The organism is Streptomyces sp. NPDC002588 (assembly GCF_040295925.1).
Taxonomy (GTDB): domain Bacteria; phylum Actinomycetota; class Actinomycetes; order Streptomycetales; family Streptomycetaceae; genus Streptomyces.
Genome location: NZ_JBEOWF010000006.1, coordinates 57,672 through 115,001 on the forward strand (window position 1 = coordinate 57,672; position 57,330 = coordinate 115,001).

General features: G+C 72.1%; 50 protein-coding genes, 1 tRNA gene and 1 pseudogene (1 of these 52 cut by a window edge). 40 read left to right on the plus strand and 12 right to left on the minus strand.

Going from position 1 to position 57,330, the window contains the following annotated elements; translation table 11 throughout:
• From ABT057_RS08575 to ABT057_RS08595, 5 genes and pseudogenes are all read left to right on the plus strand, one after another.
• Positions 1-565, plus strand: the 3' portion of a protein-coding gene (locus ABT057_RS08575) for a GNAT family N-acetyltransferase (protein ID WP_352341890.1). It extends 62 nt beyond the left edge of the window; the window shows 565 of its 627 coding nt (coding positions 63-627); its start codon lies beyond the left edge, outside the window; its stop codon occupies positions 563-565.
• A gap of 169 nt (positions 566-734) precedes the next feature.
• On the plus strand, positions 735-2,075 hold the full coding sequence (sepX, locus tag ABT057_RS08580) for a divisome protein SepX/GlpR (RefSeq protein WP_352341719.1): 1,341 nt from the start codon (positions 735-737) through the stop codon (positions 2,073-2,075).
• A gap of 81 nt (positions 2,076-2,156) precedes the next feature.
• Positions 2,157-2,230, plus strand: a tRNA-Ala gene (locus tag ABT057_RS08585).
• Between the two features lie 817 nt (positions 2,231-3,047).
• Positions 3,048-3,161 (plus strand): annotated as a pseudogene (locus ABT057_RS08590) (UTRA domain-containing protein); the annotation flags it as partial.
• A 26-nt stretch (positions 3,162-3,187) separates the two neighbouring features.
• Complete coding sequence (locus ABT057_RS08595) at positions 3,188-3,631, plus strand: cytidine deaminase (RefSeq protein WP_352341720.1); 444 nt, start codon at positions 3,188-3,190, stop codon at positions 3,629-3,631.
• Positions 3,632-3,666: 35 nt separating this feature from the next.
• Here the strand turns inward: ABT057_RS08595 and ABT057_RS08600 are convergent, their stop codons facing one another.
• Entirely contained in the window at positions 3,667-6,096 is a 2,430-nt protein-coding gene (locus ABT057_RS08600) for an FtsX-like permease family protein (protein WP_352341721.1), read from the minus strand.
• Positions 6,090-6,866 carry an ABC transporter ATP-binding protein gene (locus ABT057_RS08605; protein ID WP_352341722.1) on the minus strand — a complete coding sequence of 259 codons (777 nt, stop codon included), beginning with the start codon at positions 6,864-6,866 and terminating at the stop codon, positions 6,090-6,092. The genes ABT057_RS08600 and ABT057_RS08605 overlap by 7 nt, the downstream gene beginning before the upstream one ends.
• Positions 6,867-7,034: 168 nt before the next feature.
• Here ABT057_RS08605 and ABT057_RS08610 point away from each other — a divergent pair, with 168 nt between their 5' ends.
• Both ABT057_RS08610 and ABT057_RS08615 read left to right on the plus strand, forming a co-directional pair.
• A complete protein-coding gene (locus ABT057_RS08610) occupies positions 7,035-8,348 on the plus strand; it encodes a sensor histidine kinase (RefSeq protein ID WP_352341891.1) in 1,314 nt (437 codons plus the stop codon).
• Positions 8,288-8,980, plus strand: a complete 693-nt coding sequence (locus tag ABT057_RS08615) for a response regulator transcription factor (protein WP_352341723.1) — start codon at positions 8,288-8,290, stop codon at positions 8,978-8,980. Before ABT057_RS08610 ends, ABT057_RS08615 begins: the two co-directional genes overlap by 61 nt.
• 18 nt (positions 8,981-8,998) lie before the next feature.
• Here ABT057_RS08615 and ABT057_RS08620 read toward each other — a convergent pair whose 3' ends face one another.
• Positions 8,999-9,481: a GNAT family N-acetyltransferase gene (locus tag ABT057_RS08620; RefSeq protein ID WP_352341724.1), complete on the minus strand. Its 483-nt coding sequence runs from the start codon at positions 9,479-9,481 to the stop codon at positions 8,999-9,001.
• A 111-nt stretch (positions 9,482-9,592) separates the two neighbouring features.
• Here ABT057_RS08620 and ABT057_RS08625 point away from each other — a divergent pair, with 111 nt between their 5' ends.
• Entirely contained in the window at positions 9,593-10,396 is an 804-nt protein-coding gene (locus tag ABT057_RS08625) for an exodeoxyribonuclease III (protein ID WP_352341725.1), read from the plus strand.
• On the opposite strand, the gene ABT057_RS08630 is transcribed toward ABT057_RS08625, so the two are convergent.
• Complete coding sequence (locus ABT057_RS08630; RefSeq protein ID WP_352341726.1) at positions 10,384-11,055, minus strand: MerR family transcriptional regulator; 672 nt, start codon at positions 11,053-11,055, stop codon at positions 10,384-10,386. The genes ABT057_RS08625 and ABT057_RS08630 overlap by 13 nt on opposite strands.
• A 172-nt stretch (positions 11,056-11,227) precedes the next feature.
• Between ABT057_RS08630 and ABT057_RS08635 the strand changes: the two genes are divergently transcribed.
• From ABT057_RS08635 to ABT057_RS08650, 4 genes are all read left to right on the plus strand, one after another.
• Complete coding sequence (locus tag ABT057_RS08635) at positions 11,228-12,757, plus strand: flavin-containing monooxygenase (RefSeq protein WP_352341727.1); 1,530 nt, start codon at positions 11,228-11,230, stop codon at positions 12,755-12,757.
• Complete coding sequence (locus ABT057_RS08640) at positions 12,754-13,623, plus strand: alpha/beta fold hydrolase (RefSeq protein ID WP_352341728.1); 870 nt, start codon at positions 12,754-12,756, stop codon at positions 13,621-13,623. The genes ABT057_RS08635 and ABT057_RS08640 overlap by 4 nt, the downstream gene beginning before the upstream one ends.
• Positions 13,620-14,504, plus strand: coding sequence for an SDR family oxidoreductase (locus ABT057_RS08645; protein ID WP_352341729.1), 885 nt, complete (start codon positions 13,620-13,622; stop codon positions 14,502-14,504). The genes ABT057_RS08640 and ABT057_RS08645 overlap by 4 nt, the downstream gene beginning before the upstream one ends.
• 92 nt (positions 14,505-14,596) lie before the next feature.
• Positions 14,597-14,803, plus strand: a complete 207-nt coding sequence (locus ABT057_RS08650) for a hypothetical protein (RefSeq protein ID WP_352341730.1) — start codon at positions 14,597-14,599, stop codon at positions 14,801-14,803.
• Between the two features lie 68 nt (positions 14,804-14,871).
• Here the strand turns inward: ABT057_RS08650 and ABT057_RS08655 are convergent, their stop codons facing one another.
• Complete coding sequence (locus ABT057_RS08655; protein WP_352341731.1) at positions 14,872-18,129, minus strand: S41 family peptidase; 3,258 nt, start codon at positions 18,127-18,129, stop codon at positions 14,872-14,874.
• Positions 18,130-18,286: 157 nt separating this feature from the next.
• Between ABT057_RS08655 and ABT057_RS08660 the strand changes: the two genes are divergently transcribed.
• The 4 genes from ABT057_RS08660 to ABT057_RS08675 all read left to right on the plus strand — a co-directional run bounded on the left by ABT057_RS08660 (position 18,287) and on the right by ABT057_RS08675 (position 25,140).
• Positions 18,287-18,889, plus strand: a complete 603-nt coding sequence (locus ABT057_RS08660; protein ID WP_352341732.1) for a TetR/AcrR family transcriptional regulator — start codon at positions 18,287-18,289, stop codon at positions 18,887-18,889.
• Positions 18,890-19,012: 123 nt separating this feature from the next.
• Positions 19,013-21,250: an MMPL family transporter gene (locus tag ABT057_RS08665; RefSeq protein ID WP_352341733.1), complete on the plus strand. Its 2,238-nt coding sequence runs from the start codon at positions 19,013-19,015 to the stop codon at positions 21,248-21,250.
• A 374-nt stretch (positions 21,251-21,624) separates the two neighbouring features.
• A complete protein-coding gene (locus tag ABT057_RS08670; RefSeq protein WP_352341734.1) occupies positions 21,625-23,253 on the plus strand; it encodes a penicillin-binding transpeptidase domain-containing protein in 1,629 nt (542 codons plus the stop codon).
• A 213-nt stretch (positions 23,254-23,466) separates the two neighbouring features.
• Positions 23,467-25,140 (plus strand): penicillin-binding transpeptidase domain-containing protein, encoded by a 1,674-nt coding sequence (locus ABT057_RS08675; protein ID WP_352341735.1) that lies wholly within the window; start codon positions 23,467-23,469, stop codon positions 25,138-25,140.
• Between the two features lie 12 nt (positions 25,141-25,152).
• Here the strand turns inward: ABT057_RS08675 and ABT057_RS08680 are convergent, their stop codons facing one another.
• Positions 25,153-25,506 carry an SsgA family sporulation/cell division regulator gene (locus ABT057_RS08680; RefSeq protein ID WP_352341736.1) on the minus strand — a complete coding sequence of 118 codons (354 nt, stop codon included), beginning with the start codon at positions 25,504-25,506 and terminating at the stop codon, positions 25,153-25,155.
• A gap of 203 nt (positions 25,507-25,709) precedes the next feature.
• On the opposite strand from ABT057_RS08680, the gene ABT057_RS08685 reads away from it, so the two are divergent.
• The 6 genes from ABT057_RS08685 to ABT057_RS08710 all read left to right on the plus strand — a co-directional run bounded on the left by ABT057_RS08685 (position 25,710) and on the right by ABT057_RS08710 (position 30,650).
• Positions 25,710-26,771, plus strand: coding sequence for an energy-coupling factor ABC transporter permease (locus ABT057_RS08685; protein WP_352341737.1), 1,062 nt, complete (start codon positions 25,710-25,712; stop codon positions 26,769-26,771).
• Positions 26,772-26,775: 4 nt separating this feature from the next.
• Positions 26,776-27,537, plus strand: a complete 762-nt coding sequence (cbiQ, locus tag ABT057_RS08690; RefSeq protein WP_352341738.1) for a cobalt ECF transporter T component CbiQ — start codon at positions 26,776-26,778, stop codon at positions 27,535-27,537.
• The gene (locus ABT057_RS08695; protein ID WP_352341739.1) at positions 27,525-28,292 is read left to right on the plus strand and encodes an energy-coupling factor ABC transporter ATP-binding protein; all 768 of its coding nucleotides are present in this window, start codon (positions 27,525-27,527) and stop codon (positions 28,290-28,292) included. The genes cbiQ and ABT057_RS08695 overlap by 13 nt, the downstream gene beginning before the upstream one ends.
• A complete protein-coding gene (locus ABT057_RS08700; RefSeq protein WP_352341740.1) occupies positions 28,289-28,777 on the plus strand; it encodes a MarR family winged helix-turn-helix transcriptional regulator in 489 nt (162 codons plus the stop codon). The genes ABT057_RS08695 and ABT057_RS08700 overlap by 4 nt, the downstream gene beginning before the upstream one ends.
• A 258-nt stretch (positions 28,778-29,035) precedes the next feature.
• The gene (locus ABT057_RS08705) at positions 29,036-29,440 is read left to right on the plus strand and encodes an organic hydroperoxide resistance protein (protein WP_352341892.1); all 405 of its coding nucleotides are present in this window, start codon (positions 29,036-29,038) and stop codon (positions 29,438-29,440) included.
• 40 nt (positions 29,441-29,480) lie between these two features.
• Positions 29,481-30,650, plus strand: coding sequence for a serine hydrolase domain-containing protein (locus ABT057_RS08710; protein WP_352341741.1), 1,170 nt, complete (start codon positions 29,481-29,483; stop codon positions 30,648-30,650).
• A gap of 6 nt (positions 30,651-30,656) precedes the next feature.
• Here ABT057_RS08710 and ABT057_RS08715 read toward each other — a convergent pair whose 3' ends face one another.
• The 5 genes from ABT057_RS08715 to ABT057_RS08735 all read right to left on the minus strand — a co-directional run bounded on the left by ABT057_RS08715 (position 30,657) and on the right by ABT057_RS08735 (position 35,254).
• Positions 30,657-30,932: a DUF1876 domain-containing protein gene (locus ABT057_RS08715; RefSeq protein ID WP_352341742.1), complete on the minus strand. Its 276-nt coding sequence runs from the start codon at positions 30,930-30,932 to the stop codon at positions 30,657-30,659.
• Positions 30,933-31,132: 200 nt separating this feature from the next.
• On the minus strand, positions 31,133-31,894 hold the full coding sequence (locus tag ABT057_RS08720; protein WP_352341743.1) for a class I SAM-dependent methyltransferase: 762 nt from the start codon (positions 31,892-31,894) through the stop codon (positions 31,133-31,135).
• A gap of 109 nt (positions 31,895-32,003) precedes the next feature.
• Positions 32,004-32,849: an EamA family transporter gene (locus ABT057_RS08725; RefSeq protein WP_352341744.1), complete on the minus strand. Its 846-nt coding sequence runs from the start codon at positions 32,847-32,849 to the stop codon at positions 32,004-32,006.
• Positions 32,846-33,337 (minus strand): YbaK/EbsC family protein, encoded by a 492-nt coding sequence (locus tag ABT057_RS08730; protein WP_352341745.1) that lies wholly within the window; start codon positions 33,335-33,337, stop codon positions 32,846-32,848. The genes ABT057_RS08725 and ABT057_RS08730 overlap by 4 nt, the downstream gene beginning before the upstream one ends.
• Before the next feature lie 138 nt (positions 33,338-33,475).
• On the minus strand, positions 33,476-35,254 hold the full coding sequence (locus ABT057_RS08735; protein WP_502973827.1) for a dolichyl-phosphate-mannose--protein mannosyltransferase: 1,779 nt from the start codon (positions 35,252-35,254) through the stop codon (positions 33,476-33,478).
• A gap of 106 nt (positions 35,255-35,360) precedes the next feature.
• Between ABT057_RS08735 and rsmI the strand changes: the two genes are divergently transcribed.
• From rsmI to ABT057_RS08825, 18 genes are all read left to right on the plus strand, one after another.
• Positions 35,361-36,224 carry a 16S rRNA (cytidine(1402)-2'-O)-methyltransferase gene (gene rsmI, locus ABT057_RS08740; protein ID WP_352341894.1) on the plus strand — a complete coding sequence of 288 codons (864 nt, stop codon included), beginning with the start codon at positions 35,361-35,363 and terminating at the stop codon, positions 36,222-36,224.
• A gap of 273 nt (positions 36,225-36,497) precedes the next feature.
• Complete coding sequence (locus ABT057_RS08745) at positions 36,498-36,914, plus strand: hypothetical protein (protein WP_352341746.1); 417 nt, start codon at positions 36,498-36,500, stop codon at positions 36,912-36,914.
• Positions 36,915-36,988: 74 nt separating this feature from the next.
• Positions 36,989-37,876 carry a TatD family hydrolase gene (locus tag ABT057_RS08750; RefSeq protein ID WP_352341747.1) on the plus strand — a complete coding sequence of 296 codons (888 nt, stop codon included), beginning with the start codon at positions 36,989-36,991 and terminating at the stop codon, positions 37,874-37,876.
• A 127-nt stretch (positions 37,877-38,003) separates the two neighbouring features.
• Positions 38,004-39,428: a resuscitation-promoting factor gene (locus ABT057_RS08755; protein WP_352341748.1), complete on the plus strand. Its 1,425-nt coding sequence runs from the start codon at positions 38,004-38,006 to the stop codon at positions 39,426-39,428.
• Positions 39,429-39,527: 99 nt separating this feature from the next.
• Complete coding sequence (rsmA, locus tag ABT057_RS08760; protein ID WP_352341749.1) at positions 39,528-40,400, plus strand: 16S rRNA (adenine(1518)-N(6)/adenine(1519)-N(6))-dimethyltransferase RsmA; 873 nt, start codon at positions 39,528-39,530, stop codon at positions 40,398-40,400.
• Complete coding sequence (locus ABT057_RS08765; RefSeq protein WP_352341750.1) at positions 40,397-41,302, plus strand: 4-(cytidine 5'-diphospho)-2-C-methyl-D-erythritol kinase; 906 nt, start codon at positions 40,397-40,399, stop codon at positions 41,300-41,302. The genes rsmA and ABT057_RS08765 overlap by 4 nt, the downstream gene beginning before the upstream one ends.
• Before the next feature lie 171 nt (positions 41,303-41,473).
• Positions 41,474-42,601, plus strand: a complete 1,128-nt coding sequence (locus tag ABT057_RS08770; protein ID WP_352341751.1) for a peptidoglycan recognition protein family protein — start codon at positions 41,474-41,476, stop codon at positions 42,599-42,601.
• Between the two features lie 72 nt (positions 42,602-42,673).
• Positions 42,674-44,485 (plus strand): ABC-F family ATP-binding cassette domain-containing protein, encoded by a 1,812-nt coding sequence (locus ABT057_RS08775; protein ID WP_352341752.1) that lies wholly within the window; start codon positions 42,674-42,676, stop codon positions 44,483-44,485.
• A gap of 190 nt (positions 44,486-44,675) precedes the next feature.
• Positions 44,676-46,388 (plus strand): outer membrane protein assembly factor BamB family protein, encoded by a 1,713-nt coding sequence (locus ABT057_RS08780; RefSeq protein WP_352341753.1) that lies wholly within the window; start codon positions 44,676-44,678, stop codon positions 46,386-46,388.
• 58 nt (positions 46,389-46,446) lie between these two features.
• Positions 46,447-48,201, plus strand: coding sequence for an outer membrane protein assembly factor BamB family protein (locus ABT057_RS08785; protein ID WP_352341754.1), 1,755 nt, complete (start codon positions 46,447-46,449; stop codon positions 48,199-48,201).
• A 235-nt stretch (positions 48,202-48,436) separates the two neighbouring features.
• Positions 48,437-49,120 (plus strand): helix-turn-helix transcriptional regulator, encoded by a 684-nt coding sequence (locus ABT057_RS08790; RefSeq protein ID WP_352341755.1) that lies wholly within the window; start codon positions 48,437-48,439, stop codon positions 49,118-49,120.
• 65 nt (positions 49,121-49,185) lie between these two features.
• The gene (locus ABT057_RS08795; RefSeq protein ID WP_352341756.1) at positions 49,186-49,788 is read left to right on the plus strand and encodes an alpha/beta fold hydrolase; all 603 of its coding nucleotides are present in this window, start codon (positions 49,186-49,188) and stop codon (positions 49,786-49,788) included.
• Positions 49,789-49,943: 155 nt separating this feature from the next.
• Complete coding sequence (locus ABT057_RS08800) at positions 49,944-51,524, plus strand: ABC transporter substrate-binding protein (protein WP_352341757.1); 1,581 nt, start codon at positions 49,944-49,946, stop codon at positions 51,522-51,524.
• A gap of 14 nt (positions 51,525-51,538) precedes the next feature.
• Positions 51,539-52,495 (plus strand): ABC transporter permease, encoded by a 957-nt coding sequence (locus tag ABT057_RS08805; RefSeq protein WP_352341758.1) that lies wholly within the window; start codon positions 51,539-51,541, stop codon positions 52,493-52,495.
• Positions 52,495-54,501, plus strand: a complete 2,007-nt coding sequence (locus ABT057_RS08810; protein ID WP_352341759.1) for a dipeptide/oligopeptide/nickel ABC transporter permease/ATP-binding protein — start codon at positions 52,495-52,497, stop codon at positions 54,499-54,501. Before ABT057_RS08805 ends, ABT057_RS08810 begins: the two co-directional genes overlap by 1 nt.
• On the plus strand, positions 54,498-55,511 hold the full coding sequence (locus ABT057_RS08815) for an ABC transporter ATP-binding protein (protein WP_352341760.1): 1,014 nt from the start codon (positions 54,498-54,500) through the stop codon (positions 55,509-55,511). Before ABT057_RS08810 ends, ABT057_RS08815 begins: the two co-directional genes overlap by 4 nt.
• Entirely contained in the window at positions 55,508-56,434 is a 927-nt protein-coding gene (locus ABT057_RS08820) for a dihydrodipicolinate synthase family protein (protein WP_352341761.1), read from the plus strand. The genes ABT057_RS08815 and ABT057_RS08820 overlap by 4 nt, the downstream gene beginning before the upstream one ends.
• Positions 56,435-56,567: 133 nt before the next feature.
• Positions 56,568-56,885, plus strand: coding sequence for a hypothetical protein (locus ABT057_RS08825; protein WP_352341762.1), 318 nt, complete (start codon positions 56,568-56,570; stop codon positions 56,883-56,885).
• A gap of 56 nt (positions 56,886-56,941) precedes the next feature.
• Here the strand turns inward: ABT057_RS08825 and ABT057_RS08830 are convergent, their stop codons facing one another.
• Positions 56,942-57,319 carry a hypothetical protein gene (locus tag ABT057_RS08830; RefSeq protein ID WP_352341763.1) on the minus strand — a complete coding sequence of 126 codons (378 nt, stop codon included), beginning with the start codon at positions 57,317-57,319 and terminating at the stop codon, positions 56,942-56,944.
• Between the last annotated feature and the right edge of the window lie 11 nt (positions 57,320-57,330).

Genomic DNA, 57,330 nt, shown 5'->3' on the forward strand with positions numbered 1-57,330 from the left:
ACTGCGCGACCAGCGGGCCTGGCGCGAGGTCAACCGGCGCAACCGGGACTGGCTGCGTCCCTGGGAGGCGACCATCCCGCCGCCCGCGCCCAGCGGGCCGATCGCACACCGGCCCACCTACCGCCAGATGGTGCGCCATCTGCGCTCCGAGGCGAACGCGGGGCGGATGCTGCCGTTCGTCATCGAGTACCAGGGGCAGCTCGTCGGGCAGTTGACGGTCGCCGGGATCACCTGGGGGTCGATGTGCTCCGGACACGTCGGCTACTGGGTGGACGAGGCGGTGGCCGGCCGCGGGGTGATGCCCACGGCCGTGGCGCTCGTAGTGGACCACTGTTTCCGCACTGTCGGACTGCACCGCATCGAGGTCTGCATTCGCCCCGAGAACGGGCCCAGCCGCCGGGTGGTGGAGAAACTCGGATTCCGTGAGGAAGGGCTGCGGCCGCGCTATCTCCACATCGACGGCGCCTGGCGCGACCACCTCGTCTTCGCGCTCACGGCGGAGGAGGTCCCGGAAGGCCTGCTGGGCCGCTGGCGGCGTGCGCGCTCGCAGAACGCGTCCAATTGAAATGAGCCGGTCCCCGAAAGAACCGCCAGCCCCGAAGCCCGAATAAACGTTCGAAAGTGATCTGTTGATCGCATCGGTCGCAAAAAAAGCTCGAAATATCAGCCAGATCGTGCGACACACCGGCCCAATTGGCGGATGGCCTCACGCAAACCCCTCTACGGTGTGAGGCGTGAGCAGCAGCGGCCTCATCTACGCAGTCATCGTCGGGGCCTGGGCCGCCTACTTGGTGCCGATGTGGCTCCGTAGGCAGGACGAGCTGAACGAAGCCCGTCCGACGGAACGCTTCAGCACCGCCATCCGGCTGCTGTCCGGACGGGCGGGCATGGAGCGCCGGTACGCCAAGGACCTGCGGGCGCGCTCCACCGAGGAGGGGGAGCAGGGCGCCGACGCCCCGGACGCCGTCACCGACTCGGTGGACGTCCGGGCCTTCGCCATGCCTCCGACCCGCGCCCGGGCGCAGGCACCCGTGCAGGAACGCGATCCCGAACGGGTCCCCGAGCGCGCGCACGAACGCGGCCAGGACCGGGGTCCGGACCGCGGCCAGGGCCGAGCGCAGGAACGCGCACAGGAACGCCCCGAGGCGATGCGCGACCCGTCGCGCGAGCAGTCGGCCAAACCCGCGCACGATCATGCACCCTCCTCCGAAGGAGGCGCCGCCCCGGCGCACCAGCGGGTGCCGGCCGCCCGGCGCACGCCGCCCGGCGCACAGGCTGCCGCCGCACGCGCCCAGCGCTCGAAGGTGCTCGCACGCCGCAGGCGCACCACGGTCCTGCTCTTCCTCGCCTTCACCCTCGGCGCGATCGTCGCCGCCGTCGGCGGGCTCGCTTTCCTCTGGGCACCCGGCGTGCCCGCCGTCCTGCTCAGCTCCTACATCGCGCACCTGCGCACCCAGGAGCGGCGTCGCTTCGCCTACCAGATGGACCGCAGACGCGCCGAGGTCGCGGCACAGCACCTGCGCGAACGCCAGCCCCGTCGCCGCGCGCCGGCCTCGGCGGCGGCATCGGTCGACCCGGGCCCCGAGACCGGCACGGAGGAGCCGCACCAGGGCGCCGAACCGGAGACCGACCCGGGCCTGCTCGCCCTCGCGGCGGACCGCAGGGCGCTCGTCGAGCAGACCGACCACGCGGAGTGGGTCGACCAGCAGCGCGAGCGGCAGCGCCGCCCGGGACACGGCGACAGCTGGGACCCGGTCCCGGTACCGCTGCCGACGTACGTGACCGCACCGGTCGCCCCGCGCGCCACGTCCGACGTGGACCTCGGCGCCCCCGACGCCTGGAGCTCCGCCCGCTCCAGCACGGTCGTACCGGAGCAGGAGACGGCGGACTCCGGGGACGTGGCGCGAGACACGCCGTCGGAGGAGACGGACCACGCGGAGGACGCGGCGGGGGACGGCGACGAGCGCAGCGACGCCCGCCGCGCGGCCTCGGCACGCCGCTCCCGCGAACGCGGCCGCACCCCGCTCTTCGACCAGTACGAGGACGGCGAGCGGCCCCGCGCGGCCAACGAATGAGGCCCCCGGCACCCCCGCCCGGCCTCGGGGAACGGATTTCCAAGCACGCCGATCGGGGTGCTAGAGTTTCACTCGTTGCAAGGGCCTGTGGCGCAGTCCGGTAGCGCACCTCGTTCGCATCGAGGGGGCCAGGGGTTCAAATCCCCTCAGGTCCACGCAGCTCAAAGCCCCGGTCGGGATTCCCGACCGGGGCTTTGACATGCCGTACAGCAGCTACTCCGGATCTTGCGTCTCTGCCGACGCTGGAGAGCCGCGATGCAGCCGGTACGTGATCCAACACCGAGTCCCTGCCGGAGTATTGACCTACCGGGCAGAGGTGAGCAGCATGCGCTTGTGATCAAGCACCATCCCGCAATGACACGGGGCCATCATGGCAGTTGAACCACGGCGCGATGTGCGTCGGCTGAGTGTGCGTCTGCGCGGCTACGTCCTTGCCGTGCTGATCCTCGCTGGATGGGCGGTCATAGGTCACTGGTGGGTGCCTGAACCGTGGTCAGCGAGCATAGAGACCGTGCTCTTCATACTTGCGGCATCCGTGCTCTACGGCGAGATCCGCGCCTGGCGACTCCGTCGTAGCCACCGTATGTCCGATTAACCCCGTCGGGTGCATGATGATCCGATGACTTCTTGGCTGAGCACCCGGAGCATGTGGTTGCAAGTACTGCTCTTGTGGGCGATCGGGCTGACAGCCGCCCTGATCGGAATTGCGTTCGGCCGAGCCTTCCTTGAACACCCCCCTCTGAGGCCCTTCGCTTCCAACCTCCCTATGACAATAGGCGGCACTTTCTTCGTCGCCGTCGCCTGCGCCGGGGGGTTGCGTCGTAGACGACGGCGGCAGGACCCATGATGTGGAGCCGGTGGCCGTACAGCAGCGAAGTACAGCAACTGCCGCGACCGCAGCCGACCGACGCCAACCGCCGGCGATCGTCTGATCAGCCGAGGTCTGCTCAGGGACCAGGGCGTGGCGAAGGCGAGGAGATCTGCCCGCGCATGCCCTCGAAGGATGAGGCAGACCGGTTGAGCATTTCCTCTGGAACCCCAGTCATCCTGATCTGCCGGACCGCGTTCACCGACGAGACAGCACCGAGACGGGCTGTGCCAGACTCCCCTACATGAATCTCGACCAGGCCCTCATAGACGCTGCCGTGGATCTGATGGATCGGCGTTGGCGCCTGGACGAGCCGGGTGGTGCAGCGGCTGTACGGCTGGCCGACGGTGGGATCCTCACCAGCGTCGGCCTGGACAACCTGCACGGCTCGGTCGCGCTGTGTCAGGAGACGGGGGCCCTCATCCAGGCCTATACGCAGGACCGTGCCGTTGTCGCCTCCGCCTGCGTCTGCCGGGATCTGGAACACGGGCGGATTCTGATCCTTCCCCCCTGCGGTGTCTGCCAGGAGCGGCTCGCGCTTTGGGGGCCGTCAGTGGAAGTCGCAGTCCCACAGGAAGGCGATCCGACCGAGTGGGAAGCGCGAACCCTCGCAGAGGTGAACCCCTACTACTGGGGGCGACAGTTCGCCGACGGACAGTGGCCCTCCGGGGCGCAGCACGCACAGTAGAGTTCGCATCGAGGGGGCCAGGGGTTCAAGTCCCCTCAGGTCCATGCAGCATGGGGTCCCGTCGTGCGTAGGGCGAGGGCTGTCGGGGGCAGGGTGGCTGTCATCGCGATCGTCGCGCAGGCCGTCGTCGTCCAGGCGAGGGCCTGCCAGGGGACGACGAGCGCCGCCGGTGCGGAGACCAGGTGCAACGCGCCCCACATCGCGGCCAGGTTGACGACGGTGACCAGCAGGCCGAGCGCCCCGCCCAGGGCGACGACGGTCAGTGACTCCGCGGCGGTCAGTCGCAGGATCTGCGCGCGCGTGGCGCCGGCCAGCCGCAGGGCCGTCAGGTCCCGTCGGCGGTCCGCGGCCGCCATGAGCAGCGTGTTGGCGAGCGAGATGCCGGTGTACAGGAGCGCGATGCCCAGGACGAGGAACAGGCCGAGGCGGGTCGTCCGGTTGGTCCGCGGGTGGGCCGCCGCGATCCACTGGGAGCGGCTCAGCACCCGCCCTCCGTCGGCGGCCGCCGTCCGCAACCCCGCCGCGACCGCCGCCGGGTCGGCGTCCGCGCGCACCCGTACGTCGACCCGGTCCACCGGCGCGCCACCCGAGCCGGCCGTGCTGACGTACGCGCCGCCGTCCCCGGTTCCCGTGGCCAGCACGGCGGCGATCCGCAGTGAACGCTCGGTGCCGTCGCCGAGCCACACCCGTACCCGCCGGCCCACCGAGTGGTTCGCCCACTCCTCGGTCACGACGATCGAACCGTCGTCGAGGTCCGCGAGCCGGCCGGCCGTCACCGGCAGCCGTACGGTCCGGGCGAGCGCCCCGGGATCGACCGCCCGCGCCTCGGACTTCACCAGCGCCACCCCGTCCTCCAGCGTGTACACGGCGGTGGCCGCGCTTGAGGAGGCGAACGTGACGCCGGGGACGCGGCGCAGCCGCTCCACCGTGCCCGGTGCGAGGGCCGTGCCGTTCTCCGCGGTCACCACGAAGTCCGCGGCCGTCCGCTGCCCCGCCTCCGCCGCCCGCGTCTCGTCCAGGGTGGCCGTCGCGCCCAGCAGGGAGCCCGCGAGCGCCACGGTCACCAGCACGGGCGCGGCCACGGCGGCGGTGCGGCGGACCTGTGTGACGGCGTTCTCCCGCACCAGCAGCCCGATCACCCCGGGCAGCCTGGGCATCAGCGGACGGACCAGCGCGGGGGAGAGCAGTGCGACCGCCGTGATGAGGAGCATGGGGCGGCTGATGTAGGTCTTGCGGTGCAGGAGGTCGCCCGGGTCGGTCAACAGGGCGTGGGTGAGGAGCGCGCACGCCGTGACGAGCAGCGCGGCGCCGCACAACCGGCGCCCGAACGGCAGTGCGCGCCTCTCGACGGACGCCTCGCGCAGCGCCTGCGCCGGCGCGGTCCGCCCGGCGCGCCGGCTCGCGGCGGCCGCCCCGCACAGGGCGACCGACAGGCCCGTCCAGAAGGCCAGTTGGTACGGCCAGGAGGAGCCGCCGCCGATCGTGTACCAGGACGGCGCGAGACCGCCGTCGACGACCAGTTCCGCCAGCCGCGGGGCGCCGTACGCGCCCAGTCCGCAGCCCGCCGCCGAGGCGAGCGTGCCGACCAGCAGCGCTTCCGCGAGGACCGTCCGCCGGATCTGGCCCGGGGTGGCACCCGTGGTGCGCAGCAACCCGAACTCGCGGCGCCGCCGGTCCACCGCGAAGGCGAACGTGGAGGCCACGACGAACACCGAGACGAACGCCGTCACCCCGCCCGCGGTGCCGAACAGGGCGTTCAGCGCGGTGAGGGCCTCGGTGTCCCGGTCCGGGTCGGCGTCCGCCAGCCTGCGGGCGGGGCCGGTGAGCACCTGCGCGGCCGAGCCCACGGCTGCCCGCACCGCCGCCGGGTCCGATCCCTCCACCACCAGCTGCCGGGAACCGGGGGCGAGCCGAGCGGCCCTCGCCTCCGTGTAGAACACCGCGTTCTCGAAGCCACGCGCGCGTACCGTCCCGACGACCCGTACCGGCCCGTCCCCGGTGCGCAACCGGTCGCCCGGCGCCGCCCAGTTCCCGGTGGTCACGACCTCGTCGGCCGCCTCGGGCGGGCGGCCCGCGCCGAGTTCGTACGGGGCGAAGCGGGCCGTCGGCCAGGGGTGGCCGACGAGGCCCCCGGGCGCTCCGGCCGCCCGGACCGGGAAGGAACGGTCCTGCGTGACCGTGCCGAGGGCGCGGAGCGCGGCCACGGTCGCGGTCGGGACGGAGTGAGGGGTCGTCAGCTTCGCCGTGCGTTCGCCGGTCGGGGTCGTGACCCGCAGGGTGCTCAGCCCCTGCACCACCACCGGCGCCAGCGCGAAACGCTCCGGCGCGCGCTCCGGGGCGTGCTGCGCGGCGGCCAAGGCCTGCCCCATCACGGCCAGCAGCCCGACCCCCAGGGCGAGGGCGACGAAACTGCCGACGAAGGCGGCCCAGCGGGCCCGCAGGGTGAGCAGTGCGACGCTCAGCACGCGGCGACCTCCGGGGACGTGGACGTGGACGTACCGGAACCCCACTTCTCCCATCCGGCCGTGCGAGCCGCGATCCGCTGCGCGTCCGCTCCGCACAACTCGTCGTGCACCCGGCCGTCGACCAGGAAGACGACCCGGTCCGCGTACGAGGCGGCCGACGGATCGTGGGTGACCATGACGACGGTCTGGCCGTGGGCGTCGACCAGCGCGCGCAGCAGGGTCAGCACCTCCCGCCCGGTGGTGGAGTCGAGGGCGCCGGTCGGCTCGTCGCCGAACAGCACCTCGGGGCGGGTGATCAGGGCGCGGGCGAGTGCGACGCGCTGCTGCTGCCCGCCGGAGAGCCGGGAAGGCCGGTGGCCGGCGCGTTCGGCGAGGCCGACCTGCCGCAGCGCCTCGCGTACCGCGGCCTTCGCGGGGCGGCGGCCGGCCAGGCGCAGCGGGAGGGCGACGTTCTGGGCGGCGGTCAGCGCGGGCAGCAGGTTGTACGACTGGAAGACGAACCCGATCCGCTCCCGCCGCAGCAGGGTCAGTCGGCGCTCGCTCAGCCCGGTCAGCTCGGTGCCCGAGATGCGCACGGACCCCGACGTGGGCCGGTCGAGCCCGGCGGCGCACTGCAGCAGCGTCGACTTGCCGGACCCGGACGGGCCCATGACGGCGGTGAAGGAGCCGCGGGGGAGGGCGAGCGTGATGTCGTCGAGCGCGGTCACACCGGTGTCCGCGGAGCCGTATCGCCTGTGGACGGCGGTGAGTTGGACGGCGTGTTCGGTCATGGCCCCAGGAAAGCGCGGCAGGGCCGGTCAGGTCGTTGGGGCAGGGGCGAGAGCCGGGGTAGGGCCTGCCATACCCCCGGGGCTCCGCCTGGACGGATGGCCCGCGCCCGTCCCTCCTTCTACGGTTCTACGGTGATCGACACGCATCCCCGCAACGTGTGGCAGGCGCTGTCCCGGCCGCGCTACCTGCTCTCGCCGTGGCCCTGGCGTGCCGCCGCCTATCTGCTGACGGGCGCGGTCGGCGGGGCCGTCGTCCTGGTGGGGCTGGTGGCGTGGGTGGCGGCCGGGGTGGTGCTGGCGATCGTGCTGGTGGGGGTGCCGCTCCTCGCGGTCGTCGTCCTCGCCGGGCTGCCCACGGCCGCGGTGGAGCGGCGTCGGCTGCGGTGGGTCGACACGGACCGTGCGCCCGGCGCGCACGTCGAGCCGCACGCGCCGGGCGTGCGTGCCTGGCTCGCGACCCGGTTGCGGGAGCGCGCCACCTGGCGCGAGCTCGGTCACACCGTCCTCGCCGCGGGGCTGCTCTGGCCCGCCGAGGCGGTCCTGCTCCTGGTCGCGCTGGTCCTGCCGGCGGCGACGACGGCGACCCCGCTGTTGCTGGCGACGGTCGGCGACGGGCGGGAGGTGAAGGTGCTGAAGGTGTGGACGGTCACCGGGCAGCCCGCCGCGTTCGCCGCCGCCGTGCTCGGGGCGCTGCTGCTGGTGGCCGGCGCGTACGTCCTCGGTGCCGCGGCCGGGGCCCGGGCCGCGCTGACCCGGCGTCTGGTCGCGCCGCGCGACGGCGGTCCGGAGGCGCGGGTCGTCGCCCTCACCCGCTCCCGCGCCCGTCTCGTCGACGCCTTCGAGGCGGAGCGGCGGCGGATCGAACGCGACCTGCACGACGGCGCCCAGCAGCGGCTCGTCGCCCTCTCCATGGCCCTGGGCCTGGCCCGCCTCGACGCCCCGCCCGGCGGACCGCTCGCCGAGCATCTCGCGCGCGCCCAGGACGAGGCGGGGGCCGCCCTCGCGGAACTGCGGGAGCTGATCCACGGCATCCACCCCCAGGTGCTCGCCGACCACGGCCTGGAGGCGGCCGTCGCCGACGCCGCCGACCGCTCGCCCGTCCCCGTGGACGTGCAGTGCGTGCTGCCCGCGCCCCGGCTTCCACAGGCTGTGGAAGCCGCCGCCTACTTCGTGGTCCGCGAGTCGCTCGCCAACGTCGCCCGGCACAGCGGGGCACGACGCGCGCGTGTGCGGGCGGAGTACGTGGAGCGCGGGGGCGGGCGGCTGCTCGTCCTGGAGGTCGGGGACGACGGGCGCGGCGGCGCCGACAGCACGCGCGGCACCGGCCTCACCGGTCTCGCGGACCGGGTGTCGGTGCTGGATGGAACACTGTCGGTGACCAGTCCGCCGGGCGGACCGACCCTGCTGCGTGTGGAGATACCTTGCGAGAACCGCGAGCCGGACGACCCGGGCCGTCCCGGCGGGAAGAAGGCCTGCGGGTAGTCCTCGCCGAGGACGGCGTCCTGCTCCGCGACGGCCTGACGACCCTGCTCACCCGCTTCGGCCACGAGGTCGTCGCGGCGGTCGGCGACGCCCCGGCCCTGCTGACGGCGGTCGCCGACCACCTGCCGGACGTCGTGGTGACCGACGTCCGCATGCCCCCCGCCTTCCAGGACGAGGGCCTGCGCGCCGCGGTCCGGCTGCGCGCCGAGCGCCCCGGGCTGCCCGTCCTCGTCCTCAGCCAGTACGTCCAGCGGGCCTACGCCGCCGAGCTCCTCGACTCCGGCGACGGCACCGGGGTCGGCTATCTGCTCAAGGACCGCGTCGGCCAGGTCGAGCAGTTCGTGGACGCCCTGCGCGAGGTCGCGGCCGGCGGCACGGTCGTCGACCCGGAAGTCGTACGACAACTGCTGCGCCGGCGCCGCGACCCGCTGGCCCGGCTGACGGCACGCGAGCGCGAGGTGCTGGCGCTGGTGGCGGAGGGAAGGTCCAACGGCGCGATAGCCAGGGCGCTCGTGGTCTCCGAGGCGGCCGTCGGCAAACACATAGGCAGCATCCTCACGAAGCTGGACCTGCCGCCGGCCGAGGACACCCACCGACGGGTCCTCGCGGTACTGGCCTATCTCAGAAGCTGAGCGGCCCCACGGGCTGTCCTACGAACCGAGCGGCTTGGCGAAGCACCGGCTCGAGTCGTACGCGCGGTAGTAGCCGAACTTCCCGCACGGCGTGTACCCGCTGGAGGTGTACAGGGCGATGGCCTCGGGCTGTTCGGTGCCGGTCTCCAGGACCATCCGCACGCGGCCGGCCGCCCGGGCGTCGTCCTCCAGCGCCGAGAGGATCCGCCGCGCCAGGCCCAGTCCGCGCATCTCCCGGATCACGAACATGCGCTTCAGTTCGGCGTCGCCGTCCTCGTTGCCCTCGCCGTTCTCGTCCTGGCTGCGCCAGCCGCCGGTGGCCACGGGGCGGTCGGTCTCGTCGTACGCGATGAGGTACACCCCGCGCGGCGGGAGGAAGTCGGAGGGTTCCAGGACCGTGGCGTCGCCGCCGTCGCCGTAGCGATCGTGGTACTCGGCCTGCACCTCGTCGTTCAGCTTCACGGCGTCGGGGTGGTCGAAGGGCACGCGGCGTATATTCATGCTGCTCACAGTATGTCTATGCCAAATCGGGGAGAAACTGTTTTCCGGGCCCGCCCGTCGCGGGGGAGAGCTGTTTCCGGGCCCGGTCCATTGTGCCGGTATCGTGCCCGGGTGCTGACTGTGACCTCCGTGAACGTGAACGGGCTGCGTGCCGCCGCGAAGAAGGGCTTCGTGGAGTGGCTCGCGGACACCTCCGCCGATGTGCTGTGCCTGCAGGAGGTGCGCGCCGAGCCGGAGCAGCTGCCCGCGGCGGTCCGCGCGCCGGAGGGCTGGCACGTCACGCACGCCCCCGCCGCCGCCAAGGGACGGGCCGGTGTCTCCCTCTTCACCCGCCGTGAACCGGACGCCGTCCGCATCGGCTTCGGCTCCGCCGAGTTCGACGCCACCGGCCGCTACGTCGAGGCCGACCTCCCCGGTGTGACGGTGGCCTCGCTCTACCTGCCCTCCGGCGAGGTCGGCACCGACCGCCAGGACGAGAAGGTCCGCTTCATGACCGAGTTCCTGGCCCATCTGAAGGACCTGCGCGAACGCGCCGCCGCCGACGGCCGCGAGGTGCTGGTCTGCGGCGACTGGAACATCGCCCACCAGCAGGCCGACCTGAGGAACTGGCGCGCGAACCAGAAGAACTCCGGCTTCCTCCCGGAGGAGCGGGACTGGCTGACGCGCGTCTTCGCCCCGGAGGACGGCGGCTTCGTCGACGTCGTACGGACCCTGCACCCGGACGCCGACGGGCCGTACACGTGGTGGTCGTACCGGGGGCGGGCCTTCGACAACGATTCAGGTTGGAGGATCGACCTCCACGTCTCGACGCCCCGTCTCGCGGGCAGGGCCGTCAAGGGGTACGTGGAGCGGGCCGCCACGCATGGCGAGCGCTGGTCGGACCACGCGCCGGTGACCGTCGTCTACGACCTCTGAGGTCCCTGCGGCCGCCGAGTCCCCTTCCGCAGCCGCCGGTCCAGCGCCAGTGACAGTTCCGCCTCCATCACGCTCCGGGCCAGGGGGCGCAGGCGGGGCAGGTCCTCCTCGCGGGCGTGGCGCAGGACCAGGGTGGTGAAGAGTTCCGCGAGGGCGTCGGCGTGTTCGCGGACGCGGGCGCCCGCGGCGAGGACCTCCGCGAGCGGGATGCCCTCGCGGACCAGCGCGGCGGAGACGTCCAGCAGACGGCGGCTGACGTGGACGATCTCGTCGCCGTCGGTGCCCAGGTAGCCGAGGTCGAGGGCGGCGGCGAGGTTCTCGGGGGTGGCCTGGTCCTCGAAGCGGGCGGCGAGCTGCTCCGGGGTGAGGCGGATCGGTTCCTCCTCGGTGGGGCCGCCGACGCCGATCAGGTCGGCCACGTCCCGGCCCTGGTCCAGGGCGTCCGCCAGTTCCGCGATGCCGGTCAGGGTGTGGCCGCGTTCGAGGAGCGCGGAGATCGTGCGCAGGCGGGCCAGGTGATGGTCGTCGTACCAGGCGATACGGCCCTCGCGGCGAGGGGGCGCGAGCAGCTTGCGCTCGCGGTAGAAGCGCAGGGTGCGCACTGTGATGCCGGCCTCCCTGGCCAGCTCCTCCGTCCGGTATTCGCGCTTGTCCGCCACGGCGGAAGCCTATGTCGTACCCGCGGTACCCGCGGTGCCCGCGGCGGCGGCCGTCGGCGCGAACGTCATTCCCCCGGCCCCTACCGCTCGGTACGGAGCTGCTCTACAGTCCGACTGCGCCAGTGTTCACTGGCGCAGTGGTGCGGTGGGGCGGACGGCGGGAGGAGTCGGCATGACCGAACACGTACGGGTGGCGGTGATCGGGTCCGGATTCGGCGGGCTGGGGGCGGCCGTGCGGCTGCGCCGTGAGGGGATCACGGATTTCGTCGTCCTGGAGCGGGCGGGCAGTGTGGGCGGCACCTGGCGGGACAACAGCTATCCCGGGTGTGCGTGCGACGTGCCCTCCCATCTCTACTCCTTCTCCTTCGCGCCCAACCCCGACTGGCCGCGCACCTTCTCCGGTCAGGAGCACATCCGCGCCTATCTGGAGCATGTGACCGACCTGTTCGGCCTCCGCCCCCACCTCCGTCTCGACTCCGAGGTGTTGCGGATGACCTGGGACGAGCGGGAACTGCGCTGGGACATCGAGACGAGCCGCGGGCGGTACGCCGCCGATGTCGTCGTCTCCGCCACCGGGCCGCTGTCCGAGCCGAAGGTCCCGGACGTTCCGGGGCTCGGCGGCTTCCCGGGCAAGGTCTTCCACTCGGCCCGCTGGGACCACGGCCACGATCTCGCGGGCCGCCGGGTCGCCGTGGTCGGCACGGGCGCCTCGGCGATCCAGATCGTGCCCGCCATCCAGCCGGCCGTCTCCCGGCTGACCCTGTTCCAGCGCACCCCGCCGTGGGTGATGCCCCGCGTCGACCGTGCCATCAGCGGCGCGGAGCGGGCGCTCCACCGGGCCCTGCCGTTCACCGGCCAGGTCCGCCGGGGACTCCTGTGGGGCATTCGCGAGCTCCAGGTGCAGGCGTTCACCAAGCACCCGAACGAGCTCGGTTTCGTGGAGCAGCTCGCCAGGCGGAACATGGCCCGCGCCATCAAGGACCCGGCCCTGCGCGCCAGGCTCACCCCGGACTACCGCATCGGCTGCAAGCGGATCCTGCTGTCCAGCACCTACTATCCGGCGATCGCCCGGCCGAACGTGGACGTCGTCGCGAGCGGGCTGAGCGAGATCCGCGGGTCCACGCTGATCGCCGCGGACGGCACCGAGGCCGAGGCGGACGTGATCGTCTTCGGTACCGGCTTCCATGTGACCGACATGCCGATCGCCGAGCGGGTGGTGGGCGCCGACGGGCGGACGCTGGCGGAGAGCTGGAAGGACGGGATGGCGGCGTTGCGCGGCGCGTCCGCCGCCGGCTTCCCCAACTGGATGTCGGTGATCGGACCCAACACCGGCCTCGGGAACTCCTCCATGATCCTGATGATCGAGTCCCAGCTGAACTACATGGCCGACTATCTGCGCCAACTGGACGTCCTGGGGGTCCCCCCAGGCCCTCAAGGCACTGGGGGAGGCCGCGTGGCGCTCGACGCCCGCCCGAGTGCCGTCGACGCCTGGAACGGTCGGGTGCAGGACCGGTTGAAGCGCACGGTGTGGAACACGGGCGGCTGCACCAGCTGGTACCTCGACGCGAGCGGCCGCAACACCACCGTCTGGCCGGGCACGACAGCCGAGTTCCGGCGTGCGACCCGGCGGGTGGACCTCGCGGAGTACGAGGTGCTGCGCGCGCCCGCGCGCAAGCCCAGCGCGAGCGAGGTGACCGCGTGACGCGCGAGCTGACCGTCGTCTCCGCCGACGGCTCCCCGCTGCATGTCGAGATCCACGGCCCCGAGGGCGCGCCCGCCGTCGTCCTCGCGCACGGCTGGACCTGCTCCACCGCGTTCTGGTCGGCGCAGATCCGGGACCTCGCCGCCGACCACCGTGTCATCGCCTACGACCAGCGCGGCCACGGACGCACCCCGGCCGCCGAGGTGTGCAGCACGGACGCCCTCGCCGACGACCTGGAGGCCGTCCTCGCCGCGGCCCTCGCGCCCGGTGAGAAGGCTGTGATCGCCGGTCACTCGATGGGCGGGATGACGGTGTTGGCCGCGGCCGGCCGAGACGCGTTCGAGGAGCATGCCGGCGCCGTCCTGCTGTGCAGCACCGGTGCCTCGAGGCTGGTCGCCGAGTCCACCGTCGTACCGCTGCGGGCCGGCCGGCTGCGGACCTGGCTGACCCGGCACGTCCTCGGCTCGCGGGCGCCGCTCGGACCGGTCACGCCGGTCGCGAAGAGGATCCTCAAGTACGCCACGATGGGCGCCGGTTCGGCCCCGCACATGGTGGACCGCTGCGCCCGGATCGTGCACGCCTGCCCGCGCCGGGTGCGGCATGCCTGGTCGCATGTGCTGAACCTGCTGGATCTCGACCACGCCGTACGGGAGTTGAGGGTGCCGACGGCGGTGGTCGTCGGGACGGCCGACCGGATGACCCCGCCCGTCCACGCCCGCCGGATCGCGGCCGCGCTCCCGGTCTGTGCCGGCCTGACCGAACTGCCCGGTCTCGGCCACATGACTCCGGTCGAGGCGCCCGACCTGGTCACCGGCCGGATCCGGGAACTCGTCTCCACGTACACGCAGTTGAAGGAGGGCGCATGAGCAAGGTCAGCCTGGAGGGCCAGGTCGCCGTGGTCACCGGTGCCGCGCGGGGTGTCGGCGAGCTGCTCGCCCGCAAGCTCTCTGCACGCGGTGCGAAGGTCGCGCTGGTCGGCCTGGAACCGGACGAGCTCAAGCGGGTCGCCGAGCGGCTGCACGGCGACAGCGGCCACTGGTACGCCGACGTCACCGACCACGAGGCGATGGTCCGGGTGGCGGCGGAGGTGAAGGAACGCTTCGGGAAGGTGGACGTCGTCGTGGCCAACGCCGGTGTCGCCACCGGCGGCCCGTTCGAGGACTCCGACCCGGAGGCGTGGCGGCGGGTGATCGAGGTCAACCTCATCGGCTCGGCGGTCACGGCCCGCGCCTTCCTGCCGGCGCTGATCGAGAGCCGCGGCTACCTGCTGCAGATCGCCTCCCTCGCCGCCATCACGCCCGCCCCGATGATGACGGCGTACTGCGCGTCCAAGTCGGGCGTGGAGGCGTACGCGCACAGTCTGCGCGCCGAGGTCGGCCACAAGGGGGTGCGGGTCGGCGTGGGTTACCTGTCCTGGACCGACACCGACATGGTGCGCGGCGCCGATCAGGAGGCCGTGATGCGGGAGTTGCGGCAGCGGCTGCCGTGGCCGTCGAACAAGACGTACCCGCTGGGCCCGGCCGTCGACCGGATCGTGGCCGGTGTCGAGCGCCGGTCGAGTCATGTGTACGGGCAGTGGTGGCTGCGGGGCATGCAGGGCGTGCGCGGCTACCTTCCCGGGGTCGTCGGGACCGTCGCGCAGCGGGAGATGAAGCGGTTCGCGCCCAGGCTGCGGGGCATGCGGACGGGGCTGGTGGGGGCGGGCGGGGCGGCCGACGAACAGGCCCGCGCTACGCACCGTAGTTGATCGAAATGCGCGTGATGTCCGCCCGTGTGAATCTGGTCGAGGCCCCACCACGGGGTCCAAGACCCCTCATCTCCCTACAGGAGTGAACCCACATGGGTATGAAGGACAAGTTCCAGGACCGGTCCGGGCAGTCGCAGCAGCAGGCCAGGCAGAAGGCCGGACAGGCCAAGGACCAGATGCCGCAGCGCGGCCGTGAGCGCGACAGCGACGAGGACATGGAGCGCATGCGTCCGGAGCGGGAGGAGTCCGAGCGGCGGACCCCGCAAGGCCGCGTCGACTTCGACGACGAGGTCATCTGACGCGCCGCTGACGGCCCACGGTGAACAGCGGGAAGGGGCGCCTCGACGGGGCGCCCCTTCCCCCTTGCTCATCCCGTCCGCGGCGGCAGCTTCGGCCGCGACCGGTCCGGTACGGCGCTGTGGTCCGGCGGGGACGCCGGAGGGTCGGTGATCAGCAGGTCCAGGGCGAGGCGTACGGCGTCCTCCAACTGGGTGTTGCGGCCCTCGGCCCAGTCCAGGGGGGTGCGCAGGGTCTCCAGGTCGGGGGCGACGCCGTGGTTCTCCACCGACCAGCCGTACGCGTCGAACCAGGCCGCGTTCATCGGTACGGTGATGACCGTGCCGTCGCCGAGCCGGTGCCGGCCGGTCATGCCGACGACTCCACCCCAGGTGCGCTGCCCGACCACCGGCCCCAGCTTCAGCAGTTTGAAGGCCGCGGTGATCATGTCGCCGTCCGAGGAGGTCGCCTCGTCCGCGAGCGCGACCACCGGTCCGCGCGGCGCGTTCGAGGCGTACGACACCGGCTGGGCGTCGCGGGTGAGGTCCCAGCCGAGGATCGTGCGGGTCAGCTTCTCCACCACCAGCTCGCTGATGTGCCCGCCCGCGTTGCCGCGCACGTCGACGATCAGCGCGGGCCTGGACACCTCCATCCGCAGGTCCCGGTTGAACTGGGCCCAGCCCGAGCCGCCCATGTCGGGGATGTGCAGATAGCCGCACCGGCCGCCGCTCAGCTCCCGTACCACCTCTCGCCGTTTGGCCACCCAGTCCTGGTAGCGCAGGGGGCGCTCGTCGACGAGTGGGACGACCGCCACGCGCCGTGCGCTCCCTGCCGCGCCCTCCGCCGGGGTGAAGGTGAGCTCCACCGTCGTACCGCCCGCGCCCGCCAGCAGCGGATACGGGCCGGTCACCGGGTCCACCGGCCGTCCGTCGACATGGGTGAGCACCGCGCCCTCCCGGATCCCGGTGCCGGCGAGCGGTGACCGTGCCTTGGAGTCGGAGGAGTCGCCGGGCAGGATCCGTCGCACCGTCCAACCGCCGTCGCGTCGCACGAAGTTGGCGCCCAGCAGCCCCTGCTGCCGTCGGTGGTGCGGCGGCCCCTCGTTGCGGCGGGCGGGAGTGACGTACGCGTGCGAGGTGCCCAGTTCGCCCAGGACCTCGCGCAGGAGGTCCGCGAACTCGTCGGGCGAGGCGACCCGTTCGACCAGCGGACGGTACTGCGCCAGCACCGCGTCCCAGTCGATCCCGCACATCCCCGGGTCCCAGAAGTAGGCGCGGATGAGCCGGCCCGCCTCCTCGTACGACTGGCGCCACTCGGCGCCCGGGTCCACCTCGTGCAGGATGCGCCGCAGATCGATCCAGACCGTCGAGTCCAGGTCGCCGGACTCCGTCGCGGGGACGGCCCGCAGTTCGTCCTCGTCGACCACGACCAGCCGGGTGCCGTCCCCGCTGACCGCGAACCAGTCCAGGTGGCCGACGAGTTCGGCCTTCTTCGCCTTGCTGATGTTGAAGTACTCGAGCGTGGGCCGCCCGCTGGTGTCGTCCGGGTTGGCGAACGTCTCGCCCAGCGCCCCGGAGATCGGCCAGCGCAGCCACACCAGGCCGCCGCCAGCGACCGGGTAAAGCGCCGAGTACTTGGAGGCGGTCACCGGGAACGGCGTGACCCGGCTCTCCAGCCCCTCCACCTCCACCGTCACGGCGCCGCCGTTGTCGCCCTCCTCCACGGGGTCCAGGCCCCCGGCGGCAGGCCGGCCCTCCGGGTTCAGCGCGAAGGGAGAGGGCGTCGCCGACGAGAGCGGGACCAGGTAGGGGCGGCAGCCGAGCGGGAAGGACAGGTCCCCGGTGTGCACGTCGTACACCGGGTCGAAGCCGCGCCAGGACAGGAAGGCCAGATACCGTCCGTCCCGGGTGAACACCGGGTTCTCGTCCTCGAACCGGCCGCCCGTCACATCGATGATCAGCCGGTCCTTCAAGCGTGCCAGCTTGATCTGGCGCAGCGACCGCCCGATCCCCGGATGCGACCAGGTCAGCCAGGCCCCGTCGGGCGAGAAGGCCAGATCGCGGACGGGCCCGTTGACGGAGGAGATCAGCTCCTTCACCTCGCCTCCCCCGGACTCCGTCCGAGAAGTTCCCCCGGAGTCCTCGCCCGCGTCGAGGAGCAGCAGCCGTCCGTCGTGCGAGGCGATGGCGATGCACTCGCCGTCCGGGTCCGCCACCATCTCGAGGACCCGCCCGAGCTTCCCGGACGCCAGCCGGCGCGGCGCGCGGTCCCCGCTCGCCCGCGGCAGGGAGGCGATCTCGACGGCGTCCTCGCCCGCCGCGTCCGTGACGTAGGCGACCTGCCCGCCCGGGCCGAGCATCTCGGGCAGCCGCACCCGCACCCCGGGCCGGTCGGTGATCGTCCGGGCCGGCCCGTCCCGGTGGGTCAGCCAGTACAGGCTGCCGCGTACGACGACGGCGCTCGCCCGGCCCGTCTCGTCCACGGAGATCCCGTCCACGTGCTGGGCGGCCGGGATCTGGTACGGCCGCCGCCCCGCCCGCGGCCCGGCCGGGCGCACGTCGATCCGGCGCGGCTGGGAGCCGGCGGCCAGGTCGTCGACGATCCACAGGTCCCCGGCGCACTGGTACACCACCCGGGTGCCGTCGCTGGAGGCGTGCCGGGCGTAGAAGGCGTCGTGGTCGGTGTGGCGGCGCAGGCCGGAGCCGTCGTAGGCGCAGGAGTAGAGGTTGCCGACGCCCTCGTGGTCGGAGAGGAAGGCGATCCGGCCGCCGGCGAAGAGGGGGGAGTGCAGGTGGCCGTCGAGGCCTTCCAGCAGCCGCTGCCCGTGCAGCCACAGCCGGCCCGTGGCGCCGCCGCGGTAGCGCTTCCAGGCGGCCGGTTCGTGCGGGGGAGTGCCGGTGAGCAGCAGGGTTCTGCGCTCGCCGTCGATGTCGGCGGCCTGGAGGTCGGAGACCGGGCCCCAGGGCAGCTTGCGGCCGGGGTCGCCGTCGATGGGGACCTTGTAGGCCCAGGTGAAGTGGGAGAAGGGTTCGCCGTGGGAGGCGACGGCCAGGATGTCGCCCTCCGGGGTCCAGCCGCACACCTGCGTGTCCGGGCTTCCCCAGTACGTCAGCCGTCGTCCGGGACCGCCGTCCACGGGCACCAGATGGATCTCCGGGCCGACCCCGCGCCAGCTGGTGTAGGCGATGTGCCGGCCGTCGGGGGAGAAGCGGGGGTGGCCGGCCTTCGCGCGGTCGACGGTGAGCCGCCAGGCGCGGTCCGGCCGGTCGAGGGGGGCGAGCCAGAGGTCGTCCTCGGCCACGAAGCACAACAGGTCACCGCTGAGATGGGGCAGGCGCAGATAGCTCACCTCCCCATGCTTTTCCGGTCAAACCGGCCGGGCAACTTATCCGTCTCTCACACACGTGACCCAAGGCACGTACGAAACAGTTTCGTTTCGATGATTTCCGGGGTATCTTCATGGGTGTAGGGGGACGAGTCGAAGCCGAGTCGGAGGATGAGCGGACATGACTGAGGTCGCAACGGCGCGTCGCAGTCGCATTACGCCGGAGCGCGAGGCCGAGCTGTACGAGGCCGTGCTCGCTCTGCTTCGCGAGGTCGGATACGACGCCCTCACCATGGACGCCGTGGCCTCCCGCACCCGTTCCAGCAAGGCCACGCTCTACCGCCAGTGGGGCGGCAAGGCCGAACTCGTCGCGAAGGCCGTACGCCACAACAAGCCGGGCGGTTTCGCCGACGACGCCGACACCGGGTCGCTCAAGGGCGACCTGCACGCCCTCACCCTGCGGTCGGACGACTGCGAGATGGCACAGAACTCCGCGCTGATGCGGGCTCTGGGCATGGCGATCCACGACAACCCGGACCTCCTGAGCGCGTTCAAGGAGCATCTTGTCGAACCGGAGATGGCCCAGTTCCAGCAGGTGCTGCGGCGGGCGATCGACCGGGGTGAGATCCGCGCGGACAACCCCGCGATCGAATACCTGCCGCACATGATGATCGGCGCGTTCGCCGCCCGCACCATGCTCGACGAGCAGCCGCCCACGCAGGCCTTCCTCGTCTCGTACATCGACGCCGTGGTCCTCCCCGCCCTCGGCGCCCCCACCACCTGACCGTCCCCGCGGTCCGCACCACCTGACGTCACCGCTCCCGTCGTCGGGCCGATCACCCCTGCCTCCCCGCCGGGTTGGTCACCCCTGCCCTGATCACCACGACCTGACCGGGAGTACGCCTCCGTGGCCACGTTCCTCTACAAGCTCGGCCGGTTCTCCTTCCGGCGACGACACTTCGTCGCCCTGATCTGGATAGCCCTGCTGACCCTCGCGGGCGTCGGCGCGGCCTCCGCGCCGACCGCCGGCTCATCCTCCTTCTCCATCCCGGGCGTCGAGGCACAGAAGGCCTTCGACCTGCTCGAACAGCGCTTCCCGGGGGCGAGCGCCGACGGCGCCACCGCACGCGTCGTCTTCAAGGCGCCCGACGGGGAGAAGATGACCGACGCCGCCAACAAGGCGACCGTCGCGAAGACCGTCAAGGAACTCGGCGACGGCTCCGAGGTCGCCTCCGTCACCGACCCGTACACGACCAACGCCGTCAGCAAGGACGGCACCGTCGCCTACACCTCGGTGAAGTACGACGTCTCCGCCGTCGAACTGAAGGACACCTCCAAGGACGCCCTCGAGGCCACCGTGGACAAGGCCAAGGACGCCGGACTCACCGTCGACATGGGCGGCGACGCGCTCCAGGCCGAGCCCGAGCAGGCCGCCACCGGCGAGATCATCGGCCTCGCCATCGCCGCCATCGTCCTCGTCGTCACCCTGGGCTCCATGGTCGCGGCCGGACTGCCGCTGCTCACGGCGATCGTCGGCGTCGGCATCGGTGTCGCCACCATCACCTCCCTCGCGAGCGCGCTCGACCTCGGCGACAGCACCGCCACCCTCGCCCTGATGATCGGCCTCGCGGTCGGTATCGACTACGCCCTGTTCATCGTCTCCCGCTACCGGTCCGAACTGGCCGAGGGCCGGGACCGCGAGGAAGCGGTCGGCCGGGCCGTCGGCACCGCGGGTTCGGCGGTGGTCTTCGCGGGCCTCACCGTCGTCATCGCGCTGGCCGGTCTCTCGGTCGTCAACGTCCCGATGCTGACCAAGATGGGCGTCGCGGCGGCCGGCACGGTCGTCGTCGCGGTCCTCATCGCCCTCACCATGATCCCGGCGCTGCTCGGCTACGCGGGCCGCAGGGTCACGCCGGCCGGTGCGAAGGGCAGGCGCTTCGGCCGCGGCAAGACGGCCGCCCCGGCGGCCGCCGTCGCCAAGCCCAACATGGGCACCCGCTGGGCGAGCTTCGTCGTCCGCCGCCCGGTCGCCGTCCTGCTGCTCGGGATCGTCGGCCTGGGCACGATCGCCCTCCCGGCCGGCCGGCTGGAACTGGGACTGCCCGACGACGGCTCGCAGCCCACGTCCACCACCCAGCGCCGCGCCTACGACCTGCTGTCCGAAGGCTTCGGCCCCGGCTTCAACGGCCCCCTGATGCTCGTCGTCGACGCCAAGGACAGCGCCGACCCCAAGGCCGCCGCCACGGCGGTGACCGACGAGGTCAAGGACCTGAAGGACGTCGTCACGGTCACCCCGGCGACCTTCAACAAGGCCGGCGACACCGCGATGATCACCGTCATCCCGAACTCCAAGCCGTCCTCGACCCAGACCGAGGACCTCGTGCACGCCATCCGTGCCGCGGGCACCGGAGTGACGGCCGACACCGACGCGAAGGTGCTGGTCACCGGCACCACGGCGATGAACATCGACTTCTCGCAGAAGCTCACCGACGCCCTGATCCCCTACCTGGGCCTGGTCGTCGGCCTCGCCTTCCTCCTGCTGATCCTGGTCTTCCGCTCGATCCTGGTCCCGCTGAAGGCCGCCCTCGGCTTCCTGCTCAGCGTGCTGGCCGCGATCGGAGCCGTCGTCGCGGTCTTCCAGTGGGGCTGGCTGGCGGGTCTCATCGGGGTCGAGGAGACCGGCCCGATCATGTCGATGATGCCGATCTTCATGGTGGGCGTCGTCTTCGGCCTCGCCATGGACTACGAGGTGTTCCTCGTGACCCGCATGCGGGAGGCGTACGTCCACGGCGAGAGCCCGAGCCAGGCCATCGTCACCGGCTTCAAGTACAGCGCCCGGGTGGTCGCCGCCGCGGCCGTCATCATGATGGCCGTCTTCTCCGGCTTCATCGGCTCCAGCGAGTCGATGATCAAGATGATCGGCTTCGGCCTCGCGATCGCCGTCTTCTTCGACGCGTTCGTCGTCCGCATGGCGATCGTCCCGGCCGTCCTCGCCCTGCTGGGCAAGAAGGCCTGGTGGCTGCCGAAGTGGCTGGACCGCGCCCTGCCCAACGTGGACGTCGAGGGCGAGGGGCTGCGCACGCCGTCCGGAGCCGAGACCGAGTCCCAGGACGGGGACGAGGACCGGGCGCTGGTACGCGTCTGACGTACCGCTTCTGAAAGACCGCCGGTGAGGGATCCGTGGGGACGGGGCGCCCTCACCGGCTTCTTTTTGCGGGCCGACCGGGAGAGGTCCGGCGGGTCGCTCGGGGCTGAGGGGGGACCCGTCCCGCGGGCGAGGGCCGTGTCGTTCACGCCGTCGGGCAAACGTTCCGCCCGCTCCCGGCGGCGGCCGGATCCCTGTATACGGCATCGTCCCCGTCGACGACCGGTGTTCACGTATGTGCTTAGGTAACGAGGGTTAACGATTCCGGCAACTGGCGTCCCCCGCACCACTCTTTCCGCTTACTGTGAACCCGAGCAGGGCTTTCTGAACGTGTTCAGAAATGCCCTACAGCAGTCAACGGGGAGGGGCAGTACATGCGCAAGGGGGCAAAGGCGGCCATAGTCGGCTCGGTGCTCGCCGTCATGGTGGGCGGCGCCGGCTACGGCGCCTTCAACATCGTGAACGCGGTGAGTGGGGGCGGCGGTTCGGGGACGGGCGGCGGGCCCGCGCCCGTGAAGACCGGCCCGCCCAGCGGCTCCGAGGTGAAGGAGACGAGCACCAAGTTCTTCGCGGCCTGGGAGAAGGGACAGGCCGCCGCCGCGGCCGACCTCACCAACAACGCCGAGAAGGCCGAGCCGCTGCTGACCTCGTACAGCCAGACCGCCCACATCGACGATGTGAAGATCACGCCGAGCGCGGCGAGCGGGGACACCGTGCCCTTCAGCGTCAAGGCGACGGTGTCCTACGGCGGCAGGTCGAAGCCGCTCGCCTACAAGAGCGAACTGACCGTGGTGCGCGGGGTGACCACCGGGAAGGCGCTGGTGGACTGGCAGCCGTCGGTCGTCCACCCCCAGTTGAAGGACATGGACGACACCCTGGTCACGGAGGAGTCCTCGGCGCCGCCGATCGAGGCCGTCGACCGGGCCGGCAAGGTGCTGACCAAGGAGAAGTACCCCTCGCTCGGACCCATCCTGGACGAACTGCGCGCCAAGTACGGCAACCAGGCGGGCGGCACACCCGGCATCGAACTGTCCGTCCATCACGCCACCCCGGACACCGCCGACACCTCGCTGCTGACCCTCTCCGAAGGCAAGCCGGGCAGGCTGCCCACCACCCTCAGCGCGAGCGTGCAGGCGGCCGCAGAGAAGGCGGTGACGAAGTACGCCCAGTCGTCGGTGGTGGCCGTCCAGCCGAGCACCGGTCAGGTCCTCGCGGTCGCCAACAACCGCACGGACGGCTGGAACGCCGCGTTCCTCGGCGAGGTCGCCCCCGGCTCCACCATGAAGATCCTCAGCGCGGCCACCCTCATCGACAACGGGCTCACCACGGCGAACGGGCCCGCGCCCTGCCCGGCCGACGCGGTGTGGCAGAGCCAGACCTTCAAGAACCTCAAGGGCATGGCCCCGAACGAGAAAGCGACCCTCTCCGAGAGCTTCGCCCGCTCCTGCAACACGGCGTTCGTGAAGTTCGCGGACTCGGTGAAGGTCGACTCCCTCACGAACGAGGCCCGGGACCGCTTCGGGATCGGCCTCGACTGGAAGACCGGCATCCCCTCCTTCGACGGTTCCGTGCCGGCCTCCGGCGGCCCGGACACCGCGGCCAACCTCATCGGGCAGGGCCAGGTCCAGATGAACCCGCTGAACATGGCGTCGGTGACGGCGACCGCGATGACGGGCGCCTTCCATCAGCCGGTGATCGTGCCGCGGAGCCTCGACAACCGTGAACTGGCACAGGCGCGCGGCCTGTCGGCGAACACCGTGGCGCAACTGCGCGCCATGATGAACCGCACCGCGACCAGCGGCACCGCGGCCCAGGTGATGGCCGGGCTGAGCGGCCGGATCGGGGCGAAGACCGGCTCCGCCGAGGTCGACGGACAGACCAGGTCCAACAGCTGGTTCACCGGCTACCGCAATGACGTCGCGGCGGCGGCCATGGTCCAGGACGGCGGTCACGGCGTGGACGCGTCCGGCCCGCTCGTCGCGGAGATCCTGCGCGCCGGGTGACGTCCGCGGGGACGTGTCCCGAGGCTCCCCAGGCCTGCCCAAGGCTCTCCCAAGCCGCTGGTCCAAGTCTGTAACAGGCGGGTGGTTGACGTCACACATGACGTCACCCCCACAAGACGGGACTCTAGGGTGGTTGTCGTCGTTGGGGTGAGTGAGGGCAACGAGGGCGATGGGGCATGGGGAGCCCCCTGGGGATCCTGGAGGATCACTGCAGTGGGCAAGAGAAGGCGCGTCGACGAGCGGCGCAGCAAGCGGCGGCCTGCCGTCCTCGGCGGCATGATGGCCGTCGTCGTCGGCGGCGCCGGTCTCGGCGTCTACGCGCTCTACGGCGGCGGCGCGGCGGCCGAGGACGGCTCGGCGGCGGGGGCTTCGAAGAAGCCGGCGGTCAAGACCGGCCCGCTCTCCGCGACCGAGGTCACCACCGCGGCCCGGACGTTCCTGGCGGACTGGCAGGCGGGCAAGGTCGCGCAGGCGGCGGCCGTCACCGACGACTCCACCGCCGCCACCGCCCTGCTCACCGGCTACACCAAGGACGCCCACATCACCGGCGTCACCCTCACGCCCGGCACCCGCACGGGTGACAAGGTGCCGTTCACGGTGAAGGGCACGGTGACCTGGAAGAAGGTCAGCAAGCCGATCACGTACGACACCGCGCTGACCGTCGTACGGCGGGCCGAGGACGGCAAGGCGCTGGTCGACTGGCACGCGTCCGTGGTGCACCCGGACCTCGCCGACGGCGACACCCTGATGACGGGCGAGGCGGGCGACCCGCCGGTCAAGGCGCTCGACCGGGACGGCGGTGAGATCACCGCCGCCAAGTACCCGTCGCTGGGCACCGTGCTGGACGGGCTGCGCGAGAAGTACGGCAAGAAGGCCGGCGGTACGGCCGGCGTCGAGCTGCGCGTGGTGCGCGGCAAGGCGTCAAAGGCGAAGAAGTCCTCCGACAAGACCCTCCTCGAGCTGAGCAAGGGCACGCCGGGGACCGTGAAGACGACACTGAGTCCCACCCTGCAGGCCGCCGCCGAGAAGCAGGTGGCGGCGACGGCGCGTGCCTCGGTCGTCGTGCTGCGCCCGTCGACGGGCGAGATCCTCGCGGTGGCCAACACCGGCCACGGCTTCAACACCGCGTTCAACGGCTCGCTCGCCCCCGGCTCCACGATGAAGGTCATCACCTCGTCGCTGCTCATCGAGAAGGGGCTCGCGTCGGCGGACAAGGCGCATCCGTGCCCGAAGTACTTCACGTACGGCGGCTGGAAGTTCCAGAACGACGACAAGTTCGAGATCAAGGGCGGCACCTTCAAGGCGAGCTTCGCACGCTCCTGCAACACCGCCTTCATCAGCCAGGCCGGCAAGCTCGACAACGACAGCCTCACCGACCAGGCGCAGCAGGTCTTCGGCCTGTCCATGAACAACTGGGCGATCGGCGTGCCCAGCTTCGACGGCTCGGTGCCGGTGCAGTCCGCGGCCCAGAAGGCCGCCTCGCTGATCGGACAGGGCGGGGTGCGCATGAACCCGCTGAACATGGCGTCGGTGTCGGCGACGGTGAAGACGGGCACCTTCCACCAGCCGTACCTGGTGTCGCCCTCGGTGGACGACCGCACGATCGCGAAGGCCTCGCGCACGATGTCCGCGAGCACCCTCTCCCAGCTCCGCGAGCTGATGAACTACACCGCCACCTACGGCACCGCCGCCGAGGCGATGTCCGGCCTCGGCCCCGACGACGGCGCCAAGACCGGCTCGGCCGAGGTCGACGGCCAGTCCAAGCCGAACGGCTGGTTCACCGCCTACCGGGGTGACCTGGCGGCCGCGGGTGTGGTCCAGGCGGGCGGCCACGGCGGCGACACGGCGGGACCGATCGTGGCGACCCTGCTGAGGATGGGCGGCTGAGCCGACGGGGATTCAGTGCGCGACCGGCTGCGCGGCCATGTACGTGCGGCGCAGAAAGCGCAGCAGGGTCTTCGACTCGAACTGCACCACCGAGACGCCGTGCGCGGAGTGGAACTCGACGACGGCCTGGACGCGTCCGCAGGGCCAGACCCGGACCTCTCCGGTGCCGGCCGGGGCGCGCAGGCCCTGTTCCAGCAGGGCGCGTTCGAAGGTCCACTCGCGTCTGCCGGGCAGGCGGACGCGCACCGAGCGGGGGTCGTCCTCGGGGTCGTAGCGCAGGATGACGGGGACGGCGGCGCGTTCTTCCTCGACCCGGTCCGCGTCTGTGACGATGTGGGCTCGCGCGTACTGCTCGACTACGGGCATCGACCCGCCCTCTCACACTCCGTGACCTGTGTGGAAGCTGTGCGTTCGCTTCCTCTCCAATGTCGCATATTTTCCGGAATGCGCTCCTCCGAGCGGAGGTATCTCACATGTGCGATACATGTGCGGTACACGGGGGGTGGGCGACGAAGGGACGAGTGACTCGCTCTTGCGAACCATTCGCATTAAGCCACTATCATCGAACGGTGCACGTACCCGACGGATTCATCAACGCCCCGACGTCCGCCGTGACCGGAGTCGTCGCCGCGGGCGCCATCGCCGTCAGCCTGCGCGGCGCGCGCCGTGAGCTCGACGAGCGGACGGCGCCGCTGGCCGGCCTGGTCGCGGCCTTCATCTTCGCCGTGCAGATGCTGAACTTCCCCGTCGCGGCGGGCACCAGCGGCCATCTGCTCGGCGGCGCGCTGGCCGCGATACTCGTGGGCCCCTGTACAGGAGTCCTGTGCGTGTCCGTGGTCCTGCTGATGCAGGGGATCCTCTTCGCCGACGGCGGCCTCACCGCGCTCGGCGTGAACGTCACCGACATGGCGATCGTGACCACGGTCGTGGCGTACGCCGTCTTCCGCGGCCTGGTGAAGGTGCTGCCGCGCGGCCGCCGCTCGGTCACCGCCGCCTCCTTCGCCGCCGCGCTCGTCTCCGTACCGGCCGCCGCCCTCGCCTTCACGTTCCTCTACTGGATCGGCGGCACCACCGACATCGCGATCGGCAAGGTGGCCACCGCGATGATCGGCGTCCATGTGCTGATCGGCATCGGCGAGGCCGCGATCACCGCGCTGACGGTGGGCGCCGTGATCGCCGTACGGCCGGACCTCGTGTACGGGGCGCGCGGGCTGCAGCAAAAGCTCCGGTTGCGCGTGGGCGGCGCACTCGTGGACGTACCCGCCGCCGAAGAGGCGCGCACCGCGCCGGTGGCGGCGCGCACCTCCCACCGCACGCTGTGGGTGACCGGCCTGGTCACGTCCCTCGTCCTCGCCGGCTTCGTCAGCTTCTACGCCTCCGCGAACCCCGACGGCCTGGAGAAGGTCGCCGCCGACAAGGGCATCGACCAGAGGACCGAGAAGCACGCGGCCTCCGACTCGCCGCTCGCCGACTACGGCGTAAAGGACGTGGAGAACGCCCGTCTCTCCGGCGGTCTCGCGGGCGTGATCGGCGTCGGCGTGACCGTCGTCGCGGGCAGCGCGGTGTTCTGGACGGTGCGCAGGCGCCGCACGGACGACGTGTCCCCGGCGTCGACCACGAGCGGCGGCTGACGGCATGGGCGCGGGACACGCTCACCGGCTCTACCGGCACGGCCACTCACCCGTGCACGGCCTGCCGCCGCACACCAAGCTCGCCGCCGCCTTCGCCTTCGTGGTCGTCGTCGTGTCGACGCCGCGGGAGGCGATGTGGGCGTTCGGCCTGTACGCCGCCCTGCTCGCCGGTGTCGCGTGGCACGCGCGCGTGCCCGCCGGGTTCCTGCTCAAACGGCTGCTGATCGAGGTGCCGTTCGTCGCGTTCGCCGTGCTGATGCCGTTCGTGGCGGAGGGCGAGCGGGTGGACGTCCTGGGGCTGTCCCTCAGCGTCAATGGCCTCTGGGGCGCCTGGAACGTGCTCGCCAAGGGCACCCTGGGCGTCGCCGCCTCCGTACTCCTCGCCGCCACCACCGAACTGCGCGAACTGCTGCTGGGCCTGCAGCGGTTGAAGCTCCCGCCGCTGCTGGTCCAGATCGCCTCCTTCATGATCCGCTACGGCGACGTCATCACCGACGAGATGCGGCGCATGCGGATCGCGCGCGAGTCGCGCGGCTTCGAGGCACGGGGCGTACGGCACTGGGGGGTGCTCGCGAAGTCCGCGGGCGCCCTCTTCATCCGTTCCTACGAACGCGGGGAACGGGTGCATCTGGCCATGGTCAGCCGGGGATACGCCGGTTCGATGCCGGTGATCGACGAGGTGACCGCGTCCCGGGCACAGTGGACGCACGCGCTGGCCCTTCCGTTCGCCGCCCTCGTCGTCTGCGTGTTGGGATGGTCCCTGTGACTGATGTGACGGCTTCCCTCGAAGTCTCCGGCCTCGCCTTCGCCTACCCCGACGGCCATCAGGCCCTGTTCGGCGTGGACCTCTCGATCGCGCGCGGCGAACGGGTCGCGCTGCTCGGCCCGAACGGCGCCGGCAAGACCACCCTCGTGCTGCACCTCAACGGCATCCTGACCGGCGGCGCGGGCACGGTGACCGTCGCCGGACTGCCCGTGGGCAAACGGCACATGGCGGAGATCCGCCGCAAGGTCGGCATCGTCTTCCAGGACCCCGACGACCAGCTGTTCATGCCGACGGTCCGCGAGGACGTGGCCTTCGGGCCCGCCGCGGCCGGCCTGAAGGGCGCGGAGCTGGAGGAGCGCGTGCGGCACGCGCTGGAACAGGTCGGCATGGCCGAGTTCACCGACCGGCCCCCGCACCACCTCTCCTTCGGCCAGCGCCGCCGGGTCGCCGTGGCGACCGTCCTCGCGATGGAGCCGGAGATCCTCGTCCTGGACGAGCCGTCCTCCAACCTCGACCCCGCCTCGCGCCGCGAACTCGCCGACATCCTGCGCTCGTTGGACGTCACGGTCCTCATGGTCACCCACGACCTCCCCTACGCCCTCGAACTGTGCCCGCGCTCCCTCGTGCTGAGCGAGGGAGTGATCGCGGCGGACGGCCGCACCGGCGATCTGCTCGCCGACGAGGCCCTCATGAGCGCCCACCGTCTGGAACTGCCCTTCGGCTTCGACCCTCGCTCGGTGACAATGGGCGCGTGACGAACAAGGTAGCCACCGCCACCGCCACCGCTGACGGCCCGCCGCTCCTGGACGAGCAGCTGTGCTTCGCGCTGTACGCCGCCCAGCGGGCGGTGACGGCGGCGTACCGGCCGCTCCTGGACGAGCTGGGCCTCACCTACCCCCAGTACCTGGTCCTGCTGGTGCTGTGGGAGCGCGGCGAGATCCCGGTCAAGGAGCTGGCCGCCGCCCTGCGGCTGGACTACGGCACCATGTCGCCGCTGCTGAAGCGGCTGGAGGCGGCGGGTCTGGTGCGCCGGGAGCGCTCGGCGCGGGACGAGCGCTCCGTGCTCGTGGCGTGCACCGGGCGCGGCGAGGAACTCAAGGGGCGCGCGTCACGCGTCCCCGGCGCACTGCTCTCGGCGACGGGCCTGGAGATGGCGGAGGTCGCGCGGCTGCGCGAGGAACTGTGGGGGCTCGCGGAACGGGCCCACACAGCGGCGGCCGACCGCGCGCGACGCCCCTGACCCGCCGTCGGTCGGTCGAGCGCGGCGATCCCGAGAAGCTGTCGCGCATCGGGCGGGAGACACCGGTGAGCCGCTGGGCGTCCCCCGGTGGAACTGAAGTTACCCGCGGTTACTACCCCCTGGTAGGTACATGCCCACGTACCAGCCGGTACCTTGTGCACGATGTAATCGGGGAATGAACGTTCTGGGGGAGGGCCCGCCGTGATCGAAGGCGCCGCAGCCGACACCACCGCCGTCGGCACCCGTCCGACGAAGATCATGTACGTCGCCGAGGCGACCGCACACGGTGGTCGCGACGGGTACGTGACGAGTCAGGACGGCCAGCTCGAGCTGAAGGTGGCGATGCCGCCGCAGCTGGGCGGCGACGGCAACGGCACCAACCCCGAACAGCTCTTCGCGGCCGGTTACAGCTCCTGCTTCCACAACGCGCTGATCCTCGTCGGCAACCGGGCGGGCTTCGACCTGACCGGCTCGACCGTGGCGGCCAAGGTCGGCATCGGCCCGAACTCGAGCAAGGGCTACGGGCTGGCGGTCGCGCTGAGCGTCTCGCTCCCCGTCCTCGACCAGGAGCTCGCCGCGAAGCTGGTGGACGCCGCCCACCAGGTGTGCCCGTACTCGAACGCGACCCGCGGGAACATCGACGTGACGATTCTGCTTGGGTGAATGAGGAGGCCCTCCGGGCGGCGACAAAGGGAGTACGGGCGTGGACGTGAACGGCACGGTGGCCGAGGGGTTCGAGCCGGTGCGGGAGGCGTTCGCGGCGAACTTCGAGACGCTCGGGGACCGGGGCGCCGCGGTGGCCGTCTACCAGGACGGGCGCAGGGTCGTCGACCTGTGGGGCGGGACGAAGGACGTGGACGGCACGGCCCCCTGGGAGCGCGGCACCGCGCAGATCGTGCGCTCCGCGACCAAGGGCGTCGCCGCCGCCGTACTCCTGCTGCTGCACCAGCGCGGACTGCTGGACCTCGACGCGCCCGTGGGGGAGTACTGGCCGGAGTACAAGGCGGCCGGCAAGGAGCGGACGCCGGTACGGGACCTGCTCGCGCACCGGGCCGGGGTTCCCGTCCTCGACCGGCCCCTGACGCCCGCCGAGGCCGCCGACCCGGACCTCGGCGCGGCGGCGGTCGCGGCGCAGGCGCCCGCGTGGGAGCCGGGGACGGATCACGGCTACCACGCGCAGACGTACAGCTGGCTGACCGGTGAGCTGGTGCGGCGGATCACGGGCCGGGGCATCGGGGAGTGGATCGCCGACGAGATCGCCGGGCCGGTCGGTGCGGACCTGTGGCTGGGGCTGCCGGCCTCGCACAGCGCACGCGCGGGGCGCGTGGGACAGGTCGACGCGCCGGCGCGCACACAGGCCGGAGGCCTCCGCACCCGGCCCAAGCAGTCCGTCGCCGACGCCTACGCCGACCCCGGCTCCCTCACCCGCCGCGCCTTCGCCGCGATCACCCCGCTGCCCGACGAGAACGACCCCGCCTACCGGGCGGCCGCCCTCCCCGCCTCCAACGGCGTCGCCACCGCCGACGGACTGGCCCGCTTCTACGCGTCGCTGATCGGCGAGGTGCAGGGCGGGGTACGGCTCTTCGCGCCGGAGACGGTGGAACTGGCGCGCGGCGAGCGCTCGGCCGGCCAGGACCGCGTACTCGTCGTCCCCACCCGCTTCGGCCTCGGCTACATGCTGCACGGCGCGGCGTCCCCGCTCCTGTCCCCCGCCTCCTTCGGCCACCCGGGCCGCGGCGGCGCCCTCGGTCTCGCCGACCCCGGCACGGGCCTCGCCTTCGGCTACGTCACCAACGGCTTCCGCACGAGCGTGACGGCGGACCCGCGGGCACAGGCGCTGCTGCGGGCGGTCCGGACCGCGATCACCGGTTGAGACGCGTCACATGTTGATCGGATGAGACGTCCGCCCGGAGGCGCCGTCGATCTCCTCATGGGCCTTCGTCAGCAACTGCATGGCGATCTCGTTGAGGGCACGGGCGCCCGCTATCTCCTCGCCGACCCGTGGCTGGTTGTCGTCGATCCGATGCCGGCTGGCGTGCCCGCGGGCCCTGATCTCGCTTCCGTCCGGCAACCGGACCAGCGCGGCCGCGCGCGTGTGCTGGTCGTCCTCCGAGAACTCCAGCTCGACATGCCATCCCACGACGGTGTGCGTCATGACGTTCACCTCCGGAACTGCTGCCTCCACGCTTCCAGGGTGCGCCCGCGCACCGGCCCCCGCACCCGGCCCGACGCAACTTCGACGGAACCCGACGGAACCCGGTGGCCGGAAAACCCGTTGCCGCGGCCCGCGTCGGGCCCCTGGCGCCGGCCGGGTGACCGCCGGGTCGGCCACCCCAGACCCACCCTCGGCCTTCCCTACCCGCCCGCTACGAGCAGGCGGTATCCGTAGTCCATGCTCTGCCGGCCCAGCAGGTCGGCGTGGCGGCGGTGCCAGCTGCCGGAGTCGAGGTCGGCGCGGAGGCGGGCGATCGCCGGCTCCACGACGGAGGGCGGTAACTGGGCGAAGGTGGAGCCGGCCTGCCGGACGACCGGGTCGAGGTAGCACTCCGGTCGGCGCCAGTGGGCGCACTGGAAGCCGTCGGTGAAGTCGTGCGGGATGGGGAACGGCGTCACGGTGTGCGCGTCGAGAGCGTCGGCGACCTCGGCCACGGAGGTGAAGCGGGCCCGGTCCATCTCACGGATCTCCGGCAGATACTCCTCGAGCAGCCACAGCTCCGGCCGGTGCGTAGGGTCCCAGGTGAAGACGACCTGCCTGCGGGCGACGCGGCGCAGTTCGCCGAGGCCGCGGTGCAGGTCGGGCCAGTGGTGGACGGTCATGACGGCCATGGCCGCGTCGAAGGAGCCGTCCGCGAACGGCAGGGCTTCGGCTCCCGCCTTCACCTTCCTCACCCCAGGGTGCTGGCCGAGCATGACCCGAGAGGGATCGACCGCTGTCACATCGGCGTCCTCCGGCTCATAGGAACCGGTGCCGGCACCGACGTTGACAACGGTACGGGCGCCTTCCAGCGCCTGGCCGATCAGCGCGTGCAGTCGGGGATCGGGCCGTCGGATGTCGCTGTATCCGATGCCGATGCGGTCGTAGATCGCCGACGGACGGTCGGCAGCGGCGGTGTCCATGGGGCCAACTCCAGCAGGTCGCCCCCCACGGCCACCACCCCGCCGGGCGGATCACCCCTGGGCTCGTACCGAAACAGGACAGGCCCCCGGCAGTCGGCCCGCAGCTCCCTCAGCCGGCGTGCAACATCAGCCCGATGCCCAGGACAAGGAGCCCGGCCGCGGCGATGCGGGGCGCGCCGAAACGTTCCTTGAAGAACAGGGCCCCGATGGCCGCTCCCACGATGACCGACGACTCGCGCAGGGCGGCGATCGGGGCCAGTTCGGCGCGGGTCTGCGCCCACAGGACGAGGGCGTAGGCGGCCACCGACAGGGCGGAGCCGAGCAGGCCCAGCACGGCGAAGGGGCGCAGGAGGGCGACGGTTCCGCCGCGTCGGCGGGTGACGGTGTACGCCGGGACGACCGCCCCCTGGACGGCCATCAGCCAGGCGATGTACCCGAGGGAGGAGCCGGAGGCGCGGACGCCGAGCCCGTCGACGACCGTGTACGCGGCGATGGTCAGCCCGGTCGCCAGCGCGGCGCCGATCGCCGCCCAGTCGGGCCGTCGGCCGCGCAGCCCCCACAGGGCGACGCCGGTCAGGCCCGCGCAGGACAGCGCGATGCCGGCGGCCGCCCAGCCGTCGGGCACCTCGTGCGCGAAGACCGCGGCGAGGACGGTGACGACGAGGGGCGCGGTGCCGCGCGCGATGGGGTACGCCTGCCCGAAGTCACCGAGCCGGAAGGACCGCATCAGCAGTGCGTAGTAGGCGATGTGGATACAGGCGGAGAACAGCAGGTACGGCCAGGCCGCGGCCGCCGGGAACGCGACGAACGGCGCCAGCGCGAGCCCGATGAGCATCCCGCCGCCGGCGATCAGCGTGAAACCGGCCAGTTTGTCGGTGATCCGGTGGGCGATGGCGTTCCAGCCGGCGTGGGTGACCGCGGCGAGCAGGACGGCCGCGGTGACCAAAGGCGTCACGAGGTGTGCTCGCGGACGTCCACGAGGGTGGCGCGGGCGTGCCGGACGAGGGCGTCCGGGGCGATGGGGAAGACGGCGTGCGGATGACCGGCGGCGGCCCACACCACGTCGTGCGCGAGGAGACTCCGGTCGGCGAGGACCCGGGTCGGCGTGAGATGTCCGAAGGGCGGCACACCGCCGATGGCGTACCCGGTGGTCTCCCGTACGACGCCGGCGGCGGCCCTCGTCACCCGCTCGGCCCCGAGCACCTCGCGCACCAGCTCCGTGTCGACCCTGGACGCCCCGTCCATCAGCACCAGCACCGGGACGCCGTCCGCCGCGAAGACCAGCGACTTGCAGATCAGGTTCAGCTCGCAGCCGATCGCGGCGGCGGCCTCCGCGGCGGTGCGGGTCGCCTCCGGGAAGCGGCGGATCCGGGAAACCAGCTCATCGAGCCCCTGCTCGCGCAGGGCTTCGGCGAAACGGGGATACGCACCGGTCGTCGTCATGGACGGCACGCTAGCGGTCGCCGTACGGGGCACGCGACGGGGTTGTGGCGTGCGCCCCGCTCCGTCCCCGGGGTGTGCTCACACCATCGCCCCCGTACCGGCTGACGGTGTGAGCACGGGATCCCCGCTCTCGCCCAGCTAGACCCAGGTGTCGATCCACATCCGTGACCGCCACTGGTCGATCGGGATGGCCTGGCCCGTGTACAGGGGCCAGAAGTAGATGAAGTTCCAGGCGATCAGCAGGACCAGGACGCCCGCGCCCGTCGCGCCCGCCACCCGGCGGGTGTCGCTCGAGCCCGGTGGGCCGACGAGCGCGCCGATCATCATCGCCACCGCCAGACAGAGGAACGGCAGGAAGACGACGGCGTAGAAGAAGAAGATCGTGCGCTCCTGGTACATGAACCAGGGGAGGTAACCGGCCGCGATGCCGCAGGCGATGGCACCCGCGCGCCAGTCCCGGCGGAACAGCCAGCGCCACAGGACGTAGAGGATCGCGAAGCAGGCCGCCCACCACAGCAGCGGTGTGCCGATCGCCAGGACCTCGCGGGCGCACTTCTCGCCCGCGTCGGCGGGGCAGCCGTCCGCGCCGGGCGAGGGGGACTCGTAGAAGAACGACACCGGGCGCCCCAGGACGAGCCAGCTCCACGGGTTCGACTGGTAGTTGTGCGGCGAGGTCAGGTGCGTGTGGAACTCGTACACCTCGTGCTCGTAGTGCCACAGGCTGCGCAACCAGTCCGGGAACAGCCAGGTCCAGCTGCCGCCCTTGCCGTCGGTGGCCGCCCAGTTGCGGTAGTAGCCGCCCGAGCCGTCGCTGGGGGACAGGATCCAGCCCGTCCACGACACCAGATAGGTGACGAGGGCGACCGGGATCGTCGCCAGGAACGCCAGGCCCGTGTCGCGCCTCAGCACCGCCCGGTACGGGTGGCGCGCGCCGGCCACCCTGCGCGAGCCCACGTCCCACAGCAGCGTCATCAGGATGAACGCGGCCGTGATGTAGAGGGCGTTCCACTTGGTGCCGATGGCCAGGCCCAGCATCAGACCGGTCAGCCAGCGCCAGGGCCGCAGCCCCAGGCTCGTGGTCTCGGCGATGTGCGGGTCCGGGCGGTGGCGGCCGTCCACGTCCACCGGCAGCGCCGCCGCGAGCCGTTCGCGCGTCCTGTCGCGGTCCACGACCAGACAGCCGAACGCCGCCAGCACGAAGAACATCAGCACCCCGTCGAGCAGCGAGGTGCGGCTCATCACGAAGGCCAGCCCGTCCACCGCCATCAGCCCGCCCGCGAGGCAGCCGAGGAACGTGGAGCGGAAGATCCGGCGGCCGATCCGGCACAGCAGCAGCACGCTGAGCGTGCCGAGCAGGGCCGTCATGAACCGCCAGCCGAACGGGTCGAAGCCGAAGACCAGCTCACCGAGCCCGATCATGTACTTGCCGATGGGCGGATGCACGACGTACGCCGCGTCCGTCGGGACGGGCAGGTGCCCGCCCGAGGAGAGGACGACGTCGTTGGCGTTCTTGTCCCAGTTGACCTCGAACCCGCGGTGGACGAGCGCCCACGCGTCCTTCGCGTAGTACGTCTCGTCGAATATCACCTTCCTCGGGCTGCCCAGGTCCCAGAACCGGATCACGCCCGCCACGAGAGTGACCAGCAGCGGGCCGGCCCAGCCCGACCAGCGCGCGATCCGGTCGGCCCACACCGGAGGCAGCCCGAGTGCCTGCCACAGCCGGGGACTCGGCTGCACGTACGGCGGCACCAGCCGCTCCCGCACGCCGCCCGCGGGCTGGGGCGGCGCGTGGCCGAAACGGCGCAGCCGCTGCTGCCACGACGACGGCCGCTGATCGTGCGCGTTGTCGTGCGCGGTCGGTGCGGGCCGGTGGTCAGTGGAGCCCGTGGAGTCCATGGAGGACGCGGTACTGGTCACCGCGCCATCGTAGGGAACAGGTCTGTGTGAGTCCCGTGCATGGCCCTGCGAGGATGGAAACGTGACAGTTGCTCCCGGAACCCCGACCGGACCCCCGCCCCGATCCGTGCCGGGAACCCCGCCCGGAACCCTCGTCCTCGCCGGCACCCCCATCGGCGACGTCTCCGACGCGCCGCCCCGGCTCGCCGAGGAGCTGTCCGGCGCCGACGTCGTCGCAGCCGAGGACACCCGCAGGCTGCGCCGGCTGACCCAGGCCCTGGGGGTGACGCCCAAGGGGCGTGTCGTGTCGTACTTCGAGGGCAACGAGTCCGCCCGTACGCCCGAACTCGTCGCGGAACTGCTCGGCGGGGCGCGTGTGCTGCTCGTCACGGACGCCGGGATGCCGTCCGTCTCCGACCCGGGGTACCGGCTGGTCGCCGCGGCCGTGGAGCACGACATCCGGGTGACCGCCGTGCCCGGGCCGTCCGCCGTGCTCACCGCGCTCGCGCTGTCCGGGCTGCCCGTGGACCGGTTCTGCTTCGAGGGGTTCCTGCCGAGGAAGGCGGGGGAGCGCATGTCACGGCTGCGGGAGGTGGCCGGGGAGCGGCGCACACTCGTGTACTTCGAGGCCCCGCACCGGCTCGACGACACCCTCGCCGCGATGGCCGAGGTGTTCGGCGGTGACCGGCGGGCCGCGGTGTGCCGTGAGCTGACGAAGACGTACGAGGAGGTCAGGCGCGGCCCTCTGGCCGAACTGGCGCAGTGGGCGGCCGAGGGGGTGCGCGGCGAGATCACCGTCGTGGTCGGCGGCGCGCCGGACCGCGGGCCCGAGGAGCTGGACGCCGGGGAGCTGGTGCGGCGGGTGCGGGTGCGCGAGGAGGCCGGGGAGCGCCGCAAGGAGGCGATCGCTGCGGTGGCGGCGGAGGCGGGGGTGCCGAAACGGGAGGTCTTCGACGCGGTGGTCGCGGCGAAGAACGCCGGGGCGTTGTGAGGGGCTCACGAGGGTGCTGTGAAGGGGGCGCGTGAGGCGACTCACACCCGCTCTGAGCAGGGCGCATACCGTTTGAGCGCGCGCCCCATGCGGGGGCAAAGAGCGGTCGCGGAAGGCAAAGCGAAACCCCCCTCCTCGAGGCCGCTACGGCAAGGAAAGTACAAATCGGATCCAACACTCGACAGGGCTGGTGCATCGGCTCCCGCGCAGGCGTCCACTGGGTGATGGGACGGGACGGATCCGTCCCTCGTCCAGCGGACAAGAGGAGCTGGCATGAGTGAGATCACAGGGCACACCGGGCTGCGTGCCACGGGGGCGGCGCCGGTCGTGCACGAGTCGTACGCGTTCGCCTGCATGCGCTGCGGGCACGGCTGGGAGCAGTCGTACGCGATAGAGCACCACATCGACGCCGAGGGCCACGAGTTCGTCCAGTACGTGGCGGAGGGCCGGATCGTGCCGTCCCCGCTGAGCCGCCCCGCGTGCCAGAACTGCGACGGGCACGTCGTGCGCATCATGCGGGCCGGGCAGGTCTCGTCGGTGCAGAGCGCGGGCCGGCGGGAGCGCACGACGGGACCGGCGGGACCGGCGGAGGGCGCCGAGGTGCCGGCGCAGCAGACCGGCGAGCGCGAGGAGCACCACCACTGGCACCTGTCCGATCTCCTGCACCCCTTCCAGCGCAAGGCGAGCTGAGCGCGGCGGGGAGCGAACGTGTGCCCCGTCCGGGGGACCGGGTTCCGTAGGACCGGGTTCCGTAGGATCGGGGCATGCCTTCGAACGCCGGCAAGGCCGACAAGAACGCGGCGCCGCCGCTCCCGGAGCCCCTCCGGGTGCCCGTCGCCGACTCCCACACCCATCTCGACATGCAGTCCGCCGCGGTCGGGGAGGGCCTCGCGAAGGCCGCGTCGGTCGGGGTGACGACGGTCGTCCAGGTCGGCTGCGACATCAAGGGCTCGCGGTGGGCCGCCGAGACGGCCGCGGCGTACGAGAGCGTCCACGCGACGGTCGCCCTGCACCCGAACGAGGCCCCGAGGATCGTGCACGGCGACCCGGACGGCTGGTCGCGGCAGGGCGCGCGCGAGCCGGGGGGCGTGGCCGCGCTCGACGAGGCGCTCGCCGAGATCGACCGCCTGGCCGCGCTCGTGCACGTCAAGGGCGTCGGCGAGACGGGCCTCGACTACTTCCGCACCGGTCCCGAGGGCAAGGAGGCGCAGGAGCGGTCCTTCCGCGCCCACATAGAGATCGCCAAGCGGCACGGCAAGGCGCTGGTCATCCACGACCGCGACGCCCACGCCGACGTCCTGCGGGTGCTGAAGGAGGAGGGCGCGCCCGAGCGGACCGTCTTCCACTGCTACTCCGGCGACGCCGAGATGGCCGAGATCTGCGCCCGCGCCGGCTACTTCATGTCCTTCGCCGGCAACGTCACCTTCAAGAACGCCCAGCACCTGCGCGACGCCCTCGCCGTCGCCCCGCGGGATCTGGTCCTGGTGGAGACCGACGCCCCCTTCCTCACCCCGGCGCCCTACCGTGGACGGCCGAACGCGCCCTACCTGATCCCGGTCACCGTGCGCACCATGGCCGCCGTAAGGGGTGTCGACGAGGACACCCTCGCGGCGGCCCTGGCGGCCAACACAGCTCGCGCGTTCGACTACTGAGCCACTTCCGACACACTTCCCACCCACCTCCTCACAACTCTGGGTAGCCGCGTCGCTTTGGAGAGTGACGGCCGCTCCGCTAGGTTCTGGGGGCCCGATCCGGACCCCGGCCCTGGAGCGTGTAGGCGTGAGCAACTCTCAGTACCTCCAGTACGAGCCGTACGGCGGTGGTGGACCCGCCGTCGATCTGCACAGCGCCGAGACACTCGCCTACGGCGTGTACGCGGCGCCTGGGGCGTATGCGTACGGCGACACGTACCGGCCCGCCTACGAGGCGTACGGCTCGTACGAGCCGTTCGGACCGTACGAGCCGTACGTCTACGACCCTCCGCACCCGCCCGACCCCCCGCATCCGCCCGACACGCCGTATCCGACGCAGCCGCTTTTCCCGCATCAGGCGGTGGGACCCGCCGCGGTGGGGCGGGCGGCCCGGCGCAGGGCGCGGTCCGCCGAGCGCCCGGAGTCCGCCGTACGCCGGCTGCTCCCGCAGGCCCTCGTCGTCGTCTTCCTCGCCGGCGGCACCACCGCCTTCGTCGCCGAGGACAAGGCGGTCGAGCTGACCGTCGACGGCAGGGCGCGCACCCTGCACACCTTCGCCGACGACGTGACCGAACTCCTCGAGGAGGAGAGCGTGGCGGTGGGAGCGCACGACAGCGTGTCTCCCGCGCCCGGCACGGATCTGTCCAGCGGCGACGAGGTCGCGGTGCACTACGGCCGCCCCGTGCGGCTCACCCTGGACGGGCAGCGGCACCAGGTGTGGACGACGGCCCGCACGGTGGAGGGGGCGCTGCGCCAGTTCGGGGTCCGCGCGGAGGGCGCCTATCTGTCGACCGCGCGCACCCGGCGCATCGGGCGCGAGGGGCTGGCGCTGGATGTGCGCACCGAACGCTCGGTCACGGTCCTGGCCGACGGCCGGGCCCGCACCATCCGCACCAACGTGGCGACCGTGGGCGAGGTGGTCGAGGCGGCCGGGATCACCCTGCGCGGCGAGGACACCACCTCCGTCGAGCCCGGCAGTTTCCCGCGCGACGGGCAGACCGTCACGGTTCTGCGGATCACCGGTACCGAGGAGGTCCGGGAGGAGGAGATCCCGTACGAGGTGCGCCGCGCCGACGACCCCTCCCTCTTCAAGGGCACGGAGGTCGTGGAGCAGGCGGGGCAGCCCGGGCTGCGGCGCCTCACGTACTCGCTGCGCACGGTCAACGGGGTGAGGCAGCGGCCGAGGCGGATCGGCAGCGAGATCGTGCGCGAGCCACGGGACCGGGTGGTGAAGGTCGGGACGAAGCCGCTGCCGACGTCCGTGCGGGGCGCCGACGGTCTGGACTGGCAGGCGCTCGCGGCCTGTGAGTCCGGCGGCCGGCCGGACGCGGTGGACCCCTCCGGGACGTACGGCGGCCTGTACCAGTTCGACTCCCGCACCTGGCACAGCCTCGGCGGCACCGGCCGGCCCCAGGACGCCCCGGCGGCGGAGCAGACGTTCCGCGCGAAGAAGCTGTACGTACGCCGGGGCGCGAGCCCCTGGCCGCACTGCGGGGCGCGCCTGCACAGATGACCGGTGCGCAGACGGCCGGTGCACGGACGACCCGTGCGCAGACGGCCGGTGCACGGACGACCGGCCGACCGGCCGGCCGCGGGCCCGTACCCTTGTCCCGTGAGCAGCCCCACCCCCGACGCCCTTCTCGGCCCCGCCGACATCCGTGAACTCGCGGCGGTCCTCGGTGTGCGCCCGACCAAGCAGCGCGGCCAGAACTTCGTGATCGACGCGAACACGGTCCGCCGCATCGTCCGCACCGCCGAGGTCCGGCCCGACGACGTGGTCGTCGAGGTCGGCCCTGGGCTCGGCTCCCTCACGCTCGCGCTGCTGGAGGCCGCCGACCGGGTCACGGCCGTCGAGATCGACGATGTCCTCGCGGGCGCGCTGCCCGCGACGATCACGGCGCGCATGCCGGAGCGCGCGGAGCACTTCGCGCTGGTGCACTCCGACGCCATGCACGTGACCGGGCTGCCGGGGCCCGCCCCCACCGCGCTGGTCGCGAACCTGCCGTACAACGTGGCCGTGCCGGTCCTCCTGCACATGCTCGACACCTTCCCGAGCATCGAACGCACCCTGGTCATGGTCCAGTCGGAGGTCGCCGACCGCCTCGCCGCGGCCCCCGGCTCGAAGGTGTACGGCGTCCCGTCCGTCAAGGCCAACTGGTACGCCGAGGTCAAGCGGGCCGGCGCGATCGGGCGCAAGGTCTTCTGGCCGGCGCCGAACGTCGACAGCGGGCTCGTCGCGCTCAGGAGGCGCACCGAGCCGATCAAGACCACCGCGTCGAAGCGCGAGGTCTTCGCCGTCGTCGACGCGGCCTTCGCCCAGCGTCGCAAGACGCTGCGCGCCGCGCTCGCCGGCTGGGCCGGCTCGGCGGCGGCGGCCGAGGCGGCGCTCGTCGCCGCGGGCGTGTCCCCGCAGGCGCGCGGCGAGGCGCTGACCGTCGAGGAGTTCGCCCGCATCGCCGAGAACAAGCAGAGGGACTCCGAGTGAGCGTCACCGTCCGTGTGCCCGCCAAGGTCAACGTCCAGCTCGCGGTGGGTGCCGCGCGCCCGGACGGCTTCCACGACCTGGCGAACGTCTTCCTGGCCGTCGGCCTGTACGACGAGATCACGGTGACCCCGGCCGACGAACTGCGCGTCACCTGCGAGGGCCCGGACGCGGACCAGGTGCCCCTGGACCGCACCAACCTCGCGGCGCGCGCCGCGCTGCGGCTCGCCGAGCGGTACGCCCGCGACGCCCGCGTCCACGTCCACATCGCGAAGGACATCCCCGTGGCCGGCGGCATGGCGGGCGGCAGCGCGGACGGCGCGGGCGCGCTGCTCGCCTGCGACACGCTGTGGGGCACGGGCGCGCCGCGCGGCGAACTCCTCGACATCTGCGCGGAGTTGGGCAGCGACGTCCCGTTCAGCCTGGTCGGCGGGGCGGCCCTCGGCACCGGGCGCGGCGAGAAACTGACGCCGCTGGAGGTGGGCGGCACCTTCCACTGGGTGTTCGCGATGGCGGAGCGCGGACTGTCGACCCCGGCGGTCTTCCGGGAGTTCGACCGGCTCGGCGAGGGCCTCGACATCCCCGAGCCCGTCGCCTCCGAGGACCTCCTCGAGGCGCTGGCCGGCGGCGACCCCGACGCGCTCGCGGCGGCCGTCTCCAACGACCTCCAGCCCGCCGCGCTCTCCCTCTTCCCGGAACTGTCCGACACCCTCGCGGCGGGCCGTGCGGCCGGCGCGCTCACCGCCCTCGTCTCGGGATCGGGCCCGACCACCGCCTTCCTCGCCCGCGACACCGGGTCCGCGGCGAAGATCGCGCGGACGCTGGCCGCCTCGGGCACGTGCAGGAGCGTGCGGGTGGCCTCGGGGCCGGCGGCGGGGGCGACGGTCGTCGGGGACCGGCGGTAATCCGGCTGTGTGACGGCAGCGGCGTTCTTTGCCCGATCTCCACAAGGAATACTGCGATCGGAGTACGGGTGGGGCAGTTGAGGTGACTAAAGTCCTTGATGCTTCAAGCGCCTGCCGTGTTGTGGTCCGGCGGGGCTTCCATCATGCGCACAGCCGGAAGGGCCCACCTCCGTGTCCGAACCCCCCACCCCCACCCCCACCCCCACCCCCTCGCACCGCAAGAAGCGGTCCCTCTCCCGTCGCGGCGCGATCGGCGCCGCCGGAGCGGTGGCCGCCGGTGCGGCGCTGACCCCGGTCGTCTTCGCGGCGAACGACTCCGACGCCCCGGGCAACTCCTCGACCGGCTCCGGAAGTTCCGGTACGAAGCCCGAGCAGTTCCCCGCCACCCGGACCGAGGCCGCGACCGGCACCGACCGGACCACCACCGCGTTCGCCGCTTCCTACATCGGCCTGCGCTGGACCGGCGCCCAGGACGGCGCCGGGATCCGCTTCACCGACGGCGGCGCATGGCAGGGCGTGACCGGCGGCTGCGCGACCGTCGACGGCGGAGGGACGGCGCTCGTCGCCGCGGGGAACGCCACCGCCTACGAACTGAAGGTCCCGGACGGCGCGAGTGAGGTGCGCTCGCTGGCGATCGACACCACGGACGGCCCCGACCGCACCTTCCACGTCCCGTCGGAGCCCACCCGCGTGCGCGGCGTGCCCTACCTGCCGCGACCGGCCTGGGGCGCCGACGAGTCGAAGCGGTACAAGGACGGGAAGGTCAACTCGCCCGAGGTGTACTACCCGTTGCAGGCGATCACCGTGCACCACACGGACACGCCCAACGACGACCCCGACCCCGCCGCGACCGTCCGGGGCATCTACGAGTACCACGCGGTCACCCTCGACTGGGGCGACATCGGCTACCACTTCCTCATCGACGAGGCGGGCACGGTCTACGAGGGCCGCTACTCCGGCGACGACGTCGTCCCGGCCTTCGACCCGGACGGCGAACTCGTCACCGCCTTCCACACGGGCGGCTACAACTCCGGCAACCTCGGCATCGCCTTCCTCGGCACGCTGACGGACCGGCCGCCGACGGCCGCGGCCAAGGCCGCGCTGATCCGGCTGATCAAGGTGATCTCCCGTTTCAAGGGCCTCGACCCCCAGGCGAAGATCACCTACACCAACCCGGTCAACGGCGTGACGAAGGACGTGACGACGGTCGGCGGCCACCGCGACTGGCTGCAGACCGAGTGCCCGGGGCAGACGATGTACGACCTCCTCGACGAGGTCCGGGCGGCAGCGGCCCGCTGACCTGCGGGGATCGGTCGGCTACCCGCGCGCACTAGGCTGGGAGGCTGACCGATCCCCCCTGTCAGGAGAGAAATGGCCGTCAATCTGGTCAATGTCGAGAACGTCAGCAAGGTGTACGGCACCCGTGCACTCCTCGACGGCATCTCGCTCGGCGTGTCCGAAGGGGACCGGATCGGTGTCGTCGGGCGCAACGGCGACGGCAAGACGACGCTGATCCGGATGCTCGCCAAGCTGGAGGAGGCCGACACCGGCCGGGTCACGCACTCCGGCGGGCTGCGCATGGGCGTGCTCACCCAGCACGACTCCCTGGACCCCGCCGCCACGGTCCGCCACGAGGTCATCCGGGACCTCGCCGACCACGAGTGGGCGGGCAACGCCAAGATCCGCGACGTGCTGACGGGACTCTTCGGCGGGCTCGACCTGCCCGGCTTCCCGCAGGGCCTGGACACCGTGATCGGCCCGCTCTCCGGCGGTGAGCGCCGTCGTATCGCGCTCGCGAAGCTGCTCATCGAGGAACAGGACCTGATCGTCCTCGACGAGCCCACGAACCACCTCGACGTCGAGGGCATCTCCTGGCTCGCCCGCCACCTCCAGGTCCGCCGCTCGGCCCTGGTGTGCGTCACCCACGACCGCTGGTTCCTGGACCAGGTCTGCACGCGCATGTGGGACGTCCAGCGCGGCGACGTCCACGAGTACGAGGGCGGCTACTCGGACTACGTGTTCGCGCGTGCCGAGCGCGAGCGGATCGCCGCGACCGAGGAGGTCAAGCGGCAGAACCTGGTCCGCAAGGAGCTGGCCTGGCTGCGGCGCGGCGCCCCCGCGCGGACGTCGAAGCCCCGCTTCCGGGTCGAGGCCGCCAACGAGCTCATCGCGGACGTGCCGCCGCCCCGGGACAGCAGCGAACTGATGAAGTTCGCGTCCTCGCGGCTCGGCAAGACCGTCTTCGACCTCGAGGACGTCACCGTCCAGGCCGGCCCCAAGGTGCTCCTCAAGCACGTCACCTGGCACCTGGGCCCCGGCGACCGCATCGGCCTCGTCGGTGTCAACGGCGCCGGCAAGACCTCCCTGCTGCGCGCCATGGCAGACGCGGCGCGTACCGAGGGCGAGGCACAGCCCGCGGCCGGCCGGGTCGCCGTCGGCAGGACCGTCAAGCTCGCCTACCTCTCGCAGGAGGTCGGCGAACTCGACCCGAACCTGCGGGTCCTGGAGGCCGTGCAGCGGGTGCGCGAGCGCGTCGACCTCGGCAAGGGGCGCGAGATGACCGCCGGTCAGCTGTGCGAGACGTTCGGCTTCAACAAGGAGAAGCAGTGGACGCCGGTCGGCGACCTGTCCGGTGGTGAGCGTCGCCGGCTGCAGATCCTGCGGCTGCTGATGGACGAGCCCAACGTCCTCTTCCTCGACGAGCCCACCAACGACCTCGACATCGAGACCCTCACCCAGCTCGAGGACCTCCTCGACGGCTGGCCCGGCTCGATGATCGTCATCTCCCACGACCGGTTCTTCGTCGAGCGGACCACGGACCGGGTCTTCGCGCTCCTCGGCGACGCCACCCTGCGGATGCTCCCGCGCGGCATCGACGAGTACCTGGAGCGCCGGCAGCGCATGGAGGAGGCTGCCGCCGCCTCCGCCCCCGCGGCCGCGGCCGCGGCGAAGCCCGCCACCGAGCGGAGCGCCGCCGACCAGCGCGCCGCGAAGAAGGAACTCCAGAAGATCGAGCGGCAGTTGGACAAGATCTCCGAACGCGAGACCAAGCTGCACGGACAGATCGCCGACCACGCCACCGACTTCGCGAAGGTCGCCGAACTCGACGCCGAGCTGCGCGAGTTGACGGGCCAGCGGGAGGATCTGGAGCTGCGGTGGCTGGAACTCGCCGAGGACGCATAGTCCTTCTGCCCTTCGGCGCACAGCCGCGTAGGCGGCGCGTGCGCCGCGTGCAGGGGGCGTGAAGGCACATAACGAGGGCATCACGGGCCGGTCCTCCCTTGGGAACAGGGGCGGATACGGCCCGTTTCGCCGTCCGTCCCGAGTGATAGAAAGGGCTGGCTAAAAATCAGTGACAAGGGGGAACACGCTGATGGCTCAGCCGCCGCCGCAGGGTGGTTTCGGACCACCGGAGAACCAGCCGCAACAGCCGGGACAGCCTCCGCAGCCCGGCTACGGCCATCCGCAGCAGCCCGGCCCCTACGGCACCCCGCCTCAGCAGCCGGGCCCGTACGCCCAGCCGGGGCCGTACGCCCAGCCCGGCCCGTACGGGCAGCCGAACGCCCCCTACGGGCAGCAGCCCGGCTACGGCTACCCGCCCCGGCCGCAGTTTCCCGGCGCCCCCGGCACCCCGCCGCCCGGTCCCGGCTCGCGGAACCCCTTCAAGGGCCGTCCCGCGCTGGTCGTGGGCGCCGCGGTGGCCGCGCTGCTGGTGATCGGCGGAGTGGTGTTCGCGGTGACCAGCGGCGGTGACGACGACAACGGCAAGAAGCCGGTCGCCGGTTCGAGCGACGACAAGCCGAACGCGAGCGACAGCCCCGTGAACCCCGGCGACGGCAGCGGGGACGGCGGATCGGACACGGAGGACTTCAACGCGGGCCGCAAGGCGGGCGAGGCGAAGGTCCTCTGGTACAAGGAGGCGCCGGACGCACCCGCCGACGGCGCCGACGCGCCCGGCATGTGGATCACCTCCAGGACGGCCGTCAAGGCGGCGTACAAGGAGCTCGTCGCCTACAACGTGGGTGACGGGAAACCGACCTGGGACACCGTCACCTTCCCCCAGAAGATCTGCGCGGTCACCCCGCAGAAGACGGCCGACGACAAGATCGTCGTCGCGTACATGAACGGCGTGAGCGACCGCGCCAAGTGCAACCGGCTCCAGCAGATCGACCTCGCCACCGGCGTCAAGGGCTGGACCGCCGAGGTCGCCGACGGCCAGCTGTTCGACAGCGTCGGCAGCAGCCTCGGCCTGACGGTCGCCGGCGACACGCTGATGGTGGGCCGTTCGCAGTCCGGGACGGCCTACGACGTCCGCACCGGAAAGAAGCTGTACGACAAGCAGAGGTACGGCGACTCGTGCTTCCCGAGCGCGTTCGCGGGCGGCAGCAGGCTCGTCATGGTGTCGTCCTGCGCCGCGCTGAAGGCGAACGAGCACGACGAGCTCCAGGAACTGGACCCGGTGACCGGCAAGGTCAAGTGGACCCGGCAGTTCGACAAGGGGTGGACGGTCGAGCGGACGTACTCCCTGGACCCGCTGGTCGTCTACAGCACCAACGACGACAAGAACAGCTGGAACATCTCCACCTTCAAGGCCGACGGCACCTTCCGCTCGCAGGTCGGCTTGGACGAGGACTTCGCCCCCGACTGCGGCTGGTCCCTCCTGGGCGGCGACCTCACGGGCTGCCTCGGCACGGCGGTGGACGCCGACACCCTCTACCTCCCCACCGACGCCACCACCGGCGCCAACGAGGTCGTCGCCATCGACCTCGCCACCGGCAAGGAGAAGTGGCGGGTGAAGTCCCCGACCGACGAGTCGATGAAGCCGCTGCGCATCGAGGACGGCAAGCTCGTGGCGTACGTCGAGCCCTCCTCGGAGGAGGGCGGCCGGGTGGTCTCCATCCCCACGACCGGATCCGCCCACACCCCCTCGACGCTGCTGCAGATGCCCGCGAGCACGATCGACATCGAGGACGGCTTCCACGACGGCGACCGCGCCTGGGCCGACGGCCGCCTCTACCTCTCCTCCACCCATCTGAACGGCGAGGACGAGGGCAAGGAGAAGCTGATGCTCGCCTACGGCAAGTGAGCCGTCCCGTCGTCCCCGAGCGTCCCGCCGAGCAGCATCCCGCCGAGGAAACCACACCATGACCCAGCCACCGCAGGACGAAAGCCCCGGAGCACCGCAGGAGGGCTTCGGCGCGCCCGTGCCTCCTCCCCAGGGCGGCTTCGGCGCCCCCCAGCAGCCCCCCGCCCCGCCCGGCACACCGGGACCGGGCCACGCCTACCCGCCACCGCCCCAGCCTTCCTACGGCTATCCCCAGCCGCCCCAGCCGCCCCAGGGCTACGGCTACCCGGCCGCCGCCCCGCCCGGTTACGGCTACCCGGGCCAGCCGGGACAGCCGGGACAGCCTGTGACCGTCCCTCTGCGGCCGAACCCGCCCGCCCCCGCCGGCGGGCGGAAGGTGAACGCCTCGCTGGTGATCATCGTGGCGGCGGTCGCGGCGATCGCGCTGATCATCGGGGGCGGGATCTGGTACTCGAAGTCCTCCGGCGGCGACGGAAAGAACGACGGCCCCACGGCGTCCGGCGGGACCGGCGGGAGCGGCGACAAGGGCGGCACCGCCGCCAAGGGCAGCGAGAAGGTGCCCGCGGATCCCTCCGCGCGAGCCCTCTTCCAGCTGCCGGCGCCCACCGTCCAGAAGGACGACAGCGTCGACGTGCCGGGCTCCTGGCTGACCGACAAGGCGTATGTGAAGAGCGGCGTCGCCGAGGTCGTCGGCTACGACCGCGACAAGGGCACCGAGCTGTGGACGATCAAGCTGGCCGGCCCGGTGTGCGGGGCGAGCCGCCAGACCAACGAGGACGGCCGCACCGCGATCCTCTTCCAGCCGAGGACGCCCCCGAAGGACTCCACGGCCGGCTGCTCCCAGATCGCGGCGATCGACCTCAACGCGGGCCGGCAACTCTGGACGAAGACGGTCACCTCCGGTGACGAACTGATCAACTTCGACAACGTCACCGTCAGCGCGAACACGGTCGCCGTGGGCAGCACCGACGGCGGCGCCGCCTTCGACATCACCACCGGCAGGCAACTGTGGGCACCCAAGACCTCCGACACCTGCTACGACGCCGGGTACGGCGGCGGCCCCAAGCTGGTCGCGGTGCGCAAGTGCGGCTCCTACGACGCCCCGCAGCTGCACATCCAGACCATCGACCCGGCCTCCGGGAAGGTGCTGTCGGAGTACAAGCTCGCCACCGACATCGAGTACGCCGGTGTCGTGTCGACGGACCCGCTGGTCGTGGCCGCCGATGTCGGCGACAGCGCCGGTGACGGCAGCGGCATCTCGGACTTCTTCTCCATCGACAACAAGACCGGCCGGCTGCGCACCCGTATCTCGGCGCCGGGCGCGCAGTACGCGGCCAAGTGCGACAGCATCGACCGGCCCGAGGCCTGCACCGGCCTGACCGTCGGCAACGACCGCCTCTACATCGCGACCGAGGAACACGACAGCGGTGACAGCGGCGACAGCGGGCAGGCGAACGAGATCGTCGCCTTCGACCTGGCCACCGGCAGGCAGACCGGCCAGCGCGCCGACTCCGGCACGGACTACACGCTGTACCCGTTGCGGATGGACGGCGGCAACGTGATCGCGTACAAGGAGCCGCCGTACGACAAGGGCGGCCAGGTCGTCAGCATCGACGGCACGTCGTTCAAGGAGACGAGACTGCTGGAGAACCCGGGCTCGGAGGACACACGGGACATGGAGGGCGACATGTCCCCCGAGTACTCGGAGATCCTGTACTCCCAGGGCCGGCTGTACATGTCGGAGACGTTCGCGGACGAGCCGACGGCGGGCGAGAAGGACTACCTGGCGATCGCCTTCGGCACGTCGGGCTGATCGTCTTCTTCCGTCCCACGGCCCCGCCCCTGCTCAGAGGCGGGGCCTTTCACTTACCGCGCATCACCCTCGTATGTGAGGAATTTCCTCGATCCGGGGCACTTCTCGCCGGTAGGGGGAGCGCAACGTCGAACAAGCGTGTAGCTTCCGGGGGCATATGAAGGACGGGGTGCCGGGGGGCACCTTTTGCTTTTGTCCGTGTGGGGCATCCATGGGGGGACTGGGGGGTTGCTCGATGGGAGTGCGGTTGATGGTGGTCGACGACCACCGGCTGCTCGCCGAGGCGCTGGCCTCGGCACTGAAGCTGCGGGGGCACCGGGTGCTCGCCGCGGCGGCGCCCGCCGCGGGCGCGGCGGAACTGGTGATCACCCGGGCGCCGGAGGTGTGCCTGCTGGGTACGGCGACCCCGGCCGAGCCGGGCATCTTCGACCCGGTGGTGCGCATCAAGCGGGAACGTCCGCAGGTGGCGGTCCTGATCCTGGGCCCGGTGCCGAACCCCCGGGGCATCGCGGCGGCCTTCGCCGCGGGCGCCTCCGGCTACGTCCGCCACGACGAGCGCATAGAGGGCGTCGAGCGGGCGATCATGAAGGCCAGGGCGGGCGAGGCGGCCGTCGCCCCCCAACTCCTGCAGGGCGCCTTCAGCGAACTCCTCAACCCGGCGGCCCAGCCGGACGACGAGGGCCAGCGCCTGCTCCAGATGCTCACCCCGCGAGAGGTGGAGGTCCTGGTCCGGGTCGCCGACGGCGAGGACACCCGCGTGATCGCCTCCGGCATGGGCATCGCCCCCTCCACGGCCCGCACCCACGTCCAACGCGTCCTGATGAAACTGGGCGTCGGCTCCCGCCTGGAGGCAGCGGCCCTCGCGGCCCGAACGGGCCTCCTGGACCGCGCGGGCCCACTACCCCGACAGGAGCCGTGAGCGGCCCCGGGCCGGTGACCGGGAGGTGTCCCCGGGCATGCTCCGTCGGCCGGTAGCCTGCGGTCATGCCCCGTCCCTCCCAGTTCGTCGTTCCCACCCGTTTCGACGGGGCCCCGGACCGGGTCGCGGTCGTCGTTCCCGGCATCGGCTACTCGCCCGCCAGGCCGCTGCTGCACTTCGCCCGTGCCGTGCTCCTCCAGCACGGCTGGACGGTCCAGGAACTGTGGTGGCAGGTGCCGGACGGCTTCTCGCAGTTGCCCGTGGACGACCGGGTCGCGTGGGTGGAGCGGCAGGTCACCCGGGCCGTCGACGCCGAGGAAGGGGCCTGCGGTCTTCTCGTCGGCAAGTCCCTGGGTTCACTCGCCTGCGGCGTCGCGGCCGACCGGAACATCGCGGCGGCCTGGCTCACTCCGATCCTGACCAACGACCACGTGGCCCGTGCTCTCCGGCGGGCCCAGGCGCCCACCCTCGTCATCGGCGGCAGCGCCGACAAGCTGTGGGATCCACGGATCGCCGAGTCCCTACGGCATGACGTCCTGGAAGTTCCCTCGGCGGATCACGCCCTGGAACTCGCGGACGACGCCGCCGGATCGGTCGATGTGCTGCGGCAGGTCGTCTCACGGCTGGACCGCTTCATCGGCTCCCTCGGCGGCCGGGCCCGCTCGTGACCCCCCGGCCCGCAGGAGCGGCCGCACGGACAGCGCCGACACGGCCGGGCCGGCCCGCCGCCGCGCCATTCGGGTGGCCTTCCTTGACCACCCCCGTCACCCCTCCTAAGGTCACGCTGATCAAGGTGGTGCAAAGGGGATAAAGGGGGCGAATCATGGCGCGGGGCGTGCCGGGGCGGCGGGCGTTTCTGGCCTCTCTGGGGGCGGGGGCCCTCGCCGCCTGTGGACCCGAGTCCACCAACGACACCGGCGGCACCGGTCCCGGCCGGACCCTGACGGCCGTCATCGGATACGGCAACGACGGCAGCTGGGACCCCACCCAGACGGCGTCCGCGTTCGCCATGGCCGCCAACAACCACATCTACGAGGGGCTCGTCGACACCGACCCCCTCTCGCGCGCCCCCTACCCCGCCCTCGCCACCCGGCTCCCGGACGACCCGCGGGCCACCGTCTGGCGGTTCTCCCTCCGCCCCGGCGCCACCTTCCACGACGGGACGGCCGTCACCGCCGACGACGTCGTGTTCGTGTACGAACGGATCCTCGACCCGGCGACCCCCACCCTCGCCGGGAACTTCTTCGTCACCTGGCTCCACGACGTCCGCGCGGTCGACGACCGGACCGTCGAACTCGTCCTCCGGTTCCCCTTTCCCGAAGGGCTCTCCCGTCTCACCCTCGCCAAGGTCATGCCACGGCACGTCTTCTCCCGGCCCGGTGCCTGGGACGAGGCGATCAAGGGGCTCGCCGTCGGCTCGGGGCCCTACCGGCAGACCGCGCACCACCCGAAGTCGAACACCGCCTTCGAGGCCTTCGCCGCCTACAACGGCCCCCGGCCGCCCGCCTTCCCTCGCATGAACTGGCTGACCATCGTCGACGCGGCCTCCCGCGTCGCCCGTATCTCCGGAGCCGGCGCGGGCGCCCAGATCGCCGACAACATCCCCTACGCCAACATCCCCTGGCTCGAACGCGGTGGCCTCGCCGTCGCTGGCGCCGCCGGGATGAACAACCTGTTCCTGATGTTCAACACCCGCCGTCCGCCCTTCGACGACGTACGGGTCCGGCAGGCGCTGCACTACGCCATCGACACGGAGCGGATGGTCAAGGTCGCGCTCAAAGGGCATGGCGTGCCCGCCAGTTCGTTCCTCGACCGGGCGAACCCCGCCTACCGGCCCGCCAGGACCGTCTACGACCACGACCCCGGCCGGGCCAGGGCGCTGCTCGAAGCCGCCGGTGTGCGGGGGCTGGACGTCGAGATCCTCGCCGTCAACCTCAGCTGGATCGTCGACTGCCTGCCCACCATCAAGGCGTCCTGGGACGCGATCGGGGTCCGCACCACGCTCGCTCCGCAGGAGACCACCGCCGTCTTCACCAAGCTGGACCAGAAGCGGGACTACCAGGTCGTCGTCGCCGCTTCCAATCCGAATCAGTTCGGACTCGATGCCGATCTGATCGTGCGTTACAACTACGGGGCGCAGAACCTGTGGACCGGGTATGCCCGGTGGGGCGGCCATCCCGCCGCCCGACGGCTCTTCGCCGCCATGGACCGGGCCACCCGCGAGCCCGACCCCGCGCGGAAGACGGCCCTCGTCCAGGACTACCTGGACGTCGTCGCCGAACAGGCCGTCCTCTACCCCGTCGTCCACAACGAGCTGATGACCGCCTGGGACCCGCGCAAGCTCACCGGGGCCAGGGCCCAGCCCTATCCCGGCCTCAACCTCCTGCAAGCCAAGTGGACCTGACGAGGACGAGGACCATGCCCCCTGTCGTACGGATCCTGCTGCGCCGCATCGCCCTGCTGGCGCCCCTGCTGCTCGGCATCGCGCTCTTCGTGTTCCTCGTGATGCGGTTCTCCGACGTCGATCCGGCGTCCGCCTTCTTCCAGGGCGCCAATCCGACACCGGAGCAGCTGCACGCGTTCCGGGAGCGCAACGGGCTTCTCGACCCGCTCCCCGTCCGCTATATCCATTTCGTCGGCGGTCTGCTCCACGGCGATCTCGGCACCAGCGCCCTCACCCGGGCCCGCGTCGCCGACCAGGTCGCCACCGCGCTGCCGCTCACCCTCCAGCTGACGTTCCTCGGTCTCGGCATCGCCGTCGTGCTGGCGCTGGCGGGCGGGGTCACCGCGGCGGTGTACCGGGACCGGTGGCCCGACCAGGCCGTCCGCGGCGTCTCCCTCGTCGGGGTGGCCGCGCCCGGGTTCTGGCTGGCGCTGCTGATGATCCAGTACCTGGCCGTGGGGAGGGGCTGGTTCCCGCCCGGGGGATACGTCAACCCCGCCGACTCCTTCACCGGCTGGCTGCGGACGATGGCCCTGCCGGCCCTCGCCCTGTCCCTGCCCGTCGCCGCGCAGCTGACGCGGATCGTGCGGACCTCGGTGGTGGAGGAGCTGGACCGGGACTATGTGCGGACCGCGACGGGGAACGGGCTGCCGCCCCGGGTGGTGGTCGGCCGCAACGTGCTGCGCAACGCGCTGATGAACCCGCTCACCGTGCTCGGCCTGCGCGTCGGCTACCTCCTCGGCGGCGCCGTCGTCATCGAGACGATCTTCGCCCTGCCCGGTATGGGCAAGCTGATGATCGACGCCGTGCAGAACGGCGACCCGGCCGTCGTCCAGGGGGTCGTCCTCACCACCGCAGTCGGGTTCGTCGTCGTCAACCTCGTCATCGACCTCCTCCATCTGCTCGTCAACCCCCGACTGAGAGCGGCCTGATGTTCACCCGCGCGAGCCTCGCCGAGCGGCTCTCCCGGCCCGGCGGCGTCCGCCTTCGCCGCCGGCTGCCCCCGGCCTCGAAGGCGGCCCTGTGCTTCCTCGCGGTCGTCGTCCTGACCGCCGTACTCGCCCCCCTCCTCGCCCCGTACGACCCGCTCGACCAGCAGGACCCGGTGGACGGCACCGGGCACCCTTCCGCCGCCCACTGGATGGGGCAGGACAGCCTCGGCCGGGACATTCTCAGCAGGCTCATGTACGGCGCCCGCTGGTCCCTCGCGATCGGGCTGGGCGCCACCGCGCTCGCCCTCCTCGCCGGCGCGCTCCTCGGGGTGCTCGCGGCCACGTCCCGCAAGGGCGTCGACGAGACGCTGATGCGTGGGCTCGACGTGGTGATGGCCTTCCCGGGCATCGCGCTCGCCGCCGTGCTCGTCGCCGTGTTCGGCGGGGGGATCACCGTTCTCGTCTGCGCCATCGCCTTTCTGTTCACGCCGTCCGTGGCGCGCGTCGTACGGGCCAACGTCCTCGACCAGTACGGCGAGGACTATGTGACGGCGGAACGGGTGATCGGCGCCCGCACCCCGCACATCGTGCTGCGGCACGTCGCCGTCAACTGCGCGGCGGCCGTCCTCGTCTTCTGCACCGTCCAGGTCGCCGAGGCGATCGTCTTCGAGGCGTCCCTGTCCTTCATCGGCGCGGGCGTACGGCCCCCGGAACCCTCCTGGGGCAGCGTCATCGCCGACGGCAGGAACCTGGTGCTGACGGGAGGCTGGTGGGCGACCGTGTTCCCGGGGCTGCTGATGCTGGTCACCGTGCTGTCGCTCAACGTCCTGTCGGAGGGCGTGTCCGACGCGTGGGCGGCCCCCGCCGCGCGCGAGACGACCGATAGACATGACAAACCACCGCAGACCGTGCCAGCGGGTGTCCCTGGAGCGCTTCCCCTCCCCGCCCTCGCCCAGGTCGCCCAGCGCCTGCGTGCCCGCGCCCGCCCGCCCCTCGACCCCCACGCACCGCCGGTCCTCGTCGTCGAGAACCTCGCCGTCGGCTTCCCCGGCCGGCACCGGGGCGTCGACATCGTCCACGGCGTCGGCTTCGAGGTGTACCCCGGTGAAGTGCTGGGGCTGGTGGGCGAGTCGGGCTGCGGGAAGTCGCTGACCGCGCTGACCGTCATGGGGCTCCAGCCGAAGGGCGCCCGGGTCGCGGGCCAGGTACGGTTCCGGCAGCGGGATCTGCTCGCCGAGCCGGCCCGGGTGCGGCGCAGGCTCCTCGGCCACGAGATGGCGATGGTCCATCAGGACGCGCTGTCCGCCCTGAACCCGGCGATGACCGTCCGCGCCCAGCTCGGGCAGCTCGTGCGGCGCGGGGGCCGGCGCGGCCCGCGGGAGCTGCTGTCCATGGTCGGCCTCGACCCGGAGCGCACCCTGCGCAGCTACCCGCACGAACTGTCCGGCGGTCAGCGTCAGCGCGTGCTGATCGCGATGGCGCTGTCCCGCGACCCCCGGCTGATCGTCGCAGACGAGCCGACGACCGCGCTGGACGTCACCGTGCAGGCCCAGGTCATGGAACTGCTGCTGCGGCTGCGCGAGGAACTCGGCTTCGCGCTGATCCTCGTCTCGCACGACCTGGCCCTCGTCGCCGACGTCACCGACCGGGTGGCGGTGATGTACGGCGGGCAGATCGTGGAGACCGGGGCGACCGCCGACCTGGTGGCGGCGCCCGCCCACCACTACACCCGCGGTCTGCTCGGCAGCGTGCTCTCGCTGGAGTCGGCGCGGAAACGGATGACGCAGATCGGCGGGGTGGTGCCGGCACCGGCGGACTTCCCCGCCGGGTGCCGGTTCGCGGACCGCTGCCCGGCCGCCACCGCCGTGTGCCACACGACCGCGCCGGCCCTCACCGGGCCGGCCGCCCACGCGGTCGCCTGCCACCACCCGGCAGTGGGACCGGCACCCGAGGAGCCCGAGGAGCCCGAGGAGCCCGAGGAGAGCGAGAGCGAGACGGTGACATGACCTCCCAGGTGACCTCCTTGGCCGAGGTACGCGACGCCCATGTCGTCCACAGGGCCCGGGGCAGCCGGGTGTACGCCCTCACCGGCGCCGACCTCACCGTCGCGCCCGGCGAGACCGTCGGCGTGGTCGGTGAGTCGGGGTGCGGGAAGTCGACGCTGGCCAGGCTGCTGGTGGGCATCCAGCCGCCGACCTCCGGCACCGTCTCCTTCCACGGCCGCGACCTGTGGGCGATGCCCCCGGAGGAACGCCGGTCGACGGTCGGCGCGGCCACCGGCATGATCTTCCAGGACCCGTCGACCGCCCTGAACCGCCGGGTGCCGGTGCGGCGGATCCTGCGCGATCCGCTGGACGTCCACCGGCGGGGGTCGAAGGCCGAGCGGGAGGACCGGGTCCGCGAGCTGATGGGGCTGGTCGGGCTGCCCGGCAGCGCCGCCGACGCCCTGCCCGGGCAGCTGTCCGGCGGTCAGCGTCAGCGCGTCGCGATCGCCCGCGCGCTCGCCCTCGACCCCGCGCTGGTCGTCGCCGACGAGCCGACGAGCGCCCTGGACGTCTCGGTCCGCGCCCAGATCCTCAACCTGCTGCTGGACCTCAGGGAGCGCCTCGGCCTCGCCCTGGTGTTCGTCTCCCACGACATCCAGACCGTACGGCGGATGAGCGACCGGGTGATCACCATGTACCTGGGCCGGATCGTCGAGGAGGCTCCCGCCGACCGGGTGTCCGACCGCGCCCGGCACCCGTACACCCGCGCCCTCTTCTCGGCCACGCCCAGCCTGCTGCGCCCCGTCGCCCCGATCCCGCTGACCGGGCCGGTGCCCTCGGCGGCCCGGCCGCCGAGCGGGTGTCCCTTCCGCACCCGCTGCTGGAAGGCGGACGAGGTGTGCGCCGAACTGATGCCCGACGTCTCGGCCGCGTCACAGCCGTCCCACCGCTACCGCTGTCACCATCCTGTGCAGGAGGACAAGTCGACCGACGACGTCGTACGCGAGATTCTGCACAGGGAGCCCCGATGACCCTCGCCACCCCACTGACCGGAGTCGTCCCACCCGTCTGCACCCCCCTCACCCCGGACCGCGAGGTGGACGTCCCCTCACTGCGCGCGCTGGTCGACCATCTCGTGGCCGCCGGGGTGGACGGGCTGTTCGTGCTGGGCTCCACCTCGGAGGTCGCCTACCTCACCGACCGGCAGCGGCGGCTGGTCACCGAGACGGTGGTGGCGCACGTGGGCGGCCGGCTGCCCGTCCTCGCCGGGGCGATCGACATGAGCACGCCCCGGGTGCTGGACCAGGTCGCCGCGGCCACGGCGGCGGGCGCGGACGGGGTCGTCGTCACCGCGCCGTTCTACGCCCGCACCCACCGCGCGGAGATCGCCCGGCACTTCCGGCTGATCGCCGACCGCAGCCCCGTCCCGGTGATCGCCTACGACATCCCGGTGGCCGTGCACTCCAAGCTCCCCGCCGAACTCGTGCTGGAGCTCGCCGCCGAGGGGGCGCTGGCCGGGCTCAAGGACTCCAGCGGTGACCTGGCCGGCTTCCGCGAGGTCACCGCCGGCGCGCGGGGGCTGCCCGGGTTCAGTGTCCTCACCGGCTCCGAGCTGCTCGTCGACGCCGCCCTGGCGCTGGGCGCGGACGGGGTGGTGCCGGGGCTCGGCAACGTCGACCCGGACGGGTACGTCCGCCTCGTGCGCCTCTTCCGGGCGGGCGACCGGGACGCCGCCCGGACCGAACAGGAGCGGCTGTGCGCGCTCTTCGGCATCGTCGGCGCCGGCGATCCCGGGCGGATGGGCGGCGGCTCGGCGGCGCTCGGCGCGTTCAAGGCGGCGCTGCATCTGCGGGGCGTCATCGACTGCCCGGTCACGGCGGAACCGCAGATCCCCCTGTCGGCGGAGGAGACCGAACGGGTCGGCAAGCTGCTGGCCGCGGCGGGACTGCTGTGACGCCCGGTGTGTGAGGTGCGTGAAGCTGTGCGCGTGTTGAGGGTGCAAAACGGTCAATCGTAACATACGGTGCGTGATTGCAACGTTTCGTTCTGTAACGAGACACATCACTCACAGCAGAAAAGGAAAACGCATGCGCAAGCTTCAGAGGGCCGCTCTGGTGGCCGCCATGGCCGGCACCCTCGGTCTCGTCGGGGCGGGAGTCGCCTCCGCCGACTACTCGGACCCGAGCACGGGCTCGGGCGGCAGGGAGTGCCACCAGACCGGCGTCACCAAGCCCTCGGTCAACAACGGCCTCATCAACCTCCCGAACCTGAACCTCCCGATCCTCGGCAACGTGTCGGAGGGTTCGAACCAGGGGGCCTGCAACAACGGTGACGACAGCGCCGCCTTCAACGTCTCCCACGCCGACCAGGAGACGGACGGCCTGCTCGACCTTATCGGCGGCTAGTCACTGAACCGCACGGGGCCGGGCCCGCCACACCCGGCCCCGTGCATCCACCCCGACTACTCGGAACCCTCCTCCTCCGGCACCGGCAACGGAGGCGCAGGCGCCGCCGCAGGCCTCAGCCACAGCCACACCAGGAAGAAGATCCCGAGGGCCAGCATCCCCAGGCCCGTCCACAGGTTGATGTTGATCCCCTGGGCCTTGTCGATCTCCGCGTCGCTGTCGGTCAGCCCGGTGATCGTCACGATGACGCCGTACAGCACGAACAGGCCGCCGATGATGCGGCGCAGGTCGAAGATGCGGGCCGCGGTCTGGGACTTCTCCTCCAGCTCGGTCACTTCCCGCTGGACGTCGGCCTCGGAGTACCCCGCGCGCCGCAGCCGCTCCGCCGCCTCGGCCCGCTCCTCGGGTTCGAATCCGTCAGATTGCTCGGACATGGTCTCTCCAG

Excerpts from the sequence above, each read along its gene's own strand:
- ABT057_RS08595 (WP_352341720.1), top strand. The coding sequence starts at position 3,188 with ATGAATCTCGACCAGGCCCTCATAGACGCTGCCGTGGATCTGATGGAT.
- ABT057_RS08605 (WP_352341722.1), bottom strand. The coding sequence starts at position 6,866 with ATGACCGAACACGCCGTCCAACTCACCGCCGTCCACAGGCGATACGGC.
- ABT057_RS08620 (WP_352341724.1), bottom strand. The coding sequence starts at position 9,481 with ATGAATATACGCCGCGTGCCCTTCGACCACCCCGACGCCGTGAAGCTG.
- ABT057_RS08635 (WP_352341727.1), top strand. The coding sequence starts at position 11,228 with ATGACCGAACACGTACGGGTGGCGGTGATCGGGTCCGGATTCGGCGGG.
- ABT057_RS08645 (WP_352341729.1), top strand. The coding sequence starts at position 13,620 with ATGAGCAAGGTCAGCCTGGAGGGCCAGGTCGCCGTGGTCACCGGTGCC.
- ABT057_RS08650 (WP_352341730.1), top strand. The coding sequence starts at position 14,597 with ATGGGTATGAAGGACAAGTTCCAGGACCGGTCCGGGCAGTCGCAGCAG.
- ABT057_RS08660 (WP_352341732.1), top strand. The coding sequence starts at position 18,287 with ATGACTGAGGTCGCAACGGCGCGTCGCAGTCGCATTACGCCGGAGCGC.
- ABT057_RS08670 (WP_352341734.1), top strand. The coding sequence starts at position 21,625 with ATGCGCAAGGGGGCAAAGGCGGCCATAGTCGGCTCGGTGCTCGCCGTC.
- ABT057_RS08680 (WP_352341736.1), bottom strand. The coding sequence starts at position 25,506 with ATGCCCGTAGTCGAGCAGTACGCGCGAGCCCACATCGTCACAGACGCG.
- cbiQ (WP_352341738.1), top strand. The coding sequence starts at position 26,776 with ATGGGCGCGGGACACGCTCACCGGCTCTACCGGCACGGCCACTCACCC.
- ABT057_RS08695 (WP_352341739.1), top strand. The coding sequence starts at position 27,525 with ATGGTCCCTGTGACTGATGTGACGGCTTCCCTCGAAGTCTCCGGCCTC.
- ABT057_RS08705 (WP_352341892.1), top strand. The coding sequence starts at position 29,036 with ATGTACGTCGCCGAGGCGACCGCACACGGTGGTCGCGACGGGTACGTG.
- ABT057_RS08715 (WP_352341742.1), bottom strand. The coding sequence starts at position 30,932 with ATGACGCACACCGTCGTGGGATGGCATGTCGAGCTGGAGTTCTCGGAG.
- ABT057_RS08720 (WP_352341743.1), bottom strand. The coding sequence starts at position 31,894 with ATGGACACCGCCGCTGCCGACCGTCCGTCGGCGATCTACGACCGCATC.
- ABT057_RS08730 (WP_352341745.1), bottom strand. The coding sequence starts at position 33,337 with ATGACGACGACCGGTGCGTATCCCCGTTTCGCCGAAGCCCTGCGCGAG.
- ABT057_RS08745 (WP_352341746.1), top strand. The coding sequence starts at position 36,498 with ATGAGTGAGATCACAGGGCACACCGGGCTGCGTGCCACGGGGGCGGCG.
- ABT057_RS08750 (WP_352341747.1), top strand. The coding sequence starts at position 36,989 with ATGCCTTCGAACGCCGGCAAGGCCGACAAGAACGCGGCGCCGCCGCTC.
- ABT057_RS08775 (WP_352341752.1), top strand. The coding sequence starts at position 42,674 with ATGGCCGTCAATCTGGTCAATGTCGAGAACGTCAGCAAGGTGTACGGC.
- ABT057_RS08780 (WP_352341753.1), top strand. The coding sequence starts at position 44,676 with ATGGCTCAGCCGCCGCCGCAGGGTGGTTTCGGACCACCGGAGAACCAG.
- ABT057_RS08785 (WP_352341754.1), top strand. The coding sequence starts at position 46,447 with ATGACCCAGCCACCGCAGGACGAAAGCCCCGGAGCACCGCAGGAGGGC.
- ABT057_RS08790 (WP_352341755.1), top strand. The coding sequence starts at position 48,437 with ATGGGAGTGCGGTTGATGGTGGTCGACGACCACCGGCTGCTCGCCGAG.
- ABT057_RS08795 (WP_352341756.1), top strand. The coding sequence starts at position 49,186 with ATGCCCCGTCCCTCCCAGTTCGTCGTTCCCACCCGTTTCGACGGGGCC.
- ABT057_RS08800 (WP_352341757.1), top strand. The coding sequence starts at position 49,944 with ATGGCGCGGGGCGTGCCGGGGCGGCGGGCGTTTCTGGCCTCTCTGGGG.
- ABT057_RS08805 (WP_352341758.1), top strand. The coding sequence starts at position 51,539 with ATGCCCCCTGTCGTACGGATCCTGCTGCGCCGCATCGCCCTGCTGGCG.
- ABT057_RS08810 (WP_352341759.1), top strand. The coding sequence starts at position 52,495 with ATGTTCACCCGCGCGAGCCTCGCCGAGCGGCTCTCCCGGCCCGGCGGC.
- ABT057_RS08815 (WP_352341760.1), top strand. The coding sequence starts at position 54,498 with ATGACCTCCCAGGTGACCTCCTTGGCCGAGGTACGCGACGCCCATGTC.
- ABT057_RS08820 (WP_352341761.1), top strand. The coding sequence starts at position 55,508 with ATGACCCTCGCCACCCCACTGACCGGAGTCGTCCCACCCGTCTGCACC.
- ABT057_RS08825 (WP_352341762.1), top strand. The coding sequence starts at position 56,568 with ATGCGCAAGCTTCAGAGGGCCGCTCTGGTGGCCGCCATGGCCGGCACC.
- ABT057_RS08830 (WP_352341763.1), bottom strand. The coding sequence starts at position 57,319 with ATGTCCGAGCAATCTGACGGATTCGAACCCGAGGAGCGGGCCGAGGCG.